Source organism: Citrobacter sp. RHBSTW-00524, from assembly GCF_013747755.1.
Classification (GTDB): domain Bacteria; phylum Pseudomonadota; class Gammaproteobacteria; order Enterobacterales; family Enterobacteriaceae; genus Citrobacter; species Citrobacter braakii.
Genome location: NZ_CP056421.1, coordinates 2,244,332 through 2,302,002, shown reverse-complemented (window position 1 = coordinate 2,302,002; position 57,671 = coordinate 2,244,332). Strand labels below are relative to the sequence as shown.

The window sequence follows — 57,671 nt, the reverse complement described above, 5'->3', positions numbered from 1 at the left end:
GCTGGCCAGGGCCCTGCAGAATATCAATTCGCAAAAGCATCTGGTCACACTACCGCTCAGCATTCTGCTGGAGAATTTGTGCGGAATCTATATCCCTATGTTGCTGGGCGTACAGACAGTGGTACTGCCCTCTGCACAGATTGGATTCGCAGGTTCCAGCCAGTTTAATCCCTCTCAGTTTTTCCACGTGTTGATGAAATGGCATCCACAAAGTCTGGTGTTGGTGCCAGAACTGTTACGGGCGCTGCTCCACCTGCACCAGCAGATCCCGGAAAGCACGCAATCCTTGCGCTTTATCGCCGTCGGCGGTGGAAAAATTTCAACCCAGTTGTTGGCATTGGCGGGACAAAGCGGTCTACCGGTATTTGAAGGGTACGGCCTTTCGGAATGTGGTTCCGTTGTGGCACTGAATCTGCCTGATGCGGCAAAAGCGGGCAGCGTCGGCAAACCGTTACCGGGTATCAAGGTATCGGTTGATGCCAGTCAGCAACTGTATGTAAACAGCCCGGCCAATGCGCTGGGCTATCTGGGGACTGAACCAGCCTCGCAGAATGTTGCGACTGGCGATCTCGGCAAAGTGGATGAAGAAGGATTTATATATCTTCATGGGCGTCTAAAAAATATTCAGATAAATGCTTTTGGTCGCAATTTCTCGCCAGAATGGCCGGAAGCTGAAGCAATGGCATGTTCGGCGGTCCGACGTATTGTGATCTTCGGCGAGGGATTGCGACACAATGTTGCCCTGGTTGATGTCTTTGACGGTCAACAGGAACTGGCCCGTGAGCAACTTCAGGCCCTCTCCGCTCGCTTGCCTGACTATGCCCGGTTCCATCGACTGCTTTTTACTTCAGTCCTGTCATCTCCCGATATGTTTACCGCCAATGGGCGTCCCCGGCGGAGCGCCATCTGGCACTCCCTGAAACAAGATATTCTCACCTGCAGTGAGGAGGAATAATCATGAGTTTTTATCAGGAACTGCAAAAACAAACCGCTGAGGACCGTCAGCGGTTACTGGCATCGCCAATCATCGCCCGCTGCCAGCAAGGCGATATTTCCCGCGCAATGTATATCCACTTTCTGACACAGGCATATTACCACGTCAGCCATACCGTGCCGCTGCTGATGTGCGCCGGCAGTCGTCTTGCTGCTTCACGTGAAGCAGTGCGAGGAGCCATTGCCGAATATATTGATGAAGAGTACGGACATCAGGAATGGATCCTCAATGATATTCGCACCTGTGGTGGCGACGCGGAAAAAGTCAGAAATGGAACGCCTGGGCTACCAATCGAAATGATGATCGCTTACCTCTACTATCGTATTGAACGAATCAATCCAATGAGCCTCTTTGGCATGGTCCAGGTACTGGAAGGTACCAGCGTGTCGATAGCATCAGCCGTTGCCGCACAAGTTGAGCATACGCTGGCGCTACCTGAGCAGGCTACCACTTATCTGCGTTCACATGGCGAGCTTGATCAGGGACATTTGCGATTTTTTGCATCTCTGATGGATACCATCACCGATAAGGACGATCAGACTGCCATTATCCACACCGCCCGTCGTGTTTATAACTTGTATGGGCAGATGCTTGAGCAACTGGGAAATGACGCAAATGAACCTGCATGACAAGACGGTTTTACTCACCGGCGCAAGCGGGGGTATCGGTCAATCGCTGGCACTGTCGCTGGCGAAAAAAGGGGCACGGCTTTGCCTTGTCGGGCGCAACGAACAGGCAATGAAGCTTCTGCAACAGACACTTCCCTATGCGGAGCGGCACAGCATTGCGCTAATGCGTAATTATTCTGATGATGAAATCAACGCCCTGGCCGCACGATTTAGCCAGGATGGTGGGCTGGATATCCTGATAAACAATGCGGGAAGTAGTCGCTTTGCGTTGTTTGAACAGCAATCTTTTGACGATATTCGTGAGCAGATCCGCGCCAACATTGAGATCCCGGCCTTACTCACCCGTGCTTTAATGCAAAAGATGAATACACCAGGGATCGTGCTCAATATAGGGTCTATCTTTGGGGAAATTGGTCATCCAGCCTGGAGCGTTTACAGTGCGACCAAAGCAGCGACACACCGTTTTTCTGAAGCATTAGGGCGTGAATTACAGGGTAGCGGCATCACGGTACTGTATGCCGCTCCGCGTTCAACAGAAACCTTGCTGAACAACGAACATGTGTATGCCCTGAATCAGAAACTCGGCAACAGTAGCGATTCCCCCGACTTTGTTGCCGCGCGACTCACCCGTCTCCTTGAAACTGAACAGAAACGCTACCGCTTTGGCGTGATGGAACGCCTGTTTGTCAAAATCAATGCCTGGTTTCCCACCGTCATCGATGGGGCATTAGGAAAAAAATTACCTGTGATTCAGTTATTTGCCAGAAAACCGCTCAAGGGAGAACATAAATGAGAATTCTACATGTACTCATTATTGCGACAGTGATACCTTTCTCTGCAATGGCGAATACGACGCTGGAAGATTTACAGCATGAGTGGTCCATTTGCCAATATCAGACGTTAGCCGCGAAAAAAGAGAGTTGTTTCAGTGCGCTCAGCCAAAAGACCCACAATGCTATTCAAGCTCACAATACCGATGCACCGTTGTTAATCTGGTCAGGTATCATTGACAGCAGTTGGGCTGGCGCCAAAGGCGGTCTTGGCGCGCTGAGCCTTGTTAAACAGGCGCGCAGTAATCTGGAAAAAGCCATTGAGATTGATCCAGGCGCATTGCAGGGGTCAGCCTGGACTAGCCTCGGTGCGCTGTATTATCAGGTACCAGGCTGGCCGATTGGTTTTGGTGATAAAGAAAAAGCCGAAGAAATGTTAAAGAAAGCGCTGGCGATCAATCCTGACGGTATTGACCCTAACTATTTTTATGGTGACTTTCTATTGCAGGAGAAAAAAAACCAGGACGCGAAGCGCTATCTGGATAAAGCACTGAAAGCTCCGGCGCGCCCAGGACGAGAGATTGCTGATAATGGACGCCGTCGTGATATTGCGAAGGATCTGACCAGTATTAAGTAAAAAACCAGTACCCGCAGAATATACTGTGCCGCCCACTGTTCCCTGTGAACGGTACAGATATTCCCTTTTTCCTTTGACGAGAATAGCCATCACTGTGGTGATGCCTTCGTCTTTTTCAGGCTTGTCATCCACACCCAGCTCACCTATTGTAGGCGTCATTTCAGCACCGTCTGGCAGACTCTCAATTTTCTGACAGCATAGCGGACACCAAATATGATGGGCGCTATCCATGAAATTGTTAACTACAGTGCGTAAAAAAGCCCTAATTATCTCGTTGAGTTCAAAATCAAAATGGTTGAACGCTCAGATCGACCAGAGATCTCCGTGGCGAAACTCGCTCGTGAGCATGGAATCAACGATAATCGGCTGTTCAAGTGGCCAAATGAACTGTGCCACTACAGATTGACCAGGTTCGGCAACACGACGGCGATGAGGCCTGAACATTTGCCGCTCAGTTGAATCGCGCTTTTACTGGGCACATAACACAGGAAATCCATTGCATCACGTACCGCCTGACGCGTTTCAGGCACTACGCTGGGATGATTGTTAAGCACCCGCGATACAGTAGCCGTTGATACTCCTGCTTTTTTTGCAACATCTTTAATGGAAGCCATGATGATGAAATGTGTCCTCTAAAAAGTAATGTCACTATAAAGTGTGATAGAGGTCAAAGATGTAAGCCAGTTCACATGTTGTTGCGTTACATGAAACCCAGTTCGCGCTCTCACTTCCATTGGCGTTAGCGCCGCAAAAAATTCAATCCCCGCGAGTTTGCTGATTTACGAGGTATTATAGGGTCTGAGGTGCGACGGGCAGCTGCATGGACTGTCTCCCGACGGATAAATGCCTTTCCTTAGTGTTTAAAACGTTCATTTCTTACACAAAGCCGCCCATCAGCCCTCCTCAAAATTAATGAACACATCTAATAAACCCTAGCTAATTACCCCATCTAATCGAATAAATAACTTTGCGTTATGCTTTTCCTCGACAACAGCCAAAGGATAACGTCATGCAAACTGTAAAACTGAACAACGGTATTGAAATGCCCCTGCTGGGCTTTGGTGTGTTTCAAATGTCTGATGCCGCTGAATGCGAAAGAGCCGTGATTGATGCGATCGATACGGGATACCGCCTGATCGATACCGCCGCGTCTTACCAGAATGAAACCCAGGTCGGGAACGCTCTGAAACAAAGCGGTATCGCCCGTAACGAGCTCTTTGTAACGACCAAACTTTGGCTACAGGATACGAATTACGAAGGCGCTAAAGCCCAGTTCGAACGCTCCCTGAATCGTCTGCAACTTGATTATGTTGACCTGTATCTGATTCACCAGCCTTACGGTGATGTTCATGGGGCATGGCGTGCCATGGAAGAATTACAACAGGAAGGAAAAATTCGCGCCATTGGCGTCAGCAACTTCCATCCTGACAGACTGGCCGACCTTATCGCCTTCAACAACGTTGCCCCTGCGGTAAACCAGATTGAAGTTAACCCCTTCAACCAGCAGCTGCATGCCGTTCCCTGGAATCAAAGCCGTGGCATTCAGCCGGAAGCTTGGGCTCCGTTTGCTGAGGGGAAAAATGGTCTGTTCCAGCATCCCGTATTAACGGCAATTGGTCAGAAGTACGGCAAAAGCGTGGGCCAGGTTGTTCTGCGTTGGATCTTCCAGCGAGGCATCATTTCACTGGCGAAATCGGTGCGCAAAGAACGCATGGCAGAGAACATTAACATTCTCGATTTTGAACTCAGTTCTGAAGATATGCTGCAGATTGCTGCCCTCGACACTGCAACCAGCGCCTTCTTCTCTCACCGCGATCCGGCGATGGTGGAATGGCTGACCGGCCGCAAACTTGATGTTTAAGTCGCGATAAAAGAGGTATTCATTCAATGCAAAAACGTTATCTGGGTAAATCCCGACTCGAAGTATCCGCGCTTGGGCTCGGCTGCATGGGCTTAAGCCATGGCTACGGTCCGGCGACCGATACCCGTCAGGCTATCGAGCTCATTCGCGCAGCGGTTGAACGTGGCGTCACCTTCTTCGATACCGCTGAAGTATATGGCCCCTTCCTCAATGAAGAGGTTGTAGGCGAAGCCTTAAAACCGTTTCGTGACCGTGTGGTTATTGCCACCAAGTTTGGTTTTACCTTCGGCACGGACAACAAGCAGCAGATTTTAAACAGCCGTCCGGAGCATATCCGTGAAGCTGTGGAAGGATCATTACGCCGCCTTAAGACTGATGTCATTGATCTGCTGTACCAACACCGTGTCGACCCGGATGTCCCCATTGAAGATGTTGCGGGAACGGTGAAAGACCTGATAGCGGAAGGCAAAGTCAAACATTTCGGTCTGTCCGAAGCGGGCGCACAAACCATTCGTCGTGCACATGCCGTGCAACCGGTCACTGCGCTGCAAAGCGAATACTCTCTGTGGTGGCGCGAGCCTGAGCAGGAGATCCTGCCGTTACTGGAGGAACTGGGTATTGGTTTCGTTCCCTTCAGCCCATTAGGCAAAGGCTTCCTGACGGGATCAATTAAGCCAGGAATCACTTTTGGCAAGGACGATTATCGCAGCACCGTGCCGCGTTTCGCCGAGCAGGCGATTGAAGCCAATGAAAAGCTGGTCACCTTGCTGGGTGAACTGGCGGCAGAGAAAGGTGTGACGTCTGCGCAAATCGCGCTGGCATGGCTGTTGGCACAAAAGCCGTGGATTGTTCCTATCCCTGGTACCACCAAACTGCACCGGCTGGAGGAAAACCTGGGGGCTGCCGACATCATTCTTTCGCAGAAGGATACGCAGCAGATAACCCAGGCGCTGGAAACGATTAACATCGTCGGTGAACGTTACTCTCCTGAGCACCTGGCCCGCGTAGGCCGTTAATACCCGAACGGGTCTACGGACCCGTTATTAGGCGTAGCGAAGTGCATCGATCATCAGCGCAAATGCGGGCGGGTGCTGCTTACGGCTCGGGTAGTAGAGATAATAGCCGGGAAAAGATGGACACCAGTCCTGCAGAACCTGAATAAGCTCCCCTGACTTGATATAATCCTGCACTCTGTCTTCAGGCATACAGGCAATGCCAAAACCGGATAAAGCAGCATCAATCCTTTCTGCCTGCTGGTTAAACGTTACCTGCCCTTCCACTCTGACCCGTAACGGTTTCCCTTCCTTCTCAAACTCCCAGTGATAAAGCCCACCGGCAGTCGGCAGGCGCATATTGATGCACCGATGATTTTGTAGCTCGTGCGGCGTTTCAGGTGCAGGGTTTGCCGCGAAGTAAGACGGTGCTCCCACCACGGCCATGCGCATGTCCGGGCCAATTCTTACAGCAACCATATCCTTATCCACGCTTTCGCCCAGGCGGATCCCGGCATCAAAACGGCCCTCAACAATATCGACAAAGCCGTTATCAACCACCAGTTCGAGATTAATTTCCGGATATTCCCTGAGGAAAGGTTTTAACTTTGGCCATACCAAACTTCGCGCGGCATGCTCCCCAGCAGATAAGCGGATATTGCCGGAGGCAGTGCCGTTCAGTTGAACCAGCGATTCCAGCTCCTGTTCAAGATCGGCAATACGCGGTTCAAGGCAGGCAATAATTCGCTCACCGGCTTCCGTAGGGGCAACGCTTCGGGTCGTACGGGTCAGAAGGCGGATATTGAGCCTTTCCTCCAGCGCCTTCATCGCATGGCTGAGTGCAGACTGAGAAACACCCAGTTTGCCCGCTGCTTTGGTAAAACTTCGCTCCCTTGCCACCACCAGAAAGATTTGCAGTTCGTTGAAGTTTTCTTTAAGCATCGGCGATTTCCTTATGGTGGCATTCCCTTCATCGCGCACTTATGAAGGGTGTTCATAGACACAATCATTTTAGCCCTATTACTGACAATAATGATAATTGATATTCTGGCTGTAGAGAAAATATGTCTGAATTATCAGAAGGTTTATCATGAAAATACTCATTGCAGGCGCGACCGGAAGTATTGGTCTTCATGTCGTGAGTACCGCTATCGAAATGGGTCATCAGCCCGTGGCGCTGGTCAGAAATAAACGGAAAGTAAAATTACTTCCGCGTGGAACGGATGTTTTTTACGGCGATGTTTCAATGCCTGAAACACTTACCGATTTGCCGAAAGATATTGATGCCATCATCTTCACTCTCGGTTCCGATGGCCAGGGGCGTATTGGCGCCAGAGCGATAGATTACGGCGGTGTGCGTAACATTTTACGACTCTTCAGGGATACACCTGTACGCATCGGTTTAATGACCACGATTGGCGTGACTGAACGACTCAGCACCTGGAATCAACGCACTGAGGTTCATGACTGGAAAAGACGTGCCGAACGTCTGGTCAGAGCGAGTGGTCACCCGTATACCATCGTCAGACCCGGCTGGTTTGATTACAACAATGATGATGAACACAGAATCGTTTTGCTCCAGGGGGATCGTCGCCATGCAGGAACACCAGAAGATGGTGTGATATCAAGGCAGCAAATCGCCCAGGTTCTGGTCAGTGCCCTGACCAACGAGGCGGCAAAAAATAAAACGTTTGAGCTGGTGGCCGAACGAGGCGAAGCACCGCAGGATCTTACTCCACTGTTTGCAGACCTGCAGGCTGATGATCCACAAAAAAATGATGGCGTTTTAGATATAGACAATATGCCTCTGTGTGAAGAACCTGAGTGCATTATTAACGAGCTGAACCGCACGGGGTTGCTGAAATCTATAAATAAATCATAAGCATCTCGACAAGGCTGTATCATCGCCCTCTTATAATGCGCGTTAATTTATGTTCACAACAGAAGACATCATCGATGAGATAACCCGAGCGATTGATTTAAACTTACACAAATCGCTGAAGGTAAGTTTAGCGTATCGATGATCAGGCATGCTTCAGCCAGTTCCGGAATATTTGCGCTTGCAGTATTCCCTGAAAATCAATCAGCCCTGAGCAACCAAGTTTCTTGATCAGATTCTGCCTGGCCTGGTAAATGGTTTTTAAGTGTAGATTTAACATGGCAGATATCTCAAAAACAGTTCGCCCCTCCCCTAGCTGCGTTAAAATATATTTATCTCGCGCAGTCAAGGAGATATTGAGTTCCGATTGATGCTCGTGCTTTCCACCAGCACGAGTAATATCAATAATAAATTGCTTGATTGAGGCAACATCGCTATCTACTGGCAGTCTGTAAAGTGAGATGTCATTGAGATACTGATACAGATGGCCATCAATCAGCAGCACCAGGCGATATGTATTCAGATCGTAATTTTGCTTTTTTACCGCGTCAAAGTGATTAGCGGTGAAGAAAACAAGTCGCGCCTTGTCATCTTCAAAAACGATATCTGCAAGGATATTCTTTAACCCTTGCCTGATATAGATATCATCAATCCATAAAACTGCGTTTCCAGCATGTTCCTGCATGATGTTCATCATTATGACCTCAACGAAAAATCACCATTGACCTCACCGGGCTGCGAAGTTTTATCGAGTTGAAGATGTGCCAGAATCTGTGAATAGAGATCGGTCAGTATCACATTCTTCTCATTCTTCAACTGCGTGCTGAATGCCTGAATAAGAACATCATTACTGATACAACCCTGTTTTAACATGACATTACGCTCTATATCCTTATACAAAGCGCAGCGGAAAATAAAATCTTCCGGAATTGAATTAGCCATATCAACTCCATAATATGCAGTCATAAAAATAATAGGATGCTATGTATAGTCTTAATCCAAACAGCGAAGCGACAGAACTTACATCATACAATAATTGTGCTGTGTATTTATATTAATGTGCTATCTCATTAGACGTCATCAGCCGTATAACGTAACACTATTTCCAGGGTTTTTCTGATAATGTCTGCCTTGACAACGTCAGTTGTTGACTCCAGAGAACTAATCAGGCTTAAAATGATGTTTTTATTATTAACATTATCACCTGCCAGAATTACATTTGTCACCGCCTGCCCCAATACCACTGACTCATCTGCTAATAGTTCACCTGCATTATGGAAGTAACTTGATAAAGCTTTATCCGTCATTACACTGTGGACATTAATTTCATGAAGCATGGTAACCTCGCTTGTATAGTCTGGAGAATTATCTTTAATGTAATTTAGGGTTTTTGCTGGCACTGAAAGCACTCTCATCTCTCGTTTTTTCCGGTTTTCTGTTTATCTTCCCCGGATTAACATTTGTAAAATCATTGATAACGCTGTCAATTAATTGTTTACGTGTACCATCCATTTCACTGGCATGCATAAGCCGCAATTGCTTAATCAGTGCAGCTAACGAAACGTCTTTATGCATTCGCAAAATTTCTAGCACAGCCAAACCTGTAATTTCATGTTTCAAGCGTTCACTGTCAGGTTTCTTCATAACTCCTTCACTACTTACCCATTATCATAGTAGGGCTTTATTTTATTCGAAAAGCAGGCCGATTAACGCATTGTAATGTTTCTGTTCATTCTCACCTGATGCATTTTCAAGACGGTGCAGAAGTTTGGTACACAGTGATTTGCGACTGAGATTGCGCCCATCTTTTAGTATCTCAGTCACGATTTCGCCCAACGTTTCCTGTTGGGTTGGCAGATGCGCTTTAGCAAAGTAACGAGAAATCGCGCTTGCAGAATCAGTGCGAACGGTATGCTGCTGCATGGAGTGCTCCTGTAACAAAATGCTGGTGAATATTAAGTTTTATAACAGTAGCAAAGCTGTACCGAAAATGTGTACAACATAGCACGCTAATTTTTAGCAAAAAATGCTAAATTAATTAAATCATGTAGTTACGATAGTTTATATCTATATGAAATCCAATTTCTTTGTACAAATCACTTTGTGTTATCAATGAAATTGATCTGTATTAGCCCGCTTGCTTGTAAAGACAAAGTTAGAATTATGTATTAAAATCAGGGCGTAACTTGGTTTGTCTGATACTGACCAGACCTCTTCTCCTTCCTTGATCCCGGACTGTCCATGCTCACGACCATTATTTACCGTAGCCATCTACGTGAAGACACCCCTCTCAAAGCGCTTGAGGATATGGTGACAGCCGCAAATATCAAAAACAGGCGATCAGATGTTACGGGGATCTTACTCTTTAACGGCCATCACTTTTTCCAACTGCTTGAAGGCCCAGAGGAGCAGGTAAAAGAGATCTATCGTTGTATTTGTAACGACCCCCGGCACCACAATATCGTTGAACTGATGTGTGATTACGCGCCTGCGAGAAGATTCGGAAATGTAGGGATGGAGTTATTTGATTTACAAAAACATGAACGGAATGACGTCCTGCAAGCTGTACTCAATAAGGGTACGTCCAAATTTCAGCTCACGTATGATGACAGAGCATTACAGTTTTTCCGCACATTTGTCCTCGCCACGGAAAAATCGAGCTATTTTGAAATACCTGCGCCTGATTACTGGAGTTTTATAACCGACAATACCTGTACCATCCTGGATGAAAGCACACTCCCGTCAGATACAGATTTCAGCTTTGCTTTTCAACCAATTATCGATCCTATGTCACAGCGCGTCATTGCGCTGGAAGCCCTTATTCGCGGTAAAGACGGTGAAACGCCCGCTACGTATTTTGACAAATTCACACCTGAAGATGTGTATACCGCTGATCTGCAGAGCAAAAAGACTGCATTTGCAATGGCAAGCGCACTGGGACTTAATCACAAAATGCTGTCGGTTAATCTGTTACCCATGACCCTGGTAAACAGACCCGATGCAGTCAGCTTTCTTATAAACGAAATCGCGGCGCATGGACTGGTGCCTGAACAAATCATTGTAGAGTTTACCGAAAGTGAAGTTATTTCGCGTTTTGATACGTTCGCGCAGGCCGTGAAGTCACTCAAGGCAGCGGGTATATGTGTGGCGATAGATCATTTCGGGGCAGGTTTTGCCGGGCTTCAGCTTTTGTCTCGCTTTCAACCGGACCGAATTAAGATAAGCCGCGAACTCATCACTGATGTGCATAAAAGTGGACCACGGCAGGCCATCATTCAGGCCATAATCAAATGCTGCGCTTCACTGGAGATTATGATTTCTGCGGTCGGCGTCGAAAAACCTGAAGAGTGGATGTGGCTTGAATCCGCGGGTATTGAGATCTTCCAGGGTAACCTGTTTGCAAGAGCCTGCCTGAATGGTACTCCGTCTGTCGCGTGGCCAGAGAAAAAATGATTTCTCAGCGTTATAATAATTAACGTATTGTTATTACACAATAATCCCGCCACCTCTTTTATGCTGAACATAAAAATTCAGCATTTACTCCCTACGTGATAGTAAAGTAAATCTTAATTTTGCTAGAATCCTATGTATGTTTTGTACAATTTGATGCATGTTGTACAAAGTAGCAGGAACCGCATATCGGTGACGGAGAATCATGAGTGTCTGGGGGAATTATGGCTTATTACAGCATTGGGGATGTCGCAGAACGTTGCGGGATAAATCCTGTCACCCTTCGGGCATGGCAACGACGTTACGGTTTACTCAAACCTCAACGCAGCGAAGGTGGCCACCGACTCTTTGATGAAGAGGATATTCAACGTATTGAAGAAATAAAACGTTGGATTAGCAGTGGCACACCCGTTGGCAAAGTTAAAGCATTGCTGGAAACCAGTACCCGTGAAACTGACTACGACTGGAATCAATTGCAAGAAGAGATGATGGGCATTCTTCGTATGGCGTATCCCCCGAAGCTGCGAGCCAAAATTATCGCACTCGGTCGCGCCTACCCCGTAGATGCGTTGATTGATCGCGTTTATCTTCCCGTGCGTCAGCGGTTGATACTTGACCATAATACATCCCGCATCATGAACAGTATGCTTGATGGCGCATTGATTGAATATGTAGCAACCCTGCTGTCTGAAACGCGGCGCAAATCAGGGAAAGATGCCATCCTGATGGCCTGGGATGTTGAAGACCGAACCCGTTTATGGCTCGAAGCCTGGCGTTTATCGCAATCGGGCTGGCATATTGCCGTGCTTGCTGAACCCATTGAATCGCCAAGACCTGAACTCTTCCCCGGGCAAACGCTTTTTGTCTGGACTGGTATTACGCCAACCCGCAGACAAAATGAACTTCTACAACACTGGAACGAACAAGGTTATAAAGTCATTTTTCACAGCCCGTAACCAACATGTATCGCAGTAATGAGCTGAGTAAGATAAATCTTACTAATTCTTATTTTTTGGGTGGTTATTTTGAATACCATCCAATGAATCTGTGTTCCCTACCCGCCTGACTTAATACCCGCAGTAGCATAAAAACAAAACAATATACTCACCCGTGGGTATTATTTTTTTGCAAACGACATCACCTTTTTCCTAAGTAAAATTTATTAGATCAACTGGCGCACGCCTAATACTTATTCTAGGGTTAAACCATGTCTTCTTGTACCACATTATTGTTTTTCTAAAGTAATAAATGTGGTTATTTGAAAAAGGTAAAGGATATGGCTCTAGTCTTAGACAAACGCTTAATTCTTTGTTGCTGCGCCTTTTCCATTATTCCCGTGGCAAATGCAGCAACCGTTAACGGAACATTTCAGGTACTGATGACGATTCAAAAGGCCTGTACCGTGACTGCCGGTTCGGCTTCAAATATCACGCTTGGGCCGGTGAATACCACGGCAACAAATACCAATGCAAGCAACACGATTTCGATTAATTGTTCTAAAACCACGCCCTATTTTATCGGCCTGGCGCCGTCGGCCGCCAATGGGGGGACGACGACGGGCTCAGGCGCCATGTCCTCCGTGGCTAACGCTGCCACCAATACCGATAAAGTGCCCTACCAGCTAAATCGAACATCAGCAACAGGTCCGGTGTGGGGGAACACCGCCACCGACACCGCGCCTGGAAACGGCGTAGCGGCGACGGGGACCGGGCTGGTGCAAACGTTTACGGTTTATGCCACCGCACCGAGCGCCAACTTCACTCCTGACGACTATGCCGACACGGTAACGGTTAACGTTAACTACTAACTTCAGGAAGCCACATGAGAGTAAAACTGCCTGTTCAGCAGTGTGCCTGCGCATGCCTGTTAGGGATGGTTGCGAGCCTCAACCTTGCTGCCGCCAGCGGGCTGCAAATCGCCCCGGTCACATTAACTTTGCTCGCGACGCAAAATGCCGATGGTATCTGGCTTAGTAATGCGGGTGAAAATGTGCTCAATGCCCAGGTTCGGGTTTTTCGCTGGAGCCAGAGCGCTTACGGCGACAAACTTTCCCCCTCTCAGGGGCTGGTCATTAGCCCGCCGATGCTGGCATTAGCCCCTGGAGAACGTCAGTTGATTCGCGTTATTCGGACCGGCCCACCTTCGGCAAATGCTGAAGACGCTTATCGGTTATCGATAGATGAGTTACCGCCTGCAAAAGTAGAAAAAAATAAGCTTCAGTTTGTGCTGCATTATTCCGTCCCCGTTTTCATTCAACCAACATCAGCGGCGCAAACGCAGGCAAAATTGCAATGGAAATTACAACAGCTTGATGGCAAAAAATTTATTGAAGTGAGTAACCAGGGAAATGGGCATGCACAATTATCTGCTGCAACATTTATAAGCCCTGACGGTGCTAAAAAGGTTATTACGCCCGGACTGTTAGGCTACGTTTTACCCGGCTCAACGATGCGCTGGATAGTCTCTCCGTCGGCCAGTAATACTCATGATGGCGGGAAAGTTGAAGTCACAATCAATGGCCAAAAAACAGTACAAGATCTGTAACAGATCCTGGCTTCTGGTGAAATATTGCTTTCTCAATGGAGTATTAATATCGGGAATGGTTTGCGCACAAACGCTGAATAATAACCTGAACGACGATGGTGTTATTAATGGCGCAGCGCAGCTCGTGGGGGTCAATTTGTATCTCGACGTCACCTTAAATGGGAATCCCGTTGGGCTGGTGCATTTGGGTTACGATAATGGAAAGCTCTATGCAGGGGCAGATACCCTGCGAAAAATGGGCTTTCGCTTTGCGCCTGACGCCACTCACGCCGTCTGCCTGAACGATATCCCCGAGCTAACCATTGACTATAACGTTCAGTTGCAAACGCTTTCGCTTACTGCGCCACTCAGTTCACTCGATCTTGCGACCACGCAGCTTAACTCCCCCGTAGAGACCGCGCCGACGGCGACAACATCACGCGGAGCGCTGCTCAATTACGATATCTATACCCAACAGGGGGATGAAAGCGCAATAAATACCTTCAGCGAATTCCGCGCTTTCAATGCTGCAGGCGTGCTCAGCACCACCCAGTTGACGCAGTATTCCACCGAGGAAAATGCGGATAACAGCGTTGAGCGACTCGATACCAGCTGGCGTACGTCATTTCCCGAAACGATGCTGGCGGTAACCGTTGGCGATACCCTGACCAGTTCACTTATCTGGTCCCGGCCGACGCGTATCGGCGGCATTCAGATAGGAACCGATTTTGGTTTGCGGCCCTATATGCCAACCACCCCGCTCCCTGCATATCTTGGCTCCGCGACGTTGCCGTCAAACGTTGAGCTGTACGTCGACGGCGTCAGGTACTACAACGGAGAAGTCCCCGCGGGTAGCTTTCAGATCAACACAATGCCGAACATCAGCGGCGCGGGAACGGGTCAGGTGATGATGACGGATGCGCTGGGCAGAACGAGCGTACAAAATTTTTCGTTCTACAACGATCAGCAACTCCTGCGGGAAGGATTAACTGCCTGGTCTGCAGAACTGGGTACGGTACGCGAAAACTATGGTTACTCCTCTTTTGATTATGCCAGCGCACCGGTACTGAGCGGTACATGGCGTCGTGGGTTTAGCAATACGTTCACCGCCGGGACTCACGCTGAAACCAGCGATGGACTGATTAACGCGGGCTTCAGTAACGACTGGATCCCAGGCACCCGCAGCGGCACGTTTTCGACCTCAGTTGCCGCAAGTACCGACGCAGGAAAGAACGGTTTTCTGTACAGTTTTGGTTACCGTTGGTCCGGCGAACGGTTTAATTTCAGTACCAGTACGACGGCCACTTCCGGTGATTATCATGATGTCGCCACCCATTATGGCGAGCCGCCACCGACGCTTAACAGCAATACGGTCATTGGCTATTCGCTGGAAGCTGCCGGTAATGTCAGCCTGAGTTACCTGCAGTTTCGTTATCCGCACGAAAATGCGGTGCGCTACGCCAACGCCAGCTGGTTCAAATCGATTACCGACAACATTTCACTGAATGCCGGATTCAACCAAAACATCGACGATAACCGCGATCGCAGTCTCTATCTGATGGTGACAATGACCACTGATAACAATCTCAGTGCCAGCAGCACCCTACAACGTACCAATGATGAGACCGGCTACCAGCTCAACGCCAGCCTGACGCCTCCTGCCGACGGCGGTTGGGGCTGGAATCTGGCCGCCAGTCAGCAGGCTTCCCGGCAAAGCGGTCAGGGAGAAGTGGGATATCTGGGGCGTTATGGTAAAGCGTACGCGGGATTCAGCCGTTTACCGGATAACCACTACGGCTACGCAGGCGCCACCGGATCGCTTGTTACCATGGGAGGCGGCCTGTTTGCTGCACGTGAAATCAACAATGGCTTTGCCGTCGTATCAACTGACGGCATTCCTGACGTCCCGATTAAATTACAAAATAACCTGATTGGTCGCAGCGACGACCAGGGGCTATTGCTGGTCACGCCGCTGAACAGTTATCAAAAAAACCTGATCAGTATTGACCCAATGGATCTCCCCGCCAATATGCGGATCGCGCGCGTTGAGACGAATGCAACGCCTGCCGATCGTTCCGGTACATTGGTTAGCTTTGGCATTACCCCGGTACGCGCTGCGCAGGTCATCCTCGTCGACAATCAGGGTAAACCCATTCCCGAAGGCAGCATGGCATACGCCATCAGCGGAGCAGGACAATCGTCTGTCGTTGGTTTTGATGGGATGACCTGGTTCGACACGCTGGAACAGCACAACGCGCTACGCGTTGAGACAGACACCGGCAGTTGTCGCGTGCAATTTGACTATCCCGCTTCCGCAAAGGGGATTGTGCAAATAGGTCCACTGGTTTGCCGGCCACACTAACAGGAGTGCGCTCATGAGGTTAAGGCATCTGTTACTCATCGCAACCGTACTCTTTTGTCCGGCGATTAGCCATGCCGTAACCTGTTCGGTGAGCAATGTACAACCCATAAATTTGGGCTCAGTCAATCCGCTGTCTGCGACAGGCGCAACGTCATCAATGACGTTCAACTACACCTGCACCAAAGAGCTTGGCGACGCGCTGGCAGGGATCAACCTCTGTTTTAATATTGGCGCCTCAGCCGTCAGTGGCCAGGTGACACCTCGAAATATGTCATTAAACGGAACACCTGCCAGAACGCTGGCATACCAGCTTTACCAGGATGCCGGGCACACCAAAGTCTGGGGGAGTCAGTATCAGTCGGGAACGACTTTTCCAATGGTACAGCTTAATCTGCTGAATCTGACGCCAGTGACGGGCTCACTCACGGTATCAGCACAGATTGTCACGCCACAAACCTCAGCGGTCCCCGGAAGCTATCAGGATAGCTATACGGCGGCGACAGCCCTTGTCACCCTCAATCCTGGATTGCTTTTCCCGCCGACCACCTGTGGCGATACCGTTGCCGCCAGGCTTCCCTTCACCGTATCGGCGACGGTCAGCAAACAGTGCAATATCACCTCTGCAACCAATATTAGCTTTGCGCCCGCCGGCGCGACCGGGCGTAACCTAACGGCTTCAAATACCGTGGGCGTAGCATGTTCCAATAACACGCCTTACACCATCGGACTTCAGCCCTCTAACGGCAATACGGCAGGCAGCGGCGTGATGGCCGGCACGGGGTCAAATACGGACAAGGTCCCCTACCAGCTTAGCTCGACGCCGGGGCCGTCCGGAACGGTTTGGGGCAATTCATCGCTCAATACTGTCGCGGGCAACGGTACGGGAACCACCACCACCTACCCGGTTTACGCCACCGTTCCCAGCGCGAACTACACGCCTGACAACTATGCTGATACCGTTACCATCGCCGTGACCTACTGACCCCAGCTTAATCGCAATAAAGCAAATACATTTTATTATCATATTATTTACTTTTAGAGGTGCGTCATAAATCTGACAAATTGCGATTTTTATAAATCATGCATATTAAATTACCCAGCCAGCAAAATAACCGAAATATCAGCACGATAAGAGAATAACTATTCACTTCTCAGCTAAAGCCCACACGCTTCATGCCGATAAATCGTGTTAGCCGGACAGGCCATTCTATGAAATAAATGTTAAATTTAGGTTCATATGGTGTGATTCACTGTATACCACGGCCAAATTAAGAACATATTACTTTTATAACTAAGGTTTATCATGGATAAGTTATCTTACGCTTCAGATAGCAGCACATCTGCCTGGAATACCTACCTGCAACAAATCGAGCGTGTGGCCCCTTACCTGGGCGAACTTTCCCATTGGGTGGATACCCTGCGCCACCCAAAACGCGCGCTGATTGTCGATATCCCGGTGCAGATGGATGACGGTACTATCCGTCATTTTGAAGGGTATCGCGTGCAACATAACCTCTCCCGCGGGCCGGGCAAAGGCGGTGTGCGTTATCATCCTGATGTTGATCTTAATGAAGTGATGGCCCTGTCCGCATGGATGACCATCAAATGCGCAGCGTTGAACCTGCCGTACGGCGGTGCGAAAGGTGGCGTGCGCGTCGATCCGTTCTCGCTTTCCGAAGGTGAACTGGAGCGTTTAACCCGCCGTTATACCAGCGAAATCGGCATTATCATCGGGCCGCAGAAAGACATTCCTGCGCCGGATGTGGGGACTAACGGAAAGGTAATGGCCTGGATGATGGATACCTACTCCATGAACCACGGCACCACCGTGACCAGCGTGGTCACCGGTAAACCTATTCACCTCGGCGGCTCGTTAGGCCGTGATAAAGCCACCGGTCGTGGTGTTTTCGTCAGCGGTCTGGAAGTGGCGCGTCGTGCCAACATCGACGTTGAAGGCGCTCGCGTAGCGGTGCAAGGTTTTGGTAACGTCGGCAGCGAAGCCGCCCGCCTGTTCGCGGCAGCAGGAGCACGCGTGGTCGCGATTCAGGATCACACCGCAACGCTGTTTAACTCAACGGGTATCGACATGGCCGCGTTGTCTGCTTGGCAACTGGAGCACAAACAGATTGCCGGTTTCCCGGGTGCTGAAACCATTGCCAGCGAAGCCTTCTGGAGCCTGGAGATGGATATTCTGATCCCGGCCGCGCTCGAAGGCCAGATCACCCGTCACCGCGCGGAAACGCTGACCTGTAAACTGGTACTCGAAGGCGCTAACGGCCCAACCTATCCGGACGCCGACGACGTTCTGGCAAGCCGCGGTATCGTGGTTGTCCCAGATGTTGTTTGTAACGCCGGCGGCGTAACCGTCAGCTACTTCGAATGGGTTCAGGACATGGCTAGCTTCTTCTGGAGCGAAGAAGAGATTAACAATCGCATGGACAAAATCATGACCGATGCGATGGTACACGTGTGGGAAAAAGCGGCAGAGAAATCCTGCTCACTGCGTACGGCAGCCTACATTGTTGCCTGCGAACGCATTCTGCTGGCACGTAAAGATCGCGGAATTTATCCGGGCTAACGCCGAAATCGACCATGTCTACAAACCACCTGCTCTGCAGGTGGTTTGTTTTCCATAAACACCCGTGAATCAGCTTCCCGGCTAAATACGGCCCAACCTCTCATTTTCGCTGTTTTATGCACCATGACGTTCCAATACGGAACATTATTATGTTGCTACGTTTCGTATTGAAACGCCCATTACAGCAATTTTCTTTTGCCAACCCGTGTGCAAAATTACCTTATCGGCAGCGAGCAGTCGCCGTGGCGTTGTATAACCCGATACCCTACATCAGATGCCTGCCCGAATCTGGCAGCCATCCAGGACTGTCTGCGGAGCATAAATAATGAAAAAATTGATTAACCGTGTTGAAGACGTACTGACTGAACAACTCGCCGGGCTGGCGAAAGCGTATCCTTCCCTGGCACTGCATCAGGATCCGGTATATGTCACCCGCGCAGATGCGCCGGTAATGGGCAAAGTGGCGCTGCTTTCCGGCGGCGGCAGCGGACACGAGCCTATGCACTGCGGCTATATTGGTCAGGGCATGCTCTCTGGTGCCTGCCCGGGTGAAATTTTTACCTCACCCACGCCGGATAAAATGTTCGAATGCGCCATGCAAATTGATGGCGGCGAAGGCGTACTGCTGATCATCAAAAATTACACCGGCGATATTCTTAATTTCGAAACCGCCACCGAGCTGTTGCATGAAAGCGGCGTCAAAGTCACCACCATGGTAGTGGATGACGACGTGGCGGTGAAAGACAGTCTGTATACCGCCGGTCGTCGTGGTGTGGCGAATACCGTATTGATCGAAAAACTGGTCGGCGCTGCCGCCGAACGCGGTGACTCACTGGAAGTCTGTGCGGCGCTGGGTCGTAAACTGAATAACCAGGGCCACTCCATTGGGATAGCCATTGGCGCCTGTACCGTTCCGGCCGCCGGACAACCGTCGTTCACGTTGCAGGATAACGAAATGGAGTTTGGCGTGGGTATCCACGGGGAACCGGGCATTGACCGCCGCACCTTCACTTCCCTCGATCAGACCGTTGATGAAATGTTCGATACCCTGCTGGAAAACGGCAACTACAGCCGTACGCTCCGCCACTGGGACAACGTTCAGGGCGCGTGGCAGGAAGGCAAAGAAAGCAAACGCGCGTTGCAAAGCGGCGATCGCGTCATTGCGCTGGTCAATAATCTCGGTGCGACGCCGCTGTCAGAACTCTTCGGCGTGTATAACCGCCTCGAAAGCCGTTGCCAGGACGCCGGCATCGTCATTGAGCGCAATCTGATCGGTTCTTACTGTACCTCTCTGGATATGACCGGCTTCTCAATCACCCTGTTACAGGTGGATGACGACACGCTGAGCTTATGGGATGCACCGGTTCACACCCCTGCTCTCAACTGGGGTAAATAAGGAGATACATGATGTCCCTCAACAGAACACAAATTGTTAACTGGCTCTATCGCTGCGGTGAGATCTTCACCACCGAAAGTGATTTTCTCACCGGTCTTGATCGGGAAATTGGTGATGCCGACCACGGTCTGAACATGCACCGCGGCTTTAGCAAAGTCGTCGAAAAGCTGCCGTCCATCGCCGATAAAGACATTGGTTTTATTTTGAAAAACACCGGCATGGTGCTGCTCTCAAGCGTCGGGGGGGCCAGCGGTCCACTGTTTGGTACCTTTTTTATCCGCGCCGCCCAGGTGACCCAGGCTCATCAAAGCCTGACGCTTGAAGAGTTGTATCAAATGATTCGTGATGGCGCAGAAGGTGTGATTAGCCGCGGTAAAGCTGAACCTGGCGACAAAACCATGTGCGATGTCTGGCTGCCGGTAGTGGAATCTTTACGCCAATCCTGCGAGCAAAAGCTGAGCGTGCAGGCGGCGCTGGAAGCGGCAAGCCAACAAGCGGAAGCAGCAGCGCAAAGCACCATCACCATGCAGGCCCGCAAAGGCCGCGCCAGCTATCTCGGTGAGCGCAGCATTGGGCATCAGGATCCCGGCGCAACGTCCGTAATGTTTATGATGCAAATGCTGGCTCAGGCGTCCAGAGAGTAAGGATAAAGCGATGGTAAACCTGGTTATTGTTTCTCACAGCGCCCAGTTGGGCGAAGGCGTCGGCGCGCTAGCCCGGCAGATGTTAATGGGTGATGGTTGCAAAATCGCTATTGCCGCAGGCATTGACGATCCTGAGAATCCGATTGGCACCGATCCTATCAAGGTGATGGAAGCCATTGAGTCCGTGGCCGATACGGATCACGTGCTGGTGATGATGGATATCGGTAGTGCGCTACTGAGTGCGGAAACCGCGCTGGAACTGCTCGATCCGGCCATTGCCGCCAAAGTACGTTTGTGCGCCGCGCCGCTAGTCGAAGGCACGCTCGCCGCAACGGTTAGCGCTGCCGCAGGTGCTGACATCGAGCGGGTCATCTGTGATGCCATGAACGCCCTCGACGCCAAATGTGAGCAACTGGGTTTACCTTCGCCATCTGCAGCAAAGCCGACATCCGCCGAATTCGCGCCCGATGCAGATGCTCATTCAGTGGCCATTGTGGTGAAAAACCCAAACGGCATTCATGTGCGTCCGGCTTCACGGCTGGTTTCCGCGCTGTCTGGCTTTAACGCCGATATGTGGCTGGAGAAAAATGGCAAGTGCGTCGTCCCTGATAGCCTGAATCAGATTGCCCTGCTGCAGGTACGCTGTAACGACACGCTGCGCCTGATTGCCAAGGGCGAACAGGCAGAGGATGCGCTGGCCGCATTCAAACAGCTGGCGGCTGAGAATTTTGGTGAATCACTCGAGCCCGCGCATGCTGATACCGTGGTGACGAAGGTTCCCTCACAGGTCACGGGGACAGCATTCTGTTACACACCGTTCTCACCACAGGTAAGCCAGCAGCCTGTAGCCTCACTCCAGATTGAGCAGCAACGGTTACGGGTCGCTATCCAAAGCACGCTGAACGACTTAAGCGAGCTAACCGCGCTTGCAGAAGAGAGATATTCCGCAGATATCGCCGCTATTTTCTCCGGTCACCACACGCTGTTGGACGATCCGGATCTGTTCGATATGGCCTGCGATCTAATGCGTGAAACGCAGTGCAGCGCGGCCTGGGTCTGGCATCAGGTGCTGAGCGATCTCAGCCAGCAGTATTTACAGCTCGACGATCCTTACCTGCAGGCGCGATACATCGATATTGAAGATTTGTTGTCTCGTTCACTGCAGTATTTGACGGGAGAGACTGCACAAATTCCCGCATTCATCCGCCCCACTATTTTGGTCGCGGAGGTCATCTATCCTTCTACGGTGCTGCAACTCGATCCGAAGACCATCAAAGGCATCTGCCTGCGAGACGGGAGCGAAGCGTCTCACCCGGCGATTATCGCCCGTGCAATGGGGTTATGTTGGTTGTGTCAGCAAGGCGAGGCCATCGAGAGTATCACGATGGGTGATACCCTGACCCTTGACAGCGTGGCCCAGCGGATAACCCGCGCGGGCTGATGTCGGTTGCACGCCCTTTCCCGACAAAGGGTGTGCATCTTTTCGATTCGCGTCGGGAAATGTCTGTTTATTCGCAAAATGGGGCGTCGATCACGCGCAACGGTCGATCCTGAACTAAGGTTTTCTCATGGTAAATGCCGCTGCTTCGGCACACCCTAAGGAGATTAACCGATGATAACGCCTGCAACTCGCCATCCAGGCCTGCTCTCTGTTGCAATAAAACTGACGCTCGCAAGCACCTTTTTTGCCCTTTCCTCTTTTGCCGTCAACGCCGAGGACGCGCCAACCGCAACGCCTCAGCCGCCTGATATTTTGCTTGGCCCACTGTTTAACGATGTACAAACGGCCAAACTGTTTCCTGACCAGAAAACCTTTGCTGACGCCGTTCCTAACAGCGATCCATTAATGATCCTTGCCGATTACCGGATGCAGAAAAATCAGTCCGGATTCGACCTACGTCATTTTGTGAAAGTGAATTTCACCTTGCCGAAAGCCGGCGAGAAATACGTCCCCCCTGCCGGGCAATCGCTGCGCGAGCATATTGACGGACTGTGGCCGGTACTCACCCGTTCGACAACCGACGCTGAAAAATGGGACTCTCTGCTGCCGCTCCCGGAGCCGTATGTCGTGCCTGGCGGGCGTTTTCGCGAAATATATTATTGGGACAGCTATTTCACCATGCTGGGGCTTGCCGAGAGCAATCACTGGGATAAGGTCTCCGACATGGTGGCAAACTTCGCTTACGAGATTGATTCCTGGGGACACATTCCTAACGGCAACCGCACCTACTATCTGAGCCGTTCTCAACCGCCATTCTTTGCCTTTATGGTGGAACTGCTGGCGCAGCATGACGGGGATGACGCGCTGAAAAAATATCTCCCGCAGATGCTCAAAGAATACACCTACTGGATGGAAGGCGTCGAAACGCTCCAGCCCGGTCAGCAGAATAAGCGCGTGGTTAAACTGGATGACGGCACCATTTTGAATCGCTACTGGGATGACCGCGATACGCCGCGGCCAGAGTCCTGGGTGGAGGATATCGCCACAGCGAAAAGCAATCCGAACCGACCGGCCACAGAAATCTACCGCGACCTGCGTTCTGCCGCCGCGTCGGGTTGGGACTTTAGTTCCCGCTGGATGGATAACCCCAATCAACTAGGCACCCTGCGCACCACCAGCATCGTTCCGGTCGATCTCAATGCGTTGATGTACAAAATGGAAAAGATGATCGCCCTCGCCAGCAAGGCCGCCGGGGATAATGCCAAAGCTGCACAATATGAAGGCTTCGCAAATGCCCGACAAAAAGGGATCGAAAAGCACCTGTGGAACGACAAAGAAGGCTGGTATGCCGATTACGATCTGAAGAGCCACAAAGTACGTAACCAACTCACGGCCGCCGCCTTGTTCCCGTTGTATGTCAATGCAGCAGCAAAAGATCGCGCCAGTAAAGTGGCCGCGGCAACCCAGGCGCATTTGCTGCAACCCGGCGGCCTGGCCACCACGTCGGTGAAAAGCGGCCAGCAGTGGGATGCTCCCAACGGCTGGGCACCGCTCCAGTGGGTCGCCGCATCGGGATTACAGAATTACGGTCAGGATAACGTCGCCATGGACGTGACCTGGCGATTCCTCACCAACGTGCAGCACACCTACGATCGTGAGAAAAAGCTGGTTGAAAAGTATGACGTGAGCAGCACAGGCACTGGCGGAGGCGGCGGCGAATATCCGTTGCAGGATGGTTTTGGCTGGACCAACGGCGTAACGCTTAAAATGCTCGACCTGATCTGTGCCAAAGAAAAGCCCTGTGACAGCGTGCCCGCATCGCGCCCGGCCCCGGCAAGTACCACGCCAGTCGAGCCTAAAAAACAGGCTCAGCCGACGTCTTAACGCCGTTACCTGAAGCGTTTTACTCCCCGAATCCGCGCTGCGTCGCGGATTTTTTCTGGCTTCTATTCCGCCATTCCTGTTGTCTCTACGCCATCTAGCCCTTATGGGGTATTCCGGGTTTTCATCCGTGAGAAATTGATTCTGAACATGTTTTTATTCGCTGTATATGTAAATATATAGCGATTTTATCACCTTCAGGATAACAATTATGCCACTGACAAGACGGATGTTTGCCCAGCTTGTGGCATCTGCACTGCTGCTACGCCATCTTCCCGCCTTGGCTCAAACGCCGCTAACCGTTGCCGTTGGAGGCCACCCAGCGCCAGAGGCGACCCAACGCGTGGTCAGCGCAGGCGCACCCGCCGACATGCTGCTGCTGGCCGTCGCGCCGGAAAAACTGGTTGGTTTTTCATCCTTTGATTTTTCTCATCAGACCGCCATCCCGTTTCACGAAGACATTCGGGCTTTACCGAAACTGGGCAAGCTGGCGGGGCGCGCCAGCACACTCTCGCTTGAAGCGCTACTGGCGCTTAAACCCGACCTGGTGATTGACTGCGGCAATGCCGATGAAACCTGGCTTTCTCAGGCCAGACAAGTGAATGCGCAAACGCAAATTCCCTGGCTGCTGATTAATGGCGAACTCCGGCTCAGCCCGCAACAGCTACTCGCGGCAGGTGAAGCGCTGGGAGTCGCAACACGGGCCAGGACTGAGGCCAAACTGGCCCAGCGTTTTATTGATGAAGCCCTCGCGTTTTCACACTCTCCCGCAGCAAAGCTGTGTTTTTATGCCGCGCGCGGCGCCCGCGGACTTGAAACTGGATTACAAGGTTCATTGCATACCGAAGCGGCAGAACTACTGGGATTACACAATGTGGCGCAAATTCCTGGGCGGCACGGGCTGGCGCAGGTTTCAATGGAAAACCTGTTGAGCTGGCAGCCCGATATTATTCTGGTACAGGATGCCATTACGGCACAGTACCTGCGAGAAGATCCCGTCTGGCAAGGAGTCAAAGCGGTTGCCGATCGGCGCATTCTGTTTCTCAGCGGCCTGCCGTTTGGCTGGCTGGACGCGCCTCCCGGCATCAATCGCTTGCTGGGGTTACGCCGTCTGCATGCCTGGCTTGATCCACAGGTTGAAGCGGGCTTTAAAACCGATATGCAGCGCTACAGTGAACTGTTCTGGCACACCACGTTAAGCGACGCACAGTATCAACAACTGGTGAGCGTCTGATGAAAACATCTACCCTCGGTTTTCTGATGATTACGACGGTGGTGCTTTGCGCGAGCATCGCCGCGGTGTCGGGTGCTTATCGCCTCGATGCACAACAGGTCGTGGATCTTATTGCAGGCAGGGATAGCGTCCCGATGCAGGACAAAATCGTCTTCTGGCAAATCCGACTGCCACGCATTCTGGCTGCATTGTTACTCGGCGCAGCGCTGGCTGGCGCAGGAACCACTTATCAGGGAATGTTCCGTAACCCACTGGTTTCGCCGGATATCCTCGGCGTGGCGGCCGGTGCCGGTTTGGGCGCCTGTACGGCAATCCTGCTGGGGCTACCAATCCTGTTTATTCAGCTGTATGCGTTCACTGGCGGTTTGTTAGTAGTCGCCGGTGTCTGGCTGATCACCCGGCGAGTCAAGCGTCACGATCCAGTGTTAACGCTGGTGCTGGTCGGGATTGCGCTGGGTACGGTCTGCGGCGCGGGAATTTCGCTCATCAAAACGCTGGCCGACCCGTATACCCAACTCCCGTCGATCACCTTCTGGCTGCTCGGCGGTTTATCGACAATTACTCTGCACGATCTGTGGTTCTCAGCACCGCTGATCCTTGCTGGACTGGTCCCGTTATTGCTGCTGCGCTGGCGCATGAACCTGCTCACCCTGTCGGATGATGAAGCCCGATCGCTTGGGATCAACGTCTCCCGACTGCGGCTGGGACTGATCGTCTGCGCAACGTTAGTCACCGCCTGTACCGTCGCCATTGCCGGCATTATCGGCTGGATTGGACTGGTGGTGCCGCACATCGGCAGACTCCTCAGCGGGAATAACCACCAGCAGTTACTGCCGGTGTCCATGGGGATCGGTGCCATTTTACTCCTGCTCACCGACACCCTCGCCCGCACGCTGAGCCGCACGGAAATCCCGCTGGGGATCCTGACTGCATTTATTGGCGCACCGTTCTTTTTGCTGCTTTTGCTGCGGGGAAACCGCCCATGACGCTATTACTCGTGCGCCACGCGTCGCTGGGATACCACAGTAAACAACCCGTGTTACGCGATATCTCCTTTCAGGTTTCGCCCGGTTCTGTCTGTTGTCTGATTGGTGCTAACGGCAGCGGTAAAACCACCCTGATGCGCACCATTCTCGGCGTTCTTCCGCCGCTTCACGGTGACATTCTGCTTGATGGCGTCGCGGTGAATCATCTCAGCGATCGGGAACGCGCCGCAGCCATCGCCTGGGTTCCTCAGGCGCACGACGGCGCGTTTGCCTTCACTGCGCTGGACATGGTGATGATGGGACTGGCCCCGCAACTGGCGGCATTTGCGGTTCCCGGCGCTAAAGAGCGTGAAATTGCGCATCAGCAACTGGCAATGCTGGAGATTTCTCACCTGGCACTTCGACGCTGGAACACCCTGAGCGGCGGCGAACGGCAACTGGTGTTGATCGCTCGCGCGCTGGCGCAACGCCCGCGTCTTTTATTGCTGGATGAACCCGCATCCAGCCTTGATTTTGGGCATCAAATCCGTCTGCTCGACACGCTGGTGACGCTGAAAAATTCCGGTATGGCCCTGCTGATGTCGACCCATCATCCGTTGCACGCCCGGGCAATCGCCGACAGCGTGGTACGGGTTGAACCAAACGGCGAGGTGTCGCAGGGGCTGCCTGAACATCAGCTCGCCGCCGACCGCCTGGCCGCGCTATATCGCGTTACACCGTCACAAATTACCCACCATCTTTATGGTTCACTCAATTAAGGAATATTCATGCTCATTGACGACATTGATTTTGCCGATCTTTACCGTAAGCAATTACAGCTGGCGAACAGAACCGAGAAAAAGCCGGAGCACTGGGACAAACGTGCGGAAAAAATGGCGGAGAGTTGCGCTTCATTAACCGACAGCTATCTGCTGCAACTGCTGGGTAAAATCGACCTGCAAGGTGCAGAGTCGCTGTTTGATATGGGTTGCGGCCCCGGTACAGTCTCGCTGGCGCTGGCTAAAAAAATGCCAATAATTTACGGCGTAGATTACAGCCAGGGAATGCTGAGCGTAGCTGCCCGCCGCGCCGCACAAATGAACGCCCGTCACGTACAATGGGTGCAACGAGCCTGGGAAGAGCACTGGGATGATTTACCCCAGTGCGATATCGCCGTCGCCTCGCGCTCCACGCTGGTTGCCGATATGCGCCAGGCAATGAGCAAGCTGAATAATCAGGCCCGACTGCGGGTTTATACCACCCACCTCGTCAGTTCATCTTTCGTTTCTCCCACCATTCAGCGCGCACTGGGCCGCGAAGTGATTGAACTGCCCAACTATATCTATGCGCTTAATGTTCTGTATCAGATGGGGATCCACGCACACGTTGATTTTATCCGCGGTCCCAACTGTCAGCAGGACAACAGCACCTGGACGCGTTTTCTGGAAAACGTGCGCTGGAGTATGGGTGAACTGAGCACCGACGAGGTCGAACGTCTGGAAAACTGGTATCAACAGCAGGATCCACACGCTATTGCCCCCGCCAGCCGTGACTGGGCGCTTATCTGGTGGGACAGCATCCCGCGGGAGGCGCTGCGATGATCTACTTTTCGCAGGCGCAAACTGACGCGCTGCTGCTGGAAGATATTCAGGGCGGCGATCTGACCACCCGCGCGCTGGGTATCGGCGCCCAGCCAGGCGTCATCGAGTTTAGCCATCGCCAGGGCGGATGCGTTAGCGGTACCGCTGTTGCCAGACAAATGCTGACGTCATTGGGATTAACCGTCACCGATATTTTGTCTGATGGCGAACGGGCGAACGCCGGACAGCGACTAATTCGCGCACACGGACCAGCGGCGGCGCTGCACCAGGGCTGGAAAGCGGTACAAAATGTTCTGGAGTGGAGCTGCGGCGTATCGGGTTATCTCGTCGAGATGCTGAGCATGCTGCATCAACGCTATCCCGATGGGCAGATTGCCTGCACCCGCAAAGCCATTCCCGGTACGCGTTTACTGGCGACTCAGGCAATACTTGCCGCCGGGGGCATTATCCATCGGGGAGGATGCGCCGAAACGGTACTGCTGTTTGCTAATCACCGCCGTTTTCTTACCAACCCAAACGACTGGACAGGCGCGATTGCTCGCTTACGCAGCCATGCGCCAGAAAAAAAGATCGTGGTCGAAGCGGATACGCCAGATGAGGCATTGGCCGCCCTACGCGCCGCCCCTGATGTCCTACAACTCGACAAATTTACCCCCGAGCAAGCGGCAGAAATTGCCCGTCAGGCCCCTGCTCTGGCCCCCCATTGCACGCTGGCGCTGACCGGCGGCATTACCCTCGCCTCGCTGGCGGGTTATCTCGACTGCGGTATCAGACTTTTTATCACTTCCGCGCCTTACTACGCTCCACCTGCGGATATCAAAGTGAGCCTGAGCCCGGACGCACGTGGCCTATAACATCAAAAAATGGACTAAAAATAATGAATTTCAACAAAAGTTGTCTTTACACAGCCCTGTCGTTTGCTTTCGCGCACAGTGCTTTTGCTGGGCAGGAAAGCGAAACCATGACCGTCTGGTCTAGTCCAGTCTCCGCGGCCACCACCACGGTTCTCGGCCAGGAAACGATACAACAGCTGGATAAACAGAACGTGGCGCAGGCGCTGAGCGTCGTCCCTGGCGTCGTGCTGCAAAAGTCAGGCAACCGCAACGAGCAACAGGTAAAAGTGCGCGGGTTTGACAGCCGTCAGGTTCCCGTCTTTTTTGACGGCGTGCCGGTGTACATCCCCTATGACGGCAACCTCGATTTAGGCCGTTTTCTGACATCCGATATCGCTTCGGTTGAAGTCTCCAAAGGCTACTCGTCTCTGTTGCAGGGGCCAAACCAGATGGGCGGTGCCATCAATATCACTACAAAAAAACCGACCAAACCGCTTGAAGGCAGCATTGGCTATCGCCAGGGCTGGAGTCGCAGCAAAGACAACGCCCACGATATGCACGCTTCATTTGGCGCCAGTAACGATCTCGGCTATATCCAGCTCAGCGGCAGTCAGCTGAAGCAGGATTTTCTTGGGTTACCGCATGGCGTGGACAACCCGGTTGCAGGCAGTCACGGCAAGATGATCAACTCTTCCGCTGATGACAAGCGTGGCATCGTGAAGCTGGGCTTTACCCCTCGTGGAGATGATGAATATGTGCTGACTTATATAAATCAGGACGGTGAAAAAGATAATCCACCGTACGCCGGAACCAGCAGCCAGAAATCACGCTATTGGCAATGGCCACAATACGATAAAGAGAGCTATTACTATCAGGGAACCACGCATCTGGGCGACCGTTTTACCCTGAAAAGCCGTCTGTATCGCGACACCTTTGAAAATACGTTGATGATGTACAACTCGCTGGCCGATCTGAAAAATAAGAAAGGCAGCTACAGCCATTATTCGGACTATAGCGATGGGGCTGGCCTGCAGCTCGCTGCGGATATGCGAGAAAACGATCTGCTCTCTTTCGCCGTGAACTGGAAGGACGATGTTCACCGCGAGAAAGGCGCACCGAATGCTGCTTACGACCGCTACGAAGACCGCACCTGGTCCGTAGCCAGTGAATTCCAGTGGGCTGCGGCGGATAATGTCGATGTGGTGGCGGGAATAAGCTATGACTGGCGAGACAGTCTGGAAGGTATGAAGCACGAGAAAAACGGCAGCGTCACGCACTACGATGACAACAATCAGTCGGCCTTTAACTGGCAGGTGATGACCAAATACCACTTTGAAAATTCAGACACATTAGCGCTGTCTTACTCTGACAGAACGCGTTTCCCAACGTTAAAAGAACGCTACACGACCTCGAAACCGGCCTATAACCAGGTGGCGCTGGTCAATCCACAGCTTAAACCGGAGCGCGCCCGCAGCGTGGACCTGACATGGAATGGTTCACTTAGCCAGAACTGGGGATTCGAAGCCAGCGTGTATTACAACCGCATCAGCGACGCGATTCTTTCGCACAATATTGATGCCGATACCATCCAGAATCAGAACAGTGGTCGGGTGGATTACACCGGCCTGGATGCAGGCGTTAAAGGTAAAGTTTTTGATATGCTGGACGTCGGGCTGAGCTACGGCCTTATTCATGCGGACGCCAAACGCAGCGATATCGGTAAGATTACCGATCTGCCGACGCAAACCCTGACCGCCTGGATGACGCTGAAACCGTGGGAGCCACTCAGCATTACGCTGTCCGAAGAGGCCCGTTCGTCGAGCTATAGCAATACCGACGGCTCGCAGAAAGCCGCTGGTTTCGCCATTACCCATTTGCGCGCTGATTACGCCATTGGCCACGGGTTTAGCGTTAACGCTTCGGTCAATAACCTGTTCGATACGCAGTACGTTTACAGTGAAGGATTTATTGAAGAGGGGCGTAATTACTGGGCGGGCATTGAGTATCAGTTCTGACTTAACAATGCAGAAAAACGGCCCCAATTCGAATATACAAGTCAGTTAAGCATTATGGAGAACATGTGATTTCGGCTCAGGGTTCCGTTCACCTCAGTAGTATCACTTTTCTGAAGCGCTGATACCCGTGAACGTGCACGGTGCACTGACTTCCAGTGAACTCTGTTTTGCTGTTCAGATAAAAAACGCAGGGGGTCAGGTGTGGGCTGGTCCGGCTGAAAATTGCCGACGTGTTTCCGTAAGGCCGGGAGAACCCGCAGGGATGCGGGTTCAGGGCGCGTTTTGCAGGGAGGCTACCTCGCGCCCGGCCCGGTAGCCTGGAGGAATAAACGGAGGGGACCGCGGAGCGGCAATTTTCCCGCCGGGAGCCGGGATTGTTAAGGGTACGGCGATAGTACCCTTAACACGTTCACAGATCGTATTGCCTCAGAGAAGTGATGCCACTGAGGTGAACGTAGCAATACACCGGAGGCAACAGATTCGTTACCTCCGAATGTGCCACTCTCCATTGTCGCTACGGCCACTCATCGTTACCTGACTAGCATTACCCCGTCAGGGGCCGTTCTATTAATCTCGTCGTACAAGCCGAAAGACACCCAGCACAACAATCGCGCCGACCACGGCCACCAGGAAGCTGTGGAGATTAAACCCGCTGATATCGCCGCCGATACCGAACATCGTAGCCAGCCATCCACCGACCACAGCACCGATAATACCGAGAATGCAGGTCAGGATAAATCCACCGCCATCGCGCCCCGGCATAATCAGTTTGGCGATAACCCCCGCAATCAGACCAAAAATAATCCAGGTAATAATTCCCATTTCCAGGCCCTCTTTCCAGTGAACGCACGCGCAAGACATTCTTGCGCCAGCACGTTAAGTATAGGCAAGCCATCGCTACGTGCTTTTTCCCTCAGACTTAATTCATTGGGTTTGGTAAAAAATTTCATCCATTTGTATTAAGTTCCGTTGATTGATGCCGATAATCCAACGATAAACCAGGCATCCAGGAGTCATTAGGTGTGAGTAACTACAATGAGCAGTTCCTGAAGCAAAATCCGTTAGCGGTGTTAGGCGTACTCCGGGACTTAAATTCGCAGCAGGTTCCGCTGCGTATCTCCTGGTCAGGTGGCCAGTTCATCAGCAAAATACTGGCGGTCAGCCCGGACGAACTGATCATGGATTTTGGTAGTCAGGAATATGAAAACCAGGCCGTGCAGCGGGCCAATCAAATTACGATTATCGCCGAAACGCAGGGAGCCAAAGTGGAGTTCACCCTGCCACAGCTGAAAAAAGGCGAATACCAGCGGCTACCCGCATTTATCTCATCATTGCCGCCATCTCTGTGGTTCGTCCAGCGTCGGGAATATTTTCGTATCGGTGCTCCGCTGCATCCCCCCTATCGCTGCACGGTAAAGATGCCGGATAACAGCATGCTGTGTTTTCGCTTATTCGATTTGTCTCTTGGCGGCATGGGCGGGCTGTTAGAAACGGCTAAACCAGAGGGACTGGTAGAAGGCATGCGCTTTTCACAGGTTGAACTGAACATGGAGCAATGGGGAGTGTATCAGGTTGACGCCCAGCTAATTTCCATTAGCGAACGCAAAGTTATCGACGGGAAAAACGAAACAATTACCACTCCCCGCCTGAGCTTTCGTTTTCTCAACGTCGGCCCGGCGGTGGAGCGTAACCTACAGCGAATTATTTTTTCCCTCGAGCGCGAGGCCCGGGAAAAGTCGAATAAGGTGCGCGATTAGCATCACCTGAATTACATCACATCCAGCGCTTGTTGAAGCTTCCAGATATAGCGCGGAGCCTGCGGCGCCGGATGATTATCAGCAACATGTTCAATAAATTCATCCGGGCTGAGATCGTTTATCTTATTAATGGCTTTTTTCCTGTCGGAGGAGAACGTTCGCAGCAGCGCGCCCGCACCGTTGGCGTACGATACCACCAGCGCATATTGCATCACCTGCGGATCTTCGATCCCGGCCAGCGGCCCGGTCTCAAGAATGCTCAGGTATGCGGCCCCCATCGAGATATTGCGCTCAGGATTTTTCAGCTCGCTGGTTGACGGCTCGCCACTCCACCCCATGCGACGATAAACATCACGCCCTGACGTAGAGGCTTTTAACTGCATCAGGCCAATCGCATTAGACTTACTGACCGCATTCGGGTTTCCACCTGATTCAATGGCGATGATAGCGGTAATCAATTGTGGACTGACACCCCAGGCCGCACCGGCTTTTTCGCTGATCGGCATCCATTGCATTGCGCGTTTAACCGGAACTTCAGCATTCCACGGCGGATTTTTGTAATCCTGTTTTGAACTACAGCCCGCAAGTAATACAACCAAAAAAGCAAACCATCTCAATTTCACGTCATCTATCCTTATAGCCGGAACCTGTCGCTGAGGTGACAACGACATACCTACGCGGCATGATATACATTTGGTTTTAGTTGTAGCAAGGAAATGCCATGTCCCGGTTTCACTTAATTGCCCCGTCGGGCTACTGTATCAACCAGCAGGCTGCCTTACGCGGGCTGGCGCGTCTTACTGAGGCCGGTCATCAGGTCGACAATTCAGCGGTCATTGCGCGCCGCTGCCAGCGTTTTGCGGGTACAGAAGCAGAACGGCTTGCTGATGTGAACGCGCTCGTAAATCTGAACACGCCCGATACCATTGTGATGGCAGTACGCGGCGGCTATGGCGCGAGCCGTTTACTGGCAGATATTGACTGGCAGGCGCTGGCGAACCGTCAGCAACACAACCCACTGCTGCTGTGCGGACACAGCGATTTTACCGCGATCCAGTGTGGTCTGCTGGCGCAGGGGAATGTGATTAGCTTCAGCGGCCCGATGCTGGCGGCTAACTTTGGCGCCGAGGAGATGAACGCATTTACCGAGCACCATTTCTGGCAGGCTGTTCGCAATGCCCAATTTACCCTCGAGTGGCAAGGTAACGGTCCGGCATGTGCGACCGAAGGTACGCTATGGGGCGGAAATCTGGCGATGCTCATTTCTCTGATGGGCACGCCGTGGATGCCCGCTATCGAAAACGGCATTTTGGTGCTGGAAGACATTAACGAGCATCCTTTTCGCATTGAACGCATGCTGCTGCAACTGTATCACGCAGGAATACTGGCCCGACAAAACGCCATTATCCTCGGCAGTTTTAGCGGCAGCGCACCTAATGATTACGACGCGGGTTACAGTCTTGACTCAGTTTGTGATTTTCTACGCGCCAGGTTATCGGTTCCGGTGATCGACGGCCTCGATTTTGGTCATGAACAACGCACCGTCACCTTGCCGTTGGGGGCCAAAGCGGTACTGAAAAATGATAAAAACGGCGCTCAGCTCACCTTAAGTGGGCATCCGGTACTTAAATCGTAAAAAAAGCGGTTAACAGGGCTAAGTAAAACGCTGTTTCTGTCGTTATTATGTTAGGGTTTATAAATACGAAACAGCGTAATTCAGGAGTAACCGAACGTTGGATGCCGCAGCAATAATTAGCCTTTTTATTTTGGGTTCCGTACTCGTCACCTGCAGTATCTTACTCAGTTCATTCTCATCACGTCTTGGTATCCCTATTCTGGTGATATTTCTCGCTATCGGTATGTTAGCGGGAGTCGACGGCGTGGGCGGTATTCCTTTCGATAACTACCCTTTCGCCTATATGGTGAGTAACCTGGCGCTGGCGGTTATCCTGCTCGACGGCGGGATGCGCACCCAGGCCAGCTCATTTCGTGTCGCGTTAGGCCCGGCGCTGTCGCTGGCGACCGTCGGGGTGCTGATTACCTCCGGACTCACCGGCATGATGGCCGCGTGGCTGTTTCATCTGGATCTTATCGAAGGACTCCTGATTGGCGCGATTGTCGGTTCAACAGATGCCGCGGCGGTTTTTTCCCTGCTCGGCGGCAAGGGGCTTAACGAGCGTGTTGGCTCTACGCTGGAAATTGAATCCGGGAGTAATGACCCGATGGCGGTGTTTTTAACCATCACGCTTATCGCCATGATTCAAAATCACGAGACCGGTTTAAGCTGGATGTTTGCAGTGCATATTATCCAGCAGTTCGGCTTAGGGATCATACTGGGTCTCGGTGGGGGCTACCTGCTTCAGCAAATGATTAACCGCATTTCACTGCCTGCCGGGCTTTATCCGCTACTGGCCTTAAGCGGTGGGATCCTGATTTTTGCCCTGACCACTGCACTGGAAGGCAGCGGTATTCTGGCGGTCTATCTGTGTGGTTTCCTGCTGGGTAATCGCCCCATCCGCAACCGATTTGGCATTCTGCAAAACTTCGACGGTCTGGCATGGCTGGCGCAAATCGCCATGTTCCTGGTGCTGGGACTGCTGGTTACGCCGTCCGACCTGCTGCCTATCGCGATACCTGCGCTGATTTTGTCTGCATGGATGATATTCATTGCCCGTCCGCTGTCGGTCTTCGCCGGACTGCTGCCGTTTCGTGGCTTCAATCTGCGCGAGCGCATTTTCATCAGTTGGGTGGGCCTGCGCGGTGCAGTCCCCATCATCCTCGCCGTGTTCCCAATGATGGCGGGTCTGGAGAATGCGCGCCTGTTCTTTAACGTCGCGTTCTTCGTGGTTCTGATCTCGCTACTGTTTCAGGGAACGTCGCTTTCCTGGGCCGCCAAAAAAGCCAAAGTGGTGGTTCCTCCCGTCGGCTGGCCCGTTTCGCGCATTGGTCTGGATATTCATCCGGAAAACCCCTGGGAGCAGTTTGTTTATCAGCTCAGCGCGGATAAGTGGTGTGTAGGAGCCGCACTGCGCGACCTGCATATGCCGGAAGAGACGCGAATTGCCGCCCTGTTTCGTGACAACGTGCTGTTTCACCCATCCGGCAGTACGCGGCTGCGTGAAGGCGATGTTCTGTGCGTCATTGGCCGCGAGCGCGATCTCCCGGCTCTCGGCAAGCTGTTCAGCCAGTCGCCGCCGGTGTCGTTAGACCAGCGCTTCTTCGGTGATTTTATTCTCGAGGCCAGCGCGAAATATGCCGATGTGGCACTGATTTATGGCCTGGAAGATGGCACAGAGTATCGTGATAAACAGCAAACGCTGGGTGAAATTGTCCAGCATCTGCTTGGCGCCGCGCCGGTCGTCGGTGACCAGGTCGAATTTGCTGGCATGATCTGGACGGTTGCTGAGAAAGAAGATAATGCGGTGCTGAAGGTCGGTGTTCGCGTTGCTGAAGATGAGGATGAGGCGCGTTGATGCTTTTTGCCGGGCGGCGGCAGCGCTTTGCCCGGTTTGCGCTCTGCGTCGCATAAACGGTGTAGCCGGATGAAACGCATCAGCGTCGACATCCGGCTTCAGATACTTTACACCGTCACAACCGGCACGCGCAGCGCCAGAGAACACATCAACTCGTAGCCCACCGTACCCGCGGCGCTGGCCACATCGTCAATTTTAATCTCTTTGCCCCACAGCTCTACCGGCGTCCCGATCCCCGCCTGCGGACACGGTGTCAGATCTACCGCCAGCATATCCATTGAGACCGTCCCCACCGTTGTCGTGCGTACGCCGTCCACCAGCACCGGCGTTCCGCTTGGCGCATGGCGCGGGTAACCGTCTGCATACCCGGTTGCCACAATGCCAATGCGCTGCTCGCCGCTAGCGGTATAGCGTCCCCCGTAGCCCACCCGGTCTCCTGCTTTCAGCGTCTGTATGCCGATTATCTCGCTGCTCAGGGTCATGACCGGTTTCAGGCCGGTATTGGCGATGTCCCGCCACTGTCCCGAAGGTGACGCGCCATACAAAATAATGCCCGGGCGCACCCAGTCATAATGTGCTTCAGGGTGCCACAGTGTGGCGGCCGAATTGGACAGCGACCGTCTGCACTCCAGCCCTTCTGTCGCCTGTGCAATCCGCGCCATAGCTTCCTGAATACCTTCCGGGTGCTCCGCATCTGCAAAGTGGGACATCAGCGTCATTTCACCGACGTTGGGCATTGCCCGCAGCTGTTGCCAGACCGTTGATACTCTTTCCGGTAAAAAACCCAGTCGGTTCATGCCGCTGTTCACCTTCAGGTAAACATCCAGCGGCGCGTTGAGGCGAGCATTCTGCAGCGCTTTTAATTGCCAGTTACTGTGTACACAGGTGGTCAGACGATATTTGTCATACACCACCAGGTCTTCGGCGTGGAAAAATCCCTCCAGCATGAGTATCGGGCCTTTCCACCCGCGCTCACGCAGGGTTATCGCTTCTTCAAGATTGAGCATGGCAAAACCGTCGGTTGTGCCCAGCGCATTCCAGACACGTTCAATGCCGTGTCCGTAGGCATTGGCTTTCACCACCGACCAGACGCGGGCGTCCGGCGCAGCCTGGCGGGTAATGGTCAGGTTTTGTTTCAACGCCTGCAGGTCAATGCTGGCCAGTATCGGGCGAGTCATCTCACGTCCTTATCAGTTATGTGCGCCATGTAAATGCCGTGGACGAGATGGGGTAAACCCCGGGCTGTAACGCGCCACGCTCAGATCGTCGTAAGGAATGGCTGGTGTGCGGCCAGACAGAATGTCGCTCAGCAACTGACCCGAACCGCAGGCCATGGTCCAGCCCAGCGTGCCGTGGCCGGTATTAAGCAGTAGATTCTTAAAGCGCGTTCGCCCGATCACTGGCGTACCGTCCGGCGTCATCGGACGCAGCCCGGTCCAGAAGGTTGCCTGCTCCACATGCCCACCGCGTGGGAAGAGATCGCGAACGACCATCTCCAGCGTCTCACGACGGGGTTGCAGCAATTCCGTATTGAAGCCGACAATCTCCGCCATGCCGCCAACGCGAATACGGTTATCAAAGCGGGTAATGGCGATTTTGTAGGTTTCATCAAGGATCGTTGAAACCGGCGCGCCGTCATCTTGCGCCACCGGAATGGTCAATGAATAGCCTTTGAGCGGATAGACCGGAATATCAACGATCCCCTTCAGCATCGCCGTAGAGTACGAGCCGAATGCCATCACATAGGCATCGGCTTTGATTATCTCCTCGCCACACTGAACGCCATAAATCTGCTCACCATCGTTCAACAGCTTATCGACCGGAGTATTAAAGCGAAATTTCACACCCGCCTGCTCCGCCATCAGCGCCAGACGCTGGGTAAACAGCTGGCAGTCACCGGTTTCGTCATTCGGTAAACGCAGACCGCCGGTCAGCTTGTGTGCCACTTCCGCCAGCGCCGGTTCAACTTCCGCCAGACGGCTTGCTTCCAGGAGCTGATACGGCACGCCGGCGTCTTCGAGGACGGCGATGTCGCGGGTCGCGTTCTCATACTGTTGAGCGGTACGGAACAGTTGCAACGTTCCGCCCTGGCGTCCTTCGTACTCGATACCGGTAGAGGCGCGTAGCGCTTTCAGGCAATCACGGCTGTATTCCGCCAGTCGCACCATCCGGCCCTTGTTTTCCATGTAATGGCTGGTGTCGCAGTTGCGTAGCATCTGCCACATCCATTTCAACTGGAACTGCGTTCCGTCGAGGCGAACGGCCAGCGGCGCATGGCGCTGAAACATCCATTTAATTGCTTTAAGCGGTACGCCTGGCGCCGCCCAGGGTGCTGCATAACCTGGAGAGATTTGCCCCGCGTTCGCCGCACTGGTTTCCAGTGCCGGACCGGGCTCACGATCAATGACGGTGACTTCGTGTCCAGCCTGACTTAAGTACCAGGCGCTGGTCACGCCAACGACACCACTTCCCAGTATGACAACTCGCATAGCCACTCCGTTAACAGTAAAAGAACAATCATCTAATTACATCTTGATAACTCAGTTGAAAATATTATTCAACATATGGCTTTTTTATGGTGACTTATCTCACATATGGCGGTGATGGCGGGGAACTCCCTGCTTTGGTATCTCCTGCTGTGCGTTATTTTTATCCAGCATAAAATTTTGCGGCCATACCGTTTTTCGACGCCTCGCTAACAAGAAATCGCAAAGAAAAAAATTCAGCCGCAGCACGTTTTTTAACACCATGATCTATGCTTGAAATGAGGTACTCCAGACAGAGAGTGCCGCCAACAATGAGGGTGCGCGAATGGCTACGATTGATTCCATGAACAAGGACAGCACACGGTTAAGCGATGGACCCGACTGGACGTTTGATCTGCTGGATGTCTATCTGGCGGAAATAGACCGCGTGGCGAAACTCTACAGACTGGATACCTACCCGCACCAAATCGAGGTGATCACCTCCGAACAAATGATGGACGCTTACTCCAGCGTCGGGATGCCAATCAACTATCCTCACTGGTCGTTTGGTAAAAAATTTATTGAAACCGAGCGTTTGTATAAACATGGTCAGCAGGGGCTGGCCTATGAGATTGTTATCAACTCCAATCCGTGTATCGCGTATCTGATGGAGGAGAACACCATCACCATGCAGGCGTTGGTGATGGCGCATGCCTGCTACGGACATAACTCCTTCTTTAAAAACAACTATTTGTTCCGTAGCTGGACGGATGCCAGCTCCATCGTTGATTACCTGATCTTCGCGCGAAACTATATTACCCAGTGTGAAGAGCGTTACGGCGTGGATGAAGTCGAAAAGCTCCTCGACTCCTGTCACGCGCTGATGAACTACGGCGTGGATCGTTACAAACGCCCGCAAAAAATCTCCCTACAGGAAGAGAAAGCCCGACAGAAAAGCCGTGAAGAGTATCTGCAAAGCCAGGTCAATATGTTGTGGCGTACGCTGCCGAAGAAAGAGGAAGAGAAAACCGTTGCGGAAGCCCGACGTTATCCTTCTGAACCGCAGGAGAACCTTCTGTACTTCATGGAGAAGAACGCCCCGCTGCTGGAATCCTGGCAACGCGAAGTGCTGCGCATTGTGCGCAAGGTCAGCCAGTATTTTTATCCGCAGAAACAGACCCAGGTGATGAACGAAGGGTGGGCCACTTTCTGGCATTACACCATCCTTAATCACCTTTATGACGAAGGTAAAGTCACCGAACGGTTTATGCTGGAGTTTTTACATAGCCATACCAACGTGGTATTCCAGCCGCCGTACAACAGCCCGTGGTATAGCGGGATAAATCCCTATGCTCTGGGTTTTGCCATGTTCCAGGATATTAAACGAATTTGTCAGTCGCCTACCGAAGAGGACAAATACTGGTTCCCGGATATAGCGGGTTCTGACTGGCTGGAAACCCTGCATTTCGCGATGCGCGATTTCAAAGATGAGAGCTTTATCAGCCAGTTTCTGTCACCGAAGGTTATGCGTGATTTCCGCCTGTTCACCGTGCTGGATGACGATCGTCATAATTATCTGGAGATTTCCGCGATTCACAACGAGGAAGGATATCGTGAGATCCGCAACAGGCTGTCGTCGCAATATAACCTGAGCAACCTTGAGCCGAATATTCAAATCTGGAATGTCGATCTGCGCGGCGACCGCTCGCTCACCTTGCGCTATATTCCGCATAATCGCGCTCCGCTGGATAAAGGACGCAAAGAGGTGCTCAAGCATGTGCACCGGCTCTGGGGTTTTGACGTAATGCTGGAGCAGCAGAATGAAGACGGCAGTGTGGAACTGCTGGAGCGTTGCCCGCCGAGGATGAACGGTCTGTAAATCTTATTGCCGGATGGCGACGCGAAAACGTCTTATCCGGCCTACAACGCATTTCGTAGGCCGGATAAGGTGCGATTAGCGCCCCTGAATAGCTAAATCGCCCGGCAGGTTTTTCTGCATACGATGCCAAATCTCGCCGCTGTCGTGACCATAGCGACGCACCGTTTCATATACCTGCTCATGAGCACCCTGATCACAAAGTTCTGACAGCTTACGGTAAAAGCTCAGCGCCAGCGCGCGGGCTTCCGGATTGGCGAAATAATGGCGGCCAATGCGGGTATATAATCCCTTCATTCCATTGAGGATCAAACCGTAAATCGGATTGCCAGAGGCAAATGCCAGACCGCGGAAAATGTTATAGTCCAGATCGGCGAACGCATCAGCATGGTCGGCCACCTGATTTGCCGTTGCCAGAACCTCCTGCGCTTTATCAGGATGCTGGCGAAACGCGGTACGAACAAAGATCGTCGAGATGTTGGTACGCACGGACAGCAGATTATCAATAAGCTGCGGCACGCTCTCGTGATCGAGACGCGCCAGCGTTTCAAGGATATTTAGCCCGGAGGTTTCCCAGAAGTTATTCACCTTCGTCGGCTTGCCGTGTTGAATGGTCAACCAGCCGTCCCGCGCCAGACGCTGTAATACCTCGCGTAACGTGGTACGTGTCACTCCAATCAGTTCAGAGAGTTCACGTTCAGCAGGCAAAATAGTGCCAGGTGGGAAGCGGTTATTCCAGATACTTTCAATGATGTACTCTTCCGCGAACCCAGCCGGGCTTTGCGCCTTAATGACCATAGTGATAATTCCATTACACAGCAAAACATAGTTACAGTTATCATACCAGACGGGCTACATGGCTGATAGCTGACGCAATGAAGAAAAAGTGGATCAAGGCTTCATTTTCCAGATTACGCTGAAGCACAGCCAGCCTTGTCCGTCGCGTGAATAGCTTGCCTGTACTCCCTCCTCCCGCTAAGCTTTGCGGTCAAACATAAAAACATGATTTCATTTTTAAAGGTAGGGAAATCACCATGGAGCTATCATGGGGCCGCGCTATGTGGCGCAATTTTTTAGGTCAATCACCTGACTGGTACAAACTTGCACTACTCGTATTCTTAGTCGTTAACCCGGTTATATTTTTCATCAATCCCTTTATTGCGGGCTGGCTGTTGGTGGCCGAGTTCATTTTTACGCTGGCGATGGCGTTAAAATGTTACCCGCTGCTACCAGGCGGGCTGCTAGCCATCGAGGCGGTCATCATCGGCATGACCAGCGCCACACATGTGCGTGAAGAGGTTGCCGCTAACCTTGAGGTGCTGTTGCTGCTGATGTTTATGGTGGCTGGCATCTACTTTATGAAGCAGTTGCTGCTGTTTATTTTCACCCGCCTACTGCTTACGATTCGCTCCAAGATGCTGCTGTCGCTGGCATTTTGCGTTGCCGCCGCCTTCCTTTCTGCATTCCTGGATGCGCTGACCGTCGTTGCCGTGGTAATCAGCGTAGCGGTTGGTTTTTATGGTATCTACCATCGTTTCGCCTCTTCCCGCACGGAAGACAACAATATGCTCGATGACAGCCATATCGATCAGCACAATAAGGTCGTACTGGAGCAGTTCCGTGGTTTTCTACGCAGCCTGATGATGCATGCGGGTGTCGGTACGGCGTTAGGCGGCGTAATGACTATGGTCGGCGAACCGCAAAACCTGATTATCGCCAAAGCGGCTGGCTGGCATTTTGGTGACTTTTTCCTGCGCATGTCGCCGGTCACCGTCCCGGTGCTGATTTGCGGCCTGTTAACCTGCATGCTGGTTGAGAAATTGCGCTGGTTTGGCTATGGCGAAACGCTGCCGGAGACCGTCCGCGATGTCCTGCAACAGTTTGACGATCAAAGCCGTCAGCAGCGTACTCGTCAGGAAAAAATCAAACTGATTGTTCAGGCGATTATCGGTATCTGGCTGGTGGTTGCCCTGGCCCTGCATCTGGCGGAAGTCGGATTAATTGGTCTGTCCGTCATTATCCTGGCCACGTCGTTGACCGGCGTTACTGACGAACACGCGATTGGTAAAGCGTTTACCGAGTCGCTGCCTTTCACCGCCCTGCTGACCGTGTTCTTCTCTATCGTTGCGGTGATTATCGATCAACAGCTCTTTTCACCGATTATTCAGTTTGTTTTGCAGTCCTCTGAACATGCTCAACTGACGCTGTTCTATCTCTTTAACGGCCTGCTGTCTTCTATCTCTGATAACGTGTTTGTCGGCACCATTTACATTAACGAAGCCAAAGCCGCGTTGGAACATGGGACCATCAGCCTTAACCAATTTGAGCTGTTAGCGGTGGCGATCAATACCGGGACTAACCTGCCTTCCGTTGCTACACCAAACGGCCAGGCGGCATTCCTGTTCCTGCTGACCTCTGCGCTGGCACCATTGATTCGACTCTCTTATGGCCGCATGGTGTGGATGGCTCTGCCTTATACTCTCGTCCTGACGCTGGTTGGTCTGCTTTGCGTCGAGTTCACGCTTGTTCCGGTGACTGAGTGGATGACCCAGGCGGGCTGGTTAGCTACACTTTCATAACAATTTACCGGGCAAATCACTGCCCGGTTTGACTTTTTGCATGATAATTATCCGATTACTCAAATTTTCAATTCCTGCTAGTGGCGCATAAATTGAATTGGTTTAAACTGCGCTCTCTACGCATGTTGCAGGGAAATTATTATGTTGCGATTTTTAAACCAGTGCTCCCGAGGTCGTGGTGCATGGTTATTGTTGGCGTTAACCGCCTTTGCGCTGGAGCTTGTCGCGCTGTGGTTCCAGCACGTCATGCTGCTAAAACCTTGCGTGTTGTGTATTTACGAACGTAGCGCATTATTTGGCGTGATGGGCGCGGGGCTGGTGGGGGCTATCGCACCAAAAACGCCGCTGCGCTATGTGGCGATGATTATCTGGATTTACAGTGCCTGGCGCGGACTTCAGTTAGCGTATGAGCACACCATGATTCAGTTGCACCCATCACCGTTTATGACCTGTGATTTTGCCGCACGCTTCCCGAGCTGGCTGCCGCTGGACAAATGGCTGCCGCAGGTGTTTTTAGCATCCGGTGACTGTGCTGAACGCCAGTGGTCTTTTTTAACCCTGGAAATGCCACAGTGGCTGTTGGGGATCTTCGCCGCTTACCTGGTGGTCGCCGTGCTGGTAGTCATAGCACAGCCGTTTAAACCAAAAAAACGTGACCTCTTCGGTCGCTAACAGAGACGCTCCTTCGGGAGCGTTTTTTTTGCCTTAAATTCATTGCCTGCTGGTATCTATAAGATGTATATTAAATACATCTTATAGATACCACACCAAGGAGATGTCTGATGTCCCATTTACGCATCCCGGCAAACTGGAAAGTAAAACGCTCTACTCCCTTCTTTACCAAAGACAACGTCCCGGCAGCACTTCTTTCTCACCATAACACCGCAGCAGGCGTGTTTGGACAGCTCTGCGTAATGGAAGGTACGGTAACGTATTATGGCTTTGCCAATGAAGACGCAAAAGAACCTGAAGTGAAAGTGGTGATTAATGCCGGTCAGTTCGCGACCAGCCCACCGCAGTACTGGCATCGCGTTGAATTAAGCGACGATGCGCAATTCAACATTAACTTCTGGGTGGAAGATGACAACCACTCCGATGAGATGTATCAGGCGAAAAAGTCTTAACCCTTAACGCCTGCTAATCGATGGGCGGCTCAGTCCGCCCATGAAGGTTTGTTCAGGATATGATCCTGCCAGTCACGCACTTCCGACTCTTTCACCGCAATATGACGAACTGAGATACGTTCACCGTGCATCGCCGCTTTTGATCCTGTCAGCAACGGGTGCCACTCCGGCAGCCCTTTTCCTTCTGCGAGCAGACGATAGGCGCAGGTCATCGGCAACCATTCAAAAGTCGGCAGATTATCACGCGTCAGTTTGATGCAGTCAGGCTCGTACTCGAATCGACGTTCGTAATTACGACACTGGCAGGTTTTAATGTTGAGCTGACGACAGGCGACGTTGGTAAAGTAGATTTCGTCTGTGTCTTCATCCATCAGCTTATGCAGGCAGCATTGACCGCACCCGTCACATAATGACTCCCACTCGGCATCGGTCATTTCATCAAGGGTTTTACTTTGCCAGAAAGGTATGTCGCTCATCAGGGTTTCCGCTATTGCAATAAAGCTGCACCTTATAACCAGTCTGGCACGCTGATGCAAGTTTTGCCGCCCGAAAAGGCGGCAAGCAGAGATTACAGCACGCGGGTTGTTAGCGTTTGACCGTGAAAACTGATGGCCAGTTCGTCGCCGCTGCTTAAAGGTCCCACGCCTGCTGGCGTTCCCGTTAACACCACATCGCCCGCTTTGAGGGTAAAGAAACGGCTCATATAAGCAATCAAGGGAACGATGTGATGGATCATGTCCGCCGTGGAGCCGTGCTGGCGTGTTTCACCGTTGACCGTTAATCCAAGCATCGTATCCTGCGGATCGCCATTAAATTCCGCCACCGGAATAAATCCAGACAGCGGGCAAGAGTTATCAAAACCCTTCGCTTTTTCCCATGGCTGCCCCACCTTCTTCATTTTGCCCTGAATATCGCGCAGAGTCAGATCCAGCGCGACACCATAACCGGCAATGGCTTTGCGCACATGATCTTCTGTCGCTTGCCGCAGGGTCGCGCCGATCAGCACAGCCAGCTCAACTTCATGGTGGACAGACCCCATATCAGATGGGATCACCAGCGGCTGGCGCAAATCGCACAGCGCGGTTTCCGGTTTAATAAACAGAACCGGTTCTTCCGGGGTGGTTCCGCCCATCTCTTTAATATGGTTGGCATAGTTACTCCCTACGCAAACCACCTTACTCACCGGATAATCCAGCAGAGCACCATGCCAGTTGTGATGTTGATACATTACTTTCCCCTAACGTAGTCATAGATTTCAGGTACTGCATCGATGGAACGTGCTGCTGCCCGATGCAGTTTAACGTTTAGCGTCTGGTGTATTTTGTTTTGCCGCTGCCAGATGCTGTTTAAGTAAATCTTCTGGCGGCGGGGGTATTTGTAAATAATAGCCCTGCTCAGTCAGGGCCTGTTTTACTTTTTCAAGATCGGCATTAACTAATTTTTTACGCCCATCAAGCGGTAACATCATTGCCAGCGTCGGCTGACCAAATCCTCTCATCAGTTCTTCAGGAACGCGCGAGAAATCGTCTTTTTTTTCGACATATAAATAGGTCTGGTCACGTTTGCTGCTTCGGTAGATCACACAAAACATATCTTTTACTCTGAATTCACGGAATGGTGGCTTGCCTCAATATAATACTGACTATAACATGCCTTATAGTCTTCGGAATATCACCCCGCGCTGGGGATGATAAATAGCAAATTGAGTAAGGCCAGGATGTCAAACACGCCAATCGAGCTTAAAGGCAGTAGCTTCACCTTATCAGTGGTTCATTTACATGAAGCAGAACCCGAGGTTATTCGTCAGGCGTTGGAAGACAAAATCGCGCAGGCACCGGCTTTTTTAAAACATGCTCCCGTGGTGGTTAACGTGAGTGGTCTTGAAAGCCCGGTAAACTGGTCAGCGCTGCAGAAAGTTGTCGCGTCTACCGGATTGCGCATTATTGGCGTTAGCGGATGCAAAGACGCCAGACTAAAGGCAGAAATCGACGATATGGGTCTTCCTTTACTGACTGAAGGTAAAGAAAAAGCTATTCGTCCTGCGCCTGTTGAGGTCCCGGCTCCCGTCGCTCCGCCGCAAAACGTTACTCCCATCACAAAAACACGATTAATAAATGTGCCGGTTCGTTCCGGTCAGCGCATTTATGCTCCACAATGTGATCTGATTGTTACAAGCCACGTCAGTGCGGGCGCAGAGCTTATCGCTGATGGCAATATTCATGTTTATGGAATGATGAGAGGCCGTGCGCTGGCAGGTGCAAGCGGCGATCGTGAAGCGCAAATTTTTTGTACCCATCTGACGGCAGAACTGGTGTCTATCGCAGGTGTTTATTGGCTGAGTGATAAAATCCCAGCAGAATTTTATGGCAAAGCGGCCCGTCTGCAATTAGCAGAGAACGCTTTGACAGTTCAACCGTTGAATTGATCCCTTTTTAACAAGGAATTTCTATGGCACGCATTATTGTTGTTACTTCGGGTAAAGGGGGCGTTGGCAAAACCACCTCCAGCGCGGCCATCGCTACAGGTTTGGCCCAGAAGGGAAAGAAAACTGTCGTTATTGATTTTGATATCGGCCTGCGTAACCTCGATCTGATTATGGGTTGTGAACGCCGCGTCGTTTACGACTTCGTCAACGTTATTCAGGGCGATGCGTCGTTAAATCAGGCGTTAATCAAAGATAAGCGTACCGAAAATCTCTTTATTCTTCCGGCCTCACAGACTCGCGATAAAGACGCGCTGACGCGTGAAGGCGTCGCGAAAGTTCTGGACGACCTGAAAACGATGGAATTCGATTTCATCGTCTGCGACTCCCCGGCGGGTATTGAAACCGGCGCGCTGATGGCCCTGTATTTTGCCGATGAAGCGATTATCACCACTAACCCGGAAGTCTCCTCTGTACGTGACTCTGACCGTATTCTGGGTATTCTGGCGTCGAAATCTCGTCGTGCGGAAAACGGTGAAGATCCGATTAAAGAGCATTTGTTGCTGACGCGCTACAACCCTGGCCGCGTAAATAAAGGTGACATGCTGAGCATGGAAGACGTACTGGAAATTCTGCGAATCAAGCTGGTTGGCGTGATTCCTGAAGATCAGTCAGTCCTGCGCGCGTCTAACCAGGGTGAGCCGGTTATTCTCGACATCAATGCTGATGCCGGTAAAGCCTATGCTGATACCGTAGACCGTCTGTTGGGAGAAGAACGTCCTTTCCGCTTCATTGAAGAAGAGAAGAAAGGTTTCCTCAAACGCCTGTTCGGAGGATAAGTTATGGCATTACTGGATTTTTTTCTCTCGCGGAAAAAGAGCACAGCGAACATCGCTAAAGAGCGACTGCAGATTATTGTTGCGGAACGTCGTCGTAGTGACGCCGAGCCACATTATTTACCGCAACTGAGGAAAGATATTCTCGAGGTTATCTGCAAGTATGTACAAATTGATCCCGAAATGGTCACCGTACAGCTTGAACAAAAAGACGGCGATATATCTATCCTCGAACTTAACGTGACATTACCTGAAGCTGAAGAGTCTAAATAACGGCTTTGCTCAGTGAGTTATAGTTGCAAAAAAGGCAGATTATTCTGCCTTTTTTATTTTCAGTTTCTTGCCAGGCTGTTGCGGATTTATTCCAAAGTAAACTTTGGATAGTTTTCGGCAAAATAGCGGCGCAAATACTCAACCGTAATACGGATTTTTGCCGACGTCGCCAGCCGAGAAACATAAACCGCCCATATATTTGCTGGTTGATAATACTCGGGTAATACGTGTACCAGATGTCCACCAACAATGTTGTCGCAAACGTCCCACCACGAACGCAGGGCAATTCCCTGCCCATCAAGACACCACTGATGTACCACTTCGCCATGATTAGACGACAGAGGCCCCGTAACTTTAATTGAGTGAGCGCCCTCTTTATTACGCATTTGCCAGATGCCAAACGGATGGTCGCGCTCTTTGATAACCAGACAAGGAAAAGTGGAGAGATCGTTCAGTTGCTTTGGCGTCCCATGCTGCGCCACAAATTCCGGCGAGGCGCACAGAATACGGTAGTTAGTCGCCAGCTTGCGGGCAATCAGGTTTGGCGCGATATCATCCCCGATACGAATATCAAGATCGACGCCCTCATTCACCATATCCACCAGGCGGTCTTCAACATCGAACCTCAGTTCTAACTGCGGGTACGCTTTTGCCAGCGCAGACAGCGCCGGAGCCACCACCCGACGGCCAAAACCAAAGCTACTAATAATACGTAGCATCCCCTGCGGGATCTGCCTGGCATCCGACAACTCGTCCATCATCTGATCGACATCCTGCAGGATCCGCTGCGCCCATTCGTAGATCCGCTCCCCCTCTTCCGTGATGGTTACACGCCGCGTTGTCCGGTGCAGCAGCACCACGTTCAGCGTCTGCTCCAGCAGGGCTACTCGCTTACTGATAAAAGCCGGTGATACACCCAGTTCCTCGGCAACGGCGGCAAATCCTGCCCGACGGGCAACCAGCATAAAGACGCGTAAATCATTTAGCAGCGGCAGATTATTCATGATCTGTGTTTTATGTTTCACCAGTTAGGGGGATTAACTATTAATCAGTCAATTATAGGATAAGGGGAAAGTCAATTTTGATGGCGTACAAGTGAGAGCTGCTATGAAGAAAACCTGTCGTATTGCCGCTATCCCCGGAGATGGCATTGGTAAAGAAGTGCTGCCTGAAGGCATTCATGTGTTACAGGCAGCCGCCGAGCGTTGGGGGTTGTCGCTCAGCTTTGAGCAAATGGAATGGGCGAGCTGCGAGTACTACACCCATCACGGTAAAATGATGCCGGATGACTGGCATGAGCAGTTGCAATCCTTTGATGCTATCTATTTTGGCGCCGTTGGCTGGCCGGACACCGTACCGGACCACATCTCTTTATGGGGCTCGCTGCTTAAGTTTCGCCGCGAATTCGACCAGTACGTCAACCTGCGTCCGGTACGCCTGTTCCCGGGAGTCCCTTGCCCACTGGCGGGCAAGCAGCCAGGCGACATTGATTTCTACGTCGTACGCGAGAACACCGAGGGAGAATACTCTTCTCTCGGCGGACGCGTGAGTGAAGGGACGGAACACGAGGTGGTTATCCAGGAGTCGGTCTTCACCCGTCGCGGCGTGGATCGTATATTACGTTACGCTTTCGAGCTGGCGCAAAACCGCCCGCGCAAAACCCTGACCTCGGCGACCAAATCCAATGGTCTGGCCATCAGCATGCCTTACTGGGACGAGCGTGTTGAAGCAATGGCGGCTAACTATCCTGAGATCCGTTGGGATAAACAGCATATCGATATACTGTGCGCCCGCTTTGTGATGCAGCCGGAGCGCTTTGACGTTGTGGTTGCCTCCAACCTGTTCGGCGACATCCTCTCCGATCTGGGTCCGGCCTGTACCGGGACGATTGGCATCGCGCCTTCTGCCAACTTAAACCCGGAACGCACCTTCCCGTCCCTGTTCGAGCCAGTACATGGTTCGGCTCCCGATATTTACGGAAAAAACATCGCCAACCCGATTGCCACTATCTGGGCTGGCGCCATGATGCTGGACTTCCTTGGCAAGGGTGATGCCAACTATAAGGCTGCCCACGACGGTATTCTGGCGGCAATTGAGCACGTTATTGCCAGTGGCCCGAAAACGCCGGATATGAAAGGCTGCGCCACCACGCAACAGGTGGGAGAAGCCATCTGTCAGGCACTACGTTAGAGGTCAAACCACGAAATATGAGCCGCGTCACTGACGCGGCTTTTTTATGCGTTTTGTGGAGCCAATAACCTGCGCTAATTCACCTTTTATTATTTCCGTTCCGTGTTTTATTGCTTCACGCATCGGGCAATTGTTTAATTCATGTAAAGAACAAATAATAAAATTGTTAAATACAAAGTAACTCATTCTACCCCTACAGCATGATAACAACGACAGGCTAATGCCATACGCGGGCAACTGTGCCCAGGAGATCCCATGTTGAGCAACGTCAAGAAAAAAGACATGCCGCTGATAGCCATCAGCCTGGTGGCTATTCTTTTCATCGCCGCCACACTTAGTCTCTTCCCTCAGCAGTCTGCACAAGTCGCAAATACCCTTTTTAACGGCGTTACCCGGATGCTGGGTTCCGCCGTGCAGATCCTCGTTCTGATGGCTATGGGTCTGGTCGTCTGGCTGGCTACCAGCAAATACGGCAACATCCGTCTGGGAGAAGGTAAAGCGGAATACAGCACGCTCTCCTGGCTGTTTATGTTTATATGCGCCGGATTAGGCTCCTCCACGCTCTACTGGGGCGTTGCTGAGTGGGCCTATTATTACCAGACCCCGGGTCTGAATATCGCGCCGCACTCGCAAAAAGCGCTGGAATACAGCCTGCCCTATTCCTTTTTCCATTGGGGGATCAGCGCATGGGCGACCTACACGTTGGCCTCATTAACCATGGCCTACCACTTCCATGTGCGTAAAAACAAAGGACTGAGCCTGTCCGGGATTATCGCCGCTATTACCGGCGTGCATCCGCAGGGCGTCTGGGGTCGCCTGGTTGACCTGATGTTCCTGATCGCGACAGTTGGCGCGTTAACCATCTCTCTGGTCGTCACCGCCGCCACCTTTACCCGCGGTTTGTCTGCCCTGACGGGGTTACCGGATAACTTCACGGTGCAGGCGTTTGTGATCCTGTTCTCTGGCGGCATTTTCTGCCTGAGCTCCTGGATTGGCATCAATAACGGTTTGCAACGTCTGAGCAAAATGGTCGGCTGGGGGGCATTTTTACTGCCGCTGCTGGTGCTGATCGTCGGCCCGACCGAGTTCATCACCAACAACATCATCAACGCCATCGGCCTGACGACACAAAACTTTTTGCAAATGAGCCTCTTCACCGACCCGCTTGGCAACGGTGAGTTCACCCGTAACTGGACGGTGTTCTACTGGCTGTGGTGGATCTCCTACACGCCGGGCGTGGCAATGTTTGTCACTCGCGTATCTCGTGGTCGCAAAATCAAAGAGGTTATCTGGGCATTAATCCTCGGTAGCACTGTTGGCTGCTGGTTCTTCTTTGGCGTGATGGAAAGCTACTCCATTCACCAGTTTGTGAACGGCGTGATCGACGTACCGCAGGTTATGGCGACGCTGGGCGGTGAGACGGCCGTACAGCAAGTGTTGATGTCGTTGCCTGCCGGGAAACTGTTTCTGGTGGCGTATCTGGCGATCATGATTATATTCCTCGCCTCACACATGGATGCTGTGGCCTACACCATGGCGGCCACCAGCACACGCAACCTGCAGGAAGGGGAAGATCCGCAGCGCAGTCTTCGTCTGTTCTGGTGCGTGGTCATCACCCTGATCCCATTATCAATTTTGTTCACCGGCGCGTCCCTGGAAACCATGAAGACCACGGTGGTTCTGACCGCTCTTCCATTCCTCGCCATCCTGTTGGTGAAGGTTGGCGGTTTTCTGCGCTGGGTACGGCAGGACTATGCCCACGTTCCTGCGCATCAAATTGAAAGCCATCTTCCCGAAGCGCCAGTTGACGTCCCGGTCGCGCCACCGGCCGGGACACTACTCAAAGGCGACAATTAAGCGCCAGTACAAAAATCCTCTTACTCACAAATTAAAGGTATTCCAATGAGCAATCTGAGCCCTGAGTTTATTCTGCCGCAAAATTTCTGTGCCAACCCGCAGGATGCCTGGACTATCCCGGCCCGGTTTTATACCGACCATCAGGCTTTCGAACACGAACAAGAAAAGGTGTTCGCTAAAAGCTGGATTTGCGTCGCCCACAGTAGCGAACTGGCGAAACCCAATGATTATGTTACCCGAGAAGTGATTGGCGAGAATATCGTGCTGGTACGTGGTCGCGATAACGTGCTGCGGGCATTCTACAACGTCTGCCCGCATCGCGGCCATCAGCTGTTGAGCGGCGAGGGGAAAGCGAAAAATGTGATTACCTGCCCTTACCACGCATGGGCATTCAAACTTGACGGCAATCTGGCGCATGCGCGTAACTGCGAAAACGTCGCCAACTTCGACAGCGAAAAAGCGCACCTTACACCAGTACGCCTGGAAGAATATGCCGGATTCGTGTTTATTAACATGGATCCGAACGCGGGCAGCGTGGAAGAACAACTCCCTGGTCTTGCAGACAAAGTTATCGAAGCCTGCCCAGACGTGCATGACCTGAAACTTGCTGCGCGCTTTACGACTCGTACCCCAGCCAACTGGAAGAATATTGTCGATAACTATCTGGAGTGTTACCACTGCGGTCCGGCCCATCCAGGTTTTTCCGACTCGGTCCAGGTTGACCGTTACTGGCATACCATGCACGGCAACTGGACGCTGCAATACGGTTTCGCCAAACCTTCAGAGCAGTCATTTAAGTTCGAAGAAGGGGTTGATGCCGCCTTCCACGGTTTCTGGCTGTGGCCGTGCACCATGCTCAACGTGACGCCAATCAAAGGCATGATGACCGTTATCTACGAATTCCCGGTAGATGCGGAAACCACGCTGCAAAACTATGACATCTACTTCACCAACGAAGAGCTGACCGAAGAGCAGAAACAACTGATCGAATGGTATCGCAACGTCTTTCGTCCTGAAGATTTACGTCTGGTTGAAAGCGTACAAAAAGGGCTGAAATCGCGCGGGTATCGCGGCCAGGGACGCATTATGGCGGACACCAGCGGCAGCGGCATCTCCGAGCATGGCATTGCCCATTTCCATAATCTGGTCGCCCAGGTTTTTCAGGAATAACCCGGGGCTGTTACGACAGGTTCCGGCGCGTCGCTGAGGCGCGTCGGACAGATTTTTTAGGGAGGCCGCAATGTCTGATTATCAAATGCAAGAAGTCCGGGTCAGCCGGATTGAGACGATTACCGCGCAGGTAAAATGCTTCACCTTAACGGCGACCACAGGCCAGCCGTTACCTGCGTTTCAGGGTGGCAGTCATATTATCGTACAGATGCGCGATGGCGAGAACCTGTACAGCAATGCGTACTCGCTGATGAGTTCACCACGCGATACGCGCGCCTATAAAATCGCCGTACGCCTGGAGGAAGCGTCCAAAGGCGGCTCACGATACCTGCATCAAAACGTGAAGCCCGGCGACACGCTCACGATCTCCACACCAAACAATCTCTTCGCCCTCGCCCCTCAGGCACAAAAACATCTGTTGATTGCCGGAGGTATCGGCATCACACCGTTTTTATCGCAACTCCCGGAGCTGGAACAATCTCAGACGCAATGGCAACTGCACTATTGCTCTCCCAGCCAGGAGACCTGCGCGTTTCATGACGAACTGATGCAACACCCCAGCGCCAATCGCATTCATCTGCACCTGTCGAACGCAGGCACCCGCCTCGATTTAGCCCGTCTGCTGGCAGATGTTGAACCCGGCACGCATATCTACACCTGTGGCCCTGCGGTGCTCAACGATGCTGTCAGAGAAGCGGCTTCCCGCCTTGGGTTGGACAGCAATACGCTACATTTCGAACAATTTGCCGTGGAAGAGAAAGGCGGCGACGCCTTCACCCTGGTGCTGGCGCGTTCCGGGCGCGAGTTTGTGGTCCCGGAAGAGATGACCATTTTGCAGGTTATCGAAAATAACAAAGCCGCCCGGGTTGAGTGCCTGTGCCGGGAAGGTGTTTGCGGCACCTGCGAAACGACGATTCTCGAAGGGGAAGCGGATCACCGCGATCAGTATTTCAGCGACGACGAAAAAGCCAGCCAGCAAAGCATGCTCATCTGCTGCTCGCGCGCCAAAGGTAAGCGCCTGGTGCTCGATCTGTAGCGTTGCGCAGGCCGGGTCAGCAAACGCGCGACCCGGCGAGCCTGGTGACTTACTGCGGGTATTCCTGCAGCAGCGCGTTGAGGCGATCGGACATCAATTCGCCACGCCAGCCGGAAACCAGCTCTGGCAGGGATTGCTGCGGCTTTAATTTCCAGTGCCAGTTGAGCAACTGGTTGATCTGGCGACGCGAAGCAAGAAGTTCGACGCTGAGATTATGTTCCGCACTCACCTCGGCAACCAGCGCTTTGATGGCTTTGAACGCCTTGCGATACCCTGGCATATCCATCAAATTCAGCAGCGGCTGCGGTAGCGACTCTTCCGGTAAAGCCTGGGCCTTTTCCACCAGGGCGATCAGCGTTTTACCGTGGAAACGAATTTCGCTCCCGGAAAGACCCAGGCTATCCAGTTCACCCAGGCTGCCCGGCATATAACGCGCCACCGCCCACAGGTGCTCTTCACGCACCACGAAGTTTACCGCCAGATCGCGCTCGCGTGCTTTACGCAGTCGCCAGTCGGCAAGCAGTTGCAGGCAGGCTAGCTGACGGGTGCGCAGTTGCCATGCGTTGGTGATGTCACGCCAGGCGTCTTCCGGCGCCAGAATCTCCTGGCGACGCTGCTGCATTAAGCGGCATTCGTCCAGCGCGGCTGGCAGCCAGCCGCTGGCTTCGGTTTCAGCCATCAGTTTTGTGGTGATCGGTAACAGATACCAGACGTCAGCCGCCGCGTATTCGCACTGACGCTCGGTCAGCGGTCTGGCCAGCCAGTCGGTACGCGATTCACTTTTGTCGAGCGCCACCCCCGTAAACTCTTCCACCATCGAGGCGAAGCCCCACGACAGCGGACGACCGCAAAACGCAGCCAGGATTTGTGTGTCAATTAACGGCTGCGGAAGTTCGCCAAAAGCGTTGAGAAACACTTCCAGGTCTTCACTTCCCGCATGCAGGAATTTGGTGATGGCGGTATCACGCAGAATATCGCGCAGGGGCGACCAGTCGGTGATCCCTAGCGGATCAATCAGAGCAACGTGTTTGCCATCAAACAGCTGGATCAGCCCCAACTGCGGATAATAGGTACGTGTGCGAACAAATTCGGTATCCAGGGCTATCGCCGGAAATTCACGGACGGCTTCGCACAGCGTGGCTAACGCGTCGTCCGTGGTGATCATTTGATAATTCAAATCGTGCTCTCTTAGGTTTGCGCCAAAAAAAACGCCGGATTACCCGGCGTTTTCTGCTGGCTGACTTAACGCTCAGCCTTTATTGTCCACTTTGGCGCGCGCTTCGTCACGTAATTCTCGTCGCAAAATTTTACCGACGTTAGATTTCGGCAACTCGTCGCGAAACTCCACCAGCTTCGGTACTTTATAGCCCGTCAGGTGACGACGGCAGAAAGTGATAAGCGCCTCATCAGTTAACGAGGCATCTTTCTTCACCACGAAAATTTTCACCGCTTCACCGCTGCTGCCCGACGGAACACCAACCGCAGCCACTTCCTGTACGCCAGGATGTTGCATAACCACGTCTTCAATTTCATTTGGATAGACGTTAAAGCCGGACACCAGGATCATATCTTTCTTACGATCGACAATACGCAGGAAGCCTTCTTCATCCATCACCGCAATATCGCCGGTGTGCAGCCAGCCGTCTTTGACGATTTCGTCGGTGGCGTCTGGTCGCTGCCAGTAGCCCAGCATCACTTGCGGACCTTTCACGCACAGTTCGCCCGGTTCTCCCGGCGGCACTTCGTTATCGTCGTCATCCACCAGTTTGACCTCGGTGGAAGGAACCGGTAACCCGATACTGCCGCTGTGGTAGTCGATATCGTGAGGGTTGACGCTCACCAGAGGGGCACACTCCGTCAGGCCATAGCCTTCCAGCAGATACTGACCCGTCAGCTTCACCCAACGTTCAGCTACCGCCTGTTGAACCGGCATCCCGCCGCCTGCCGAAAGGTGCAGTGACGAGAAGTCCAGTTGTTGGAACTCTTTGTTATTCAGCAGCGCGTTAAACAGCGTGTTGACGCCGGTCATGGCGGTGAACGGATACTTCGCCAGCTCTTTTACCAGTCCCGGAATATCACGCGGGTTGGTAATCAGCAGGTTTTGACCGCCCAGCTCAATAAACAGCAGACAGTTCATCGTCAGCGCAAAAATGTGATACAGTGGTAGGGCCGTCACCACCAGTTCTTTACCCGGATGCAGCAACGGGCCATAAGTGGCGTTAACCTGCTCAAGGTTAGCCAGCATGTTACGGTGCGTAAGCATCGCGCCCTTCGCCACACCGGTAGTCCCCCCGGTATATTGCAGGAACGCCAGATCTTCCGACACCACTTCGGGTTTCACATACTGCATGCGATAACCGTTTTGCAGCGCACTACGAAATGAGATGGCATCCGGCAGGTGATATTTCGGCACCAGACGCTTGATATACTTGACGACAAAGTTAACCAACGTCCCTTTGGCGGTCGACAGCTGATCGCCCATACGCGTCAGGATCACGTGTTGCACCGACGTTTTGTCGACGACTTTTTCCAGCGTGTGGGCAAAGTTAGACACGATGACAATCGCCGACGCGCCGCTGTCGTTGAGCTGATGTTCCAGCTCGCGAGGCGTGTACAGCGGGTTCACGTTCACGACGATCATGCCGGCACGTAAAATCCCAAACAGTGCGACCGGATATTGCAGCAGGTTAGGCATCATCAGCGCGACGCGATCGCCCTTCTTCAGCCCGAGTCCCTGTTGCAAATAGGCCGCAAATGCCCGGCTACGCTCTTCAAGCTTGCGGAAGGTCATCACCTCCCCCATGTTTACAAACGCGGGCTGATCGGCATACCGTCTTACTGAGTGTTCAAAGAGTTCCACCAGGGATTGATAACGGTCAGGATTGATCTCCGCAGGAACACCAGCGGGATAACGGTTAAGCCAAACCTTTTTCAATACATCACCTCTAAAATGCGTATTCGTCGTCATCACAACCCCAGGCAATAAACAAACTGTTAACATAATATTAACTCAGCGTACCAGTTTGTTTATTACACAACGACAAGGTTGCGAAGCACGTCACTATTTATTTTTCTTATATCCACGTTAATGCAGAAACAGCGGACGAGCCGCTGTTTCTTTTACTCATAAAACAAAGAGTTACTCAGTTACTATGGTCTGAACCTGTGCCGGGCCGGGATTGTACCATCCCCATCCGCCGTAGCCACCGTAAGGCCAGCCACGCGCACCGTAGAACCAGGGGTCGATCGGCTGCGGCGGCATAACAATTTGCTGAGTAATATGCCAGCGTTTATAGCCAGTTACCTGCATCAGCATGAATTTATACGGCGTATTACCGATTTTTCCATCCACAGTACCGCTAATCGGACCGACGACGGTAACCAGTTGACCGCGGAAGTCCACCGGGTCGAGGAAGCCATTTACATCAGCATAAATTCGCCCGCGGGAGGCTTCGCCCAGCACCGGTCGCGCCCCACTATCAAGAGGAACAGTGGCAATTTCCAGACGGGATTTCCCCTGCTGGTTCTGAATATCCACAACTTTACCGCCGAAACGCGCTTCCTGTCCGACATACAGCTGCGGGGCATTCATAACCCGCACCAGATCCTGCTGCGGCGTAGGGCTCGAACCTTTAATCGCGTCCGGGATGGTGACACAACCGCTAAGCATTAACGCGAATGCGCCCGCCAACAGACCTTTCAAAAACTGCTTTTGCACCGCCATATTGCGACTCCCTTTTCTTAGCTTCTGCCCCGACCAATTCACCATGCTGCGCACTGACGGCTGTGCGAATTAACCGGGGATGTACTACTAAGATTCATTCTTTACCGGGAAGTTTCTTCCATGCCACGGTGTTACGTAAATAAACCGGTTCCGCATGTTCAACCGCCACGGTCTTACCGGCAGCCAGCATTTGCGTGGCAACAG

At 52.2% G+C, this 57,671-nt stretch carries 57 protein-coding genes and 1 pseudogene (2 of these 58 running past the window's edge); 38 read left to right on the top strand and 20 right to left on the bottom strand.

The genetic code is table 11. The features are described from left to right. The 4 genes in view from HV229_RS11075 to HV229_RS11060 are tightly spaced (at most 2 nt apart) and all read left to right on the top strand, a layout consistent with a single transcriptional unit that may run on beyond the window. Window positions 1-955, top strand: the 3' portion of a protein-coding gene (locus HV229_RS11075) for an AMP-binding protein (RefSeq protein WP_181547569.1). It extends 80 nt beyond the left edge of the window; only the last 955 of its 1,035 coding nucleotides appear in the window; the start codon falls outside the window, past its left edge; the stop codon is at window positions 953-955. A gap of 2 nt (window positions 956-957) precedes the next feature. Beyond that, a complete protein-coding gene (locus HV229_RS11070; protein WP_047389842.1) occupies window positions 958-1,623 on the top strand; it encodes an iron-containing redox enzyme family protein in 666 nt (221 codons plus the stop codon). Next, window positions 1,601-2,416 carry an SDR family oxidoreductase gene (locus HV229_RS11065; protein WP_230852504.1) on the top strand — a complete coding sequence of 272 codons (816 nt, stop codon included), beginning with the start codon at window positions 1,601-1,603 and terminating at the stop codon, window positions 2,414-2,416. The genes HV229_RS11070 and HV229_RS11065 overlap by 23 nt, the downstream gene beginning before the upstream one ends. Beyond that, on the top strand, window positions 2,413-3,030 hold the full coding sequence (locus HV229_RS11060) for a TRAP transporter TatT component family protein (protein ID WP_181547567.1): 618 nt from the start codon (window positions 2,413-2,415) through the stop codon (window positions 3,028-3,030). Before HV229_RS11065 ends, HV229_RS11060 begins: the two co-directional genes overlap by 4 nt. Before the next feature lie 401 nt (window positions 3,031-3,431). Here the strand turns inward: HV229_RS11060 and HV229_RS11050 are convergent. Further along, window positions 3,432-3,644, bottom strand: a pseudogene (locus HV229_RS11050) (LacI family DNA-binding transcriptional regulator); the annotation flags it as partial. 395 nt (window positions 3,645-4,039) lie between these two features. Here HV229_RS11050 and HV229_RS11045 point away from each other — a divergent pair. Both HV229_RS11045 and HV229_RS11040 read left to right on the top strand, forming a co-directional pair. Continuing rightward, window positions 4,040-4,891: an aldo/keto reductase gene (locus HV229_RS11045; protein ID WP_181547565.1), complete on the top strand. Its 852-nt coding sequence runs from the start codon at window positions 4,040-4,042 to the stop codon at window positions 4,889-4,891. 26 nt (window positions 4,892-4,917) lie between these two features. Next, a complete protein-coding gene (locus tag HV229_RS11040) occupies window positions 4,918-5,907 on the top strand; it encodes an aldo/keto reductase (protein WP_101700535.1) in 990 nt (329 codons plus the stop codon). A 27-nt stretch (window positions 5,908-5,934) separates the two neighbouring features. On the opposite strand, the gene HV229_RS11035 is transcribed toward HV229_RS11040, so the two are convergent. After that, complete coding sequence (locus HV229_RS11035; protein ID WP_016153339.1) at window positions 5,935-6,825, bottom strand: LysR family transcriptional regulator; 891 nt, start codon at window positions 6,823-6,825, stop codon at window positions 5,935-5,937. 148 nt (window positions 6,826-6,973) lie between these two features. Here HV229_RS11035 and HV229_RS11030 point away from each other — a divergent pair, with 148 nt between their 5' ends. Next, window positions 6,974-7,765, top strand: coding sequence for an SDR family oxidoreductase (locus tag HV229_RS11030; RefSeq protein ID WP_181547563.1), 792 nt, complete (start codon window positions 6,974-6,976; stop codon window positions 7,763-7,765). A 142-nt stretch (window positions 7,766-7,907) separates the two neighbouring features. Here HV229_RS11030 and HV229_RS11025 read toward each other — a convergent pair whose 3' ends face one another. The 5 genes from HV229_RS11025 to ycgZ form a co-directional block, all read right to left on the bottom strand. After that, window positions 7,908-8,459 carry a LuxR C-terminal-related transcriptional regulator gene (locus tag HV229_RS11025; RefSeq protein WP_047358277.1) on the bottom strand — a complete coding sequence of 184 codons (552 nt, stop codon included), beginning with the start codon at window positions 8,457-8,459 and terminating at the stop codon, window positions 7,908-7,910. Beyond that, a complete protein-coding gene (locus HV229_RS11020; protein WP_016156767.1) occupies window positions 8,459-8,704 on the bottom strand; it encodes a hypothetical protein in 246 nt (81 codons plus the stop codon). Before HV229_RS11020 ends, HV229_RS11025 begins: the two co-directional genes overlap by 1 nt. A 128-nt stretch (window positions 8,705-8,832) precedes the next feature. Then, window positions 8,833-9,099, bottom strand: coding sequence for a biofilm development regulator YmgB/AriR family protein (locus tag HV229_RS11015; RefSeq protein ID WP_016153343.1), 267 nt, complete (start codon window positions 9,097-9,099; stop codon window positions 8,833-8,835). Between the two features lie 34 nt (window positions 9,100-9,133). Beyond that, window positions 9,134-9,406, bottom strand: coding sequence for a hypothetical protein (locus HV229_RS11010; protein ID WP_053390184.1), 273 nt, complete (start codon window positions 9,404-9,406; stop codon window positions 9,134-9,136). A gap of 42 nt (window positions 9,407-9,448) precedes the next feature. Beyond that, window positions 9,449-9,685, bottom strand: a complete 237-nt coding sequence (gene ycgZ / locus HV229_RS11005; RefSeq protein WP_016153345.1) for a regulatory protein YcgZ — start codon at window positions 9,683-9,685, stop codon at window positions 9,449-9,451. 318 nt (window positions 9,686-10,003) lie between these two features. Here ycgZ and HV229_RS11000 point away from each other — a divergent pair, with 318 nt between their 5' ends. The 17 genes from HV229_RS11000 to HV229_RS10920 all read left to right on the top strand — a co-directional run bounded on the left by HV229_RS11000 (window position 10,004) and on the right by HV229_RS10920 (window position 30,685). Then, complete coding sequence (locus HV229_RS11000) at window positions 10,004-11,215, top strand: diguanylate phosphodiesterase (RefSeq protein ID WP_181547561.1); 1,212 nt, start codon at window positions 10,004-10,006, stop codon at window positions 11,213-11,215. Between the two features lie 221 nt (window positions 11,216-11,436). Beyond that, window positions 11,437-12,168 (top strand): MerR family transcriptional regulator, encoded by a 732-nt coding sequence (locus HV229_RS10995; RefSeq protein WP_181547559.1) that lies wholly within the window; start codon window positions 11,437-11,439, stop codon window positions 12,166-12,168. A gap of 320 nt (window positions 12,169-12,488) precedes the next feature. Continuing rightward, a complete protein-coding gene (locus HV229_RS10990; protein WP_016153348.1) occupies window positions 12,489-13,019 on the top strand; it encodes a spore coat protein U domain-containing protein in 531 nt (176 codons plus the stop codon). A 14-nt stretch (window positions 13,020-13,033) separates the two neighbouring features. Beyond that, a complete protein-coding gene (locus HV229_RS10985) occupies window positions 13,034-13,756 on the top strand; it encodes a molecular chaperone (RefSeq protein ID WP_181547557.1) in 723 nt (240 codons plus the stop codon). 55 nt (window positions 13,757-13,811) lie between these two features. Beyond that, window positions 13,812-16,097, top strand: a complete 2,286-nt coding sequence (locus HV229_RS10980) for a fimbria/pilus outer membrane usher protein (protein ID WP_181547555.1) — start codon at window positions 13,812-13,814, stop codon at window positions 16,095-16,097. 13 nt (window positions 16,098-16,110) lie between these two features. Continuing rightward, window positions 16,111-17,079: a spore coat protein U domain-containing protein gene (locus tag HV229_RS10975; protein ID WP_053389079.1), complete on the top strand. Its 969-nt coding sequence runs from the start codon at window positions 16,111-16,113 to the stop codon at window positions 17,077-17,079. Between the two features lie 321 nt (window positions 17,080-17,400). Beyond that, a complete protein-coding gene (locus HV229_RS10970; RefSeq protein WP_016153352.1) occupies window positions 17,401-18,675 on the top strand; it encodes a Glu/Leu/Phe/Val dehydrogenase in 1,275 nt (424 codons plus the stop codon). Between the two features lie 325 nt (window positions 18,676-19,000). After that, window positions 19,001-20,071, top strand: a complete 1,071-nt coding sequence (gene dhaK / locus HV229_RS10965) for a dihydroxyacetone kinase subunit DhaK (protein WP_016153353.1) — start codon at window positions 19,001-19,003, stop codon at window positions 20,069-20,071. Between the two features lie 11 nt (window positions 20,072-20,082). Beyond that, window positions 20,083-20,715, top strand: coding sequence for a dihydroxyacetone kinase subunit DhaL (gene dhaL / locus HV229_RS10960; RefSeq protein ID WP_016153354.1), 633 nt, complete (start codon window positions 20,083-20,085; stop codon window positions 20,713-20,715). Window positions 20,716-20,725: 10 nt separating this feature from the next. Continuing rightward, window positions 20,726-22,156 (top strand): dihydroxyacetone kinase phosphoryl donor subunit DhaM, encoded by a 1,431-nt coding sequence (gene dhaM, locus HV229_RS10955; protein WP_181547553.1) that lies wholly within the window; start codon window positions 20,726-20,728, stop codon window positions 22,154-22,156. 171 nt (window positions 22,157-22,327) lie between these two features. Then, window positions 22,328-24,040, top strand: coding sequence for an alpha,alpha-trehalase (locus HV229_RS10950; RefSeq protein ID WP_181547551.1), 1,713 nt, complete (start codon window positions 22,328-22,330; stop codon window positions 24,038-24,040). 208 nt (window positions 24,041-24,248) lie between these two features. Beyond that, the gene (locus HV229_RS10945) at window positions 24,249-25,271 is read left to right on the top strand and encodes an ABC transporter substrate-binding protein (protein WP_181547549.1); all 1,023 of its coding nucleotides are present in this window, start codon (window positions 24,249-24,251) and stop codon (window positions 25,269-25,271) included. Continuing rightward, a complete protein-coding gene (locus HV229_RS10940) occupies window positions 25,271-26,257 on the top strand; it encodes an iron ABC transporter permease (protein WP_075848680.1) in 987 nt (328 codons plus the stop codon). The genes HV229_RS10945 and HV229_RS10940 overlap by 1 nt, the downstream gene beginning before the upstream one ends. Continuing rightward, on the top strand, window positions 26,254-27,015 hold the full coding sequence (locus HV229_RS10935; RefSeq protein ID WP_131346189.1) for an ABC transporter ATP-binding protein: 762 nt from the start codon (window positions 26,254-26,256) through the stop codon (window positions 27,013-27,015). The genes HV229_RS10940 and HV229_RS10935 overlap by 4 nt, the downstream gene beginning before the upstream one ends. 9 nt (window positions 27,016-27,024) lie before the next feature. Continuing rightward, window positions 27,025-27,837, top strand: coding sequence for a class I SAM-dependent methyltransferase (locus HV229_RS10930; protein ID WP_016153360.1), 813 nt, complete (start codon window positions 27,025-27,027; stop codon window positions 27,835-27,837). After that, window positions 27,834-28,691, top strand: a complete 858-nt coding sequence (modD, locus tag HV229_RS10925) for a ModD protein (RefSeq protein ID WP_016153361.1) — start codon at window positions 27,834-27,836, stop codon at window positions 28,689-28,691. Before HV229_RS10930 ends, modD begins: the two co-directional genes overlap by 4 nt. A 23-nt stretch (window positions 28,692-28,714) precedes the next feature. After that, window positions 28,715-30,685, top strand: coding sequence for a TonB-dependent receptor (locus HV229_RS10920; RefSeq protein WP_181547547.1), 1,971 nt, complete (start codon window positions 28,715-28,717; stop codon window positions 30,683-30,685). Window positions 30,686-31,252: 567 nt separating this feature from the next. Here HV229_RS10920 and HV229_RS10915 read toward each other — a convergent pair. Further along, window positions 31,253-31,507 carry a GlsB/YeaQ/YmgE family stress response membrane protein gene (locus tag HV229_RS10915; RefSeq protein WP_016153363.1) on the bottom strand — a complete coding sequence of 85 codons (255 nt, stop codon included), beginning with the start codon at window positions 31,505-31,507 and terminating at the stop codon, window positions 31,253-31,255. A gap of 200 nt (window positions 31,508-31,707) precedes the next feature. Between HV229_RS10915 and ycgR the strand changes: the two genes are divergently transcribed. Continuing rightward, entirely contained in the window at window positions 31,708-32,442 is a 735-nt protein-coding gene (ycgR, locus tag HV229_RS10910) for a flagellar brake protein YcgR (RefSeq protein WP_049043144.1), read from the top strand. Between the two features lie 11 nt (window positions 32,443-32,453). Here the strand turns inward: ycgR and emtA are convergent, their stop codons facing one another. Further along, a complete protein-coding gene (gene emtA / locus HV229_RS10905) occupies window positions 32,454-33,065 on the bottom strand; it encodes a membrane-bound lytic murein transglycosylase EmtA (RefSeq protein ID WP_016153365.1) in 612 nt (203 codons plus the stop codon). Window positions 33,066-33,163: 98 nt separating this feature from the next. Between emtA and ldcA the strand changes: the two genes are divergently transcribed. Both ldcA and HV229_RS10895 read left to right on the top strand, forming a co-directional pair. Continuing rightward, window positions 33,164-34,078: a muramoyltetrapeptide carboxypeptidase gene (gene ldcA, locus HV229_RS10900; protein WP_155574672.1), complete on the top strand. Its 915-nt coding sequence runs from the start codon at window positions 33,164-33,166 to the stop codon at window positions 34,076-34,078. A 97-nt stretch (window positions 34,079-34,175) separates the two neighbouring features. Next, a complete protein-coding gene (locus tag HV229_RS10895; protein WP_016153367.1) occupies window positions 34,176-35,915 on the top strand; it encodes a potassium/proton antiporter in 1,740 nt (579 codons plus the stop codon). Window positions 35,916-36,022: 107 nt separating this feature from the next. On the opposite strand, the gene dadX is transcribed toward HV229_RS10895, so the two are convergent. Both dadX and HV229_RS10885 read right to left on the bottom strand, forming a co-directional pair. Further along, the gene (dadX, locus tag HV229_RS10890) at window positions 36,023-37,093 is read right to left on the bottom strand and encodes a catabolic alanine racemase DadX (protein ID WP_103928301.1); all 1,071 of its coding nucleotides are present in this window, start codon (window positions 37,091-37,093) and stop codon (window positions 36,023-36,025) included. 12 nt (window positions 37,094-37,105) lie between these two features. Then, window positions 37,106-38,404 (bottom strand): D-amino acid dehydrogenase, encoded by a 1,299-nt coding sequence (locus HV229_RS10885; RefSeq protein ID WP_181547545.1) that lies wholly within the window; start codon window positions 38,402-38,404, stop codon window positions 37,106-37,108. 322 nt (window positions 38,405-38,726) lie between these two features. Here HV229_RS10885 and HV229_RS10880 point away from each other — a divergent pair, with 322 nt between their 5' ends. Further along, window positions 38,727-40,259: a SpoVR family protein gene (locus tag HV229_RS10880; RefSeq protein WP_003833557.1), complete on the top strand. Its 1,533-nt coding sequence runs from the start codon at window positions 38,727-38,729 to the stop codon at window positions 40,257-40,259. A gap of 75 nt (window positions 40,260-40,334) precedes the next feature. Here the strand turns inward: HV229_RS10880 and fadR are convergent, their stop codons facing one another. Beyond that, on the bottom strand, window positions 40,335-41,054 hold the full coding sequence (gene fadR, locus HV229_RS10875; RefSeq protein ID WP_016153370.1) for a fatty acid metabolism transcriptional regulator FadR: 720 nt from the start codon (window positions 41,052-41,054) through the stop codon (window positions 40,335-40,337). A 236-nt stretch (window positions 41,055-41,290) separates the two neighbouring features. Between fadR and nhaB the strand changes: the two genes are divergently transcribed. From nhaB to HV229_RS10860, 3 genes are all read left to right on the top strand, one after another. Beyond that, complete coding sequence (gene nhaB, locus HV229_RS10870) at window positions 41,291-42,835, top strand: Na(+)/H(+) antiporter NhaB (RefSeq protein ID WP_029139569.1); 1,545 nt, start codon at window positions 41,291-41,293, stop codon at window positions 42,833-42,835. Window positions 42,836-42,976: 141 nt separating this feature from the next. Next, complete coding sequence (dsbB, locus tag HV229_RS10865) at window positions 42,977-43,507, top strand: disulfide bond formation protein DsbB (protein ID WP_003844060.1); 531 nt, start codon at window positions 42,977-42,979, stop codon at window positions 43,505-43,507. Window positions 43,508-43,617: 110 nt separating this feature from the next. Beyond that, on the top strand, window positions 43,618-43,959 hold the full coding sequence (locus tag HV229_RS10860) for a DUF1971 domain-containing protein (protein WP_016153372.1): 342 nt from the start codon (window positions 43,618-43,620) through the stop codon (window positions 43,957-43,959). Window positions 43,960-43,988: 29 nt separating this feature from the next. Here HV229_RS10860 and HV229_RS10855 read toward each other — a convergent pair whose 3' ends face one another. From HV229_RS10855 to HV229_RS10845, 3 genes are all read right to left on the bottom strand, one after another. Continuing rightward, window positions 43,989-44,435: a YcgN family cysteine cluster protein gene (locus HV229_RS10855; RefSeq protein WP_016153373.1), complete on the bottom strand. Its 447-nt coding sequence runs from the start codon at window positions 44,433-44,435 to the stop codon at window positions 43,989-43,991. Window positions 44,436-44,527: 92 nt separating this feature from the next. After that, complete coding sequence (locus tag HV229_RS10850; protein WP_075848668.1) at window positions 44,528-45,187, bottom strand: fumarylacetoacetate hydrolase family protein; 660 nt, start codon at window positions 45,185-45,187, stop codon at window positions 44,528-44,530. 69 nt (window positions 45,188-45,256) lie between these two features. Further along, window positions 45,257-45,550, bottom strand: a complete 294-nt coding sequence (locus tag HV229_RS10845; RefSeq protein ID WP_016153375.1) for a YcgL domain-containing protein — start codon at window positions 45,548-45,550, stop codon at window positions 45,257-45,259. A gap of 126 nt (window positions 45,551-45,676) precedes the next feature. On the opposite strand from HV229_RS10845, the gene minC reads away from it, so the two are divergent. The 3 genes from minC to minE are packed head-to-tail and all read left to right on the top strand — an operon-like array spanning window position 45,677 to window position 47,490. Beyond that, window positions 45,677-46,384 carry a septum site-determining protein MinC gene (gene minC, locus HV229_RS10840; RefSeq protein WP_181547543.1) on the top strand — a complete coding sequence of 236 codons (708 nt, stop codon included), beginning with the start codon at window positions 45,677-45,679 and terminating at the stop codon, window positions 46,382-46,384. 23 nt (window positions 46,385-46,407) lie between these two features. After that, complete coding sequence (minD, locus tag HV229_RS10835) at window positions 46,408-47,220, top strand: septum site-determining protein MinD (protein ID WP_003020956.1); 813 nt, start codon at window positions 46,408-46,410, stop codon at window positions 47,218-47,220. Window positions 47,221-47,223: 3 nt separating this feature from the next. Continuing rightward, the gene (minE, locus tag HV229_RS10830) at window positions 47,224-47,490 is read left to right on the top strand and encodes a cell division topological specificity factor MinE (RefSeq protein ID WP_001185666.1); all 267 of its coding nucleotides are present in this window, start codon (window positions 47,224-47,226) and stop codon (window positions 47,488-47,490) included. A gap of 86 nt (window positions 47,491-47,576) precedes the next feature. On the opposite strand, the gene HV229_RS10825 is transcribed toward minE, so the two are convergent. Continuing rightward, window positions 47,577-48,494 carry a LysR family transcriptional regulator gene (locus HV229_RS10825; protein ID WP_181547542.1) on the bottom strand — a complete coding sequence of 306 codons (918 nt, stop codon included), beginning with the start codon at window positions 48,492-48,494 and terminating at the stop codon, window positions 47,577-47,579. Window positions 48,495-48,597: 103 nt separating this feature from the next. Between HV229_RS10825 and HV229_RS10820 the strand changes: the two genes are divergently transcribed. The 4 genes from HV229_RS10820 to HV229_RS10805 all read left to right on the top strand — a co-directional run bounded on the left by HV229_RS10820 (window position 48,598) and on the right by HV229_RS10805 (window position 53,743). Further along, window positions 48,598-49,680 carry a tartrate dehydrogenase gene (locus HV229_RS10820; protein WP_065554710.1) on the top strand — a complete coding sequence of 361 codons (1,083 nt, stop codon included), beginning with the start codon at window positions 48,598-48,600 and terminating at the stop codon, window positions 49,678-49,680. A gap of 255 nt (window positions 49,681-49,935) precedes the next feature. Beyond that, a complete protein-coding gene (locus HV229_RS10815; RefSeq protein WP_049043155.1) occupies window positions 49,936-51,537 on the top strand; it encodes a BCCT family transporter in 1,602 nt (533 codons plus the stop codon). Between the two features lie 45 nt (window positions 51,538-51,582). After that, window positions 51,583-52,707 carry a carnitine monooxygenase, oxygenase subunit YeaW gene (yeaW, locus tag HV229_RS10810; RefSeq protein ID WP_003833746.1) on the top strand — a complete coding sequence of 375 codons (1,125 nt, stop codon included), beginning with the start codon at window positions 51,583-51,585 and terminating at the stop codon, window positions 52,705-52,707. Between the two features lie 70 nt (window positions 52,708-52,777). Continuing rightward, on the top strand, window positions 52,778-53,743 hold the full coding sequence (locus HV229_RS10805) for a PDR/VanB family oxidoreductase (protein ID WP_181547541.1): 966 nt from the start codon (window positions 52,778-52,780) through the stop codon (window positions 53,741-53,743). Between the two features lie 49 nt (window positions 53,744-53,792). Here the strand turns inward: HV229_RS10805 and rnd are convergent, their stop codons facing one another. From rnd to tsaB, 4 genes are all read right to left on the bottom strand, one after another. Then, entirely contained in the window at window positions 53,793-54,908 is a 1,116-nt protein-coding gene (gene rnd, locus HV229_RS10800) for a ribonuclease D (protein WP_016156789.1), read from the bottom strand. Between the two features lie 84 nt (window positions 54,909-54,992). Continuing rightward, window positions 54,993-56,678: a long-chain-fatty-acid--CoA ligase FadD gene (gene fadD, locus HV229_RS10795; protein WP_131350914.1), complete on the bottom strand. Its 1,686-nt coding sequence runs from the start codon at window positions 56,676-56,678 to the stop codon at window positions 54,993-54,995. Between the two features lie 204 nt (window positions 56,679-56,882). After that, window positions 56,883-57,467, bottom strand: a complete 585-nt coding sequence (locus HV229_RS10790) for a Slp family lipoprotein (RefSeq protein ID WP_181547539.1) — start codon at window positions 57,465-57,467, stop codon at window positions 56,883-56,885. 94 nt (window positions 57,468-57,561) lie between these two features. Next, window positions 57,562-57,671 carry the final stretch of a tRNA (adenosine(37)-N6)-threonylcarbamoyltransferase complex dimerization subunit type 1 TsaB gene (tsaB, locus tag HV229_RS10785; protein ID WP_094761103.1) on the bottom strand. 586 nt of this gene lie beyond the right edge of the window, so only the last 110 of its 696 coding nucleotides appear in the window; its start codon lies off the right edge, out of view — the gene reads right to left on this strand; it ends in the stop codon at window positions 57,562-57,564.

Coding starts and splice junctions, on each gene's coding strand:
- HV229_RS10980 (WP_181547555.1), top strand. CDS start 13,812: ATGGTTTGCGCACAAACGCTGAATAATAACCTGAACGACGATGGTGTT.
- HV229_RS10940 (WP_075848680.1), top strand. CDS start 25,271: ATGAAAACATCTACCCTCGGTTTTCTGATGATTACGACGGTGGTGCTT.
- HV229_RS10790 (WP_181547539.1), bottom strand. CDS start 57,467: ATGGCGGTGCAAAAGCAGTTTTTGAAAGGTCTGTTGGCGGGCGCATTC.
- HV229_RS10845 (WP_016153375.1), bottom strand. CDS start 45,550: ATGTTTTGTGTGATCTACCGAAGCAGCAAACGTGACCAGACCTATTTA.
- HV229_RS11045 (WP_181547565.1), top strand. CDS start 4,040: ATGCAAACTGTAAAACTGAACAACGGTATTGAAATGCCCCTGCTGGGC.
- dhaL (WP_016153354.1), top strand. CDS start 20,083: ATGTCCCTCAACAGAACACAAATTGTTAACTGGCTCTATCGCTGCGGT.
- minE (WP_001185666.1), top strand. CDS start 47,224: ATGGCATTACTGGATTTTTTTCTCTCGCGGAAAAAGAGCACAGCGAAC.
- HV229_RS10820 (WP_065554710.1), top strand. CDS start 48,598: ATGAAGAAAACCTGTCGTATTGCCGCTATCCCCGGAGATGGCATTGGT.
- HV229_RS10970 (WP_016153352.1), top strand. CDS start 17,401: ATGGATAAGTTATCTTACGCTTCAGATAGCAGCACATCTGCCTGGAAT.
- HV229_RS11010 (WP_053390184.1), bottom strand. CDS start 9,406: ATGAAGAAACCTGACAGTGAACGCTTGAAACATGAAATTACAGGTTTG.
- ldcA (WP_155574672.1), top strand. CDS start 33,164: ATGTCCCGGTTTCACTTAATTGCCCCGTCGGGCTACTGTATCAACCAG.
- rnd (WP_016156789.1), bottom strand. CDS start 54,908: ATGATCACCACGGACGACGCGTTAGCCACGCTGTGCGAAGCCGTCCGT.
- dadX (WP_103928301.1), bottom strand. CDS start 37,093: ATGACTCGCCCGATACTGGCCAGCATTGACCTGCAGGCGTTGAAACAA.
- HV229_RS10975 (WP_053389079.1), top strand. CDS start 16,111: ATGAGGTTAAGGCATCTGTTACTCATCGCAACCGTACTCTTTTGTCCG.
- HV229_RS11065 (WP_230852504.1), top strand. CDS start 1,601: ATGACGCAAATGAACCTGCATGACAAGACGGTTTTACTCACCGGCGCA.
- minC (WP_181547543.1), top strand. CDS start 45,677: ATGTCAAACACGCCAATCGAGCTTAAAGGCAGTAGCTTCACCTTATCA.
- HV229_RS10950 (WP_181547551.1), top strand. CDS start 22,328: ATGATAACGCCTGCAACTCGCCATCCAGGCCTGCTCTCTGTTGCAATA.
- HV229_RS11000 (WP_181547561.1), top strand. CDS start 10,004: ATGCTCACGACCATTATTTACCGTAGCCATCTACGTGAAGACACCCCT.
- HV229_RS11040 (WP_101700535.1), top strand. CDS start 4,918: ATGCAAAAACGTTATCTGGGTAAATCCCGACTCGAAGTATCCGCGCTT.
- HV229_RS11025 (WP_047358277.1), bottom strand. CDS start 8,459: ATGATGAACATCATGCAGGAACATGCTGGAAACGCAGTTTTATGGATT.
- HV229_RS10860 (WP_016153372.1), top strand. CDS start 43,618: ATGTCCCATTTACGCATCCCGGCAAACTGGAAAGTAAAACGCTCTACT.
- nhaB (WP_029139569.1), top strand. CDS start 41,291: ATGGAGCTATCATGGGGCCGCGCTATGTGGCGCAATTTTTTAGGTCAA.
- yeaW (WP_003833746.1), top strand. CDS start 51,583: ATGAGCAATCTGAGCCCTGAGTTTATTCTGCCGCAAAATTTCTGTGCC.
- HV229_RS11070 (WP_047389842.1), top strand. CDS start 958: ATGAGTTTTTATCAGGAACTGCAAAAACAAACCGCTGAGGACCGTCAG.
- HV229_RS10945 (WP_181547549.1), top strand. CDS start 24,249: ATGCCACTGACAAGACGGATGTTTGCCCAGCTTGTGGCATCTGCACTG.
- dsbB (WP_003844060.1), top strand. CDS start 42,977: ATGTTGCGATTTTTAAACCAGTGCTCCCGAGGTCGTGGTGCATGGTTA.
- HV229_RS11015 (WP_016153343.1), bottom strand. CDS start 9,099: ATGCTTCATGAAATTAATGTCCACAGTGTAATGACGGATAAAGCTTTA.
- HV229_RS11035 (WP_016153339.1), bottom strand. CDS start 6,825: ATGCTTAAAGAAAACTTCAACGAACTGCAAATCTTTCTGGTGGTGGCA.
- HV229_RS10935 (WP_131346189.1), top strand. CDS start 26,254: ATGACGCTATTACTCGTGCGCCACGCGTCGCTGGGATACCACAGTAAA.
- dhaM (WP_181547553.1), top strand. CDS start 20,726: ATGGTAAACCTGGTTATTGTTTCTCACAGCGCCCAGTTGGGCGAAGGC.
- HV229_RS10985 (WP_181547557.1), top strand. CDS start 13,034: ATGAGAGTAAAACTGCCTGTTCAGCAGTGTGCCTGCGCATGCCTGTTA.
- HV229_RS11030 (WP_181547563.1), top strand. CDS start 6,974: ATGAAAATACTCATTGCAGGCGCGACCGGAAGTATTGGTCTTCATGTC.
- HV229_RS10915 (WP_016153363.1), bottom strand. CDS start 31,507: ATGGGAATTATTACCTGGATTATTTTTGGTCTGATTGCGGGGGTTATC.
- HV229_RS11020 (WP_016156767.1), bottom strand. CDS start 8,704: ATGGCTAATTCAATTCCGGAAGATTTTATTTTCCGCTGCGCTTTGTAT.
- HV229_RS10885 (WP_181547545.1), bottom strand. CDS start 38,404: ATGCGAGTTGTCATACTGGGAAGTGGTGTCGTTGGCGTGACCAGCGCC.
- HV229_RS10815 (WP_049043155.1), top strand. CDS start 49,936: ATGTTGAGCAACGTCAAGAAAAAAGACATGCCGCTGATAGCCATCAGC.
- HV229_RS10880 (WP_003833557.1), top strand. CDS start 38,727: ATGGCTACGATTGATTCCATGAACAAGGACAGCACACGGTTAAGCGAT.
- HV229_RS10855 (WP_016153373.1), bottom strand. CDS start 44,435: ATGAGCGACATACCTTTCTGGCAAAGTAAAACCCTTGATGAAATGACC.
- ycgZ (WP_016153345.1), bottom strand. CDS start 9,685: ATGCAGCAGCATACCGTTCGCACTGATTCTGCAAGCGCGATTTCTCGT.
- HV229_RS10995 (WP_181547559.1), top strand. CDS start 11,437: ATGGCTTATTACAGCATTGGGGATGTCGCAGAACGTTGCGGGATAAAT.
- HV229_RS10805 (WP_181547541.1), top strand. CDS start 52,778: ATGTCTGATTATCAAATGCAAGAAGTCCGGGTCAGCCGGATTGAGACG.
- fadR (WP_016153370.1), bottom strand. CDS start 41,054: ATGGTCATTAAGGCGCAAAGCCCGGCTGGGTTCGCGGAAGAGTACATC.
- HV229_RS10825 (WP_181547542.1), bottom strand. CDS start 48,494: ATGAATAATCTGCCGCTGCTAAATGATTTACGCGTCTTTATGCTGGTT.
- HV229_RS10920 (WP_181547547.1), top strand. CDS start 28,715: ATGAATTTCAACAAAAGTTGTCTTTACACAGCCCTGTCGTTTGCTTTC.
- minD (WP_003020956.1), top strand. CDS start 46,408: ATGGCACGCATTATTGTTGTTACTTCGGGTAAAGGGGGCGTTGGCAAA.
- HV229_RS10850 (WP_075848668.1), bottom strand. CDS start 45,187: ATGTATCAACATCACAACTGGCATGGTGCTCTGCTGGATTATCCGGTG.
- HV229_RS10990 (WP_016153348.1), top strand. CDS start 12,489: ATGGCTCTAGTCTTAGACAAACGCTTAATTCTTTGTTGCTGCGCCTTT.
- modD (WP_016153361.1), top strand. CDS start 27,834: ATGATCTACTTTTCGCAGGCGCAAACTGACGCGCTGCTGCTGGAAGAT.
- HV229_RS11060 (WP_181547567.1), top strand. CDS start 2,413: ATGAGAATTCTACATGTACTCATTATTGCGACAGTGATACCTTTCTCT.
- dhaK (WP_016153353.1), top strand. CDS start 19,001: ATGAAAAAATTGATTAACCGTGTTGAAGACGTACTGACTGAACAACTC.
- HV229_RS10930 (WP_016153360.1), top strand. CDS start 27,025: ATGCTCATTGACGACATTGATTTTGCCGATCTTTACCGTAAGCAATTA.